Source organism: Rhodococcus sp. P4_E4 (assembly GCF_056401575.1).
On sequence record NZ_JBFUJB010000004.1, the window covers coordinates 171,797 to 227,793 of the forward strand.

Here is a 55,997-nt window from a genome sequence, read left to right on the forward strand (position 1 = left end):
CCAATGAACAGTGTAGACGGCTTTCGTCGGCCGCTGCACACCACCTACCGGGGTGGAGATGCAAACCCTGAGATCCACCGGTTCTTCGCAGGTCAGGTACCCGTTTAACGCTTCACGCCTGCAATTGGGTATGCTGCTCCACGGAGGATTCGCCTAGTGGCCTATGGCGCTCGCCTGGAACGCGGGTTGGGTTAACGCCCTCAGGGGTTCAAATCCCCTATCCTCCGCCAGGGAAGTCCCCGACCAGTCTTGGTCGGGGACTTTTTCTTTGCCACGAAGCATCGCCGAGCAGCGATACTGTCGACGAATGCGTCCCTCGACAACTGGCCGGGTCATCGCAGCAGGTACCGGCCTGATACTGAGTGCACTTGTCGACGCCCCCGTGAAAAAGTGGATGTCTCACCGCCGAACACCTGCCTACGCCGCCGGCCTCGTGGTCGCCGCGGCCGTTTATCCCGTGGCTCGGCAGGGACAAGCTCGGCAGGGACGCCTGGTCGACGTCTCCATTCCCGTTCGCGAATGGAGTGCAGTGTCCGCAACATTTGTGGTCTTCGTCGGCGCACTGGTTCTGCAGCCGAGTACCGCACGGCGACTGGTTGCAGCGAGCTGGGCCGTCCACCCGATTTTCGACCTACTTCACGAGCGTGGTCCGGAATCACGTCTGCCGGATTGGTACCCCGCAATTTGCGCGGGATACGACCTCGGAGTCGCTGGACTTCTTGCTGCCGAACCACGCAATTTCGTTTGACAGACTCACGAACTCGAAGCCAGACTTTCCGTCCAACCCAACAATCGGGAGTACGCGTGATTGCCGGCCAGACCAATCTGCTCGCGGATTGCAGCAGTTGCTTCGGCCTGTGCTGCGTCGCACTCCCCTTTTCCAAGTCCTCCGACTTCGCGACCAACAAGAATGCCGGCGACCCCTGCAAGAACCTGCAGCAGGATTTCCGCTGCGGCATTCACACCGGATTGCGAAAGAAGGGCTTCACCGGTTGCACCGTGTACGACTGTTTCGGTGCGGGACAGAAGGTTTCACAGCAGACCTACGACGGCATCAGCTGGCATGATGCCCCGGAGACCGCGTCAGACATGTTCGAAACGTTCCCTGTCGTACGCCAGTTGCACGAACTGCTCTGGTATCTCGCCGAAGCCCGCTCGCTGAAGCAAACCCACTCGATACGAAAGGAACTCGACGCTGCACTCGCAGAGACGGAAAGCCTGACCAACGGCACGCCTTCGCAGATTCAAGCCGTCGACGTCTCAGCACACCGAGCGACAGTCAACACACTGCTCTTACAGACGAGTAACCTTGTGCGCTCGCCGATCTCAGGCAAGAAGGGTCGCAAACTCGACCACCGCGGCGCAGACCTCATCGGCGCCAGATTTCGTGGTTCCGATCTACGTGGAGCCAACTTTCGCGGGAGTTACCTGATCGGTGCAGACCTCCGCGACTGCGAACTCGATCGAGCTGATCTGATCGGTGCAGACTTGCGCGGCACCGACATTCGCGGCGCAAAACTCCGCGGCAGTATCTTTCTCACTCAGTTCCAGATCAACGCGGCGGTTAGCGATTCGGCTACCACACTCCCCGATTCACTGACCCGCCCCAGCCACTGGGCCTGAGCCCGACTGTCAACTCCGTCGACGGAGAACGACCTTGTTAGCTTCCGGATCGACGGACACCCACGGCGGGTCACCGTCGGTTCCGTCCTCACGATGCATCAACGCGCTCTGCCGCTGTTCGAATTCATGATGCTTGGACCCCTGAAACAGGGCAGCAACCTCTTCGAAGCCCGCAGCCGAGACCGGACGAGTCGTGCGCCCCCTGGTCCACGGCAGTGCGCGGCCACCGGTAAGCCGGTTCCAGAGAGTCTCGGCGAACGCGAACAGAACCAGCAGCACGAGCAAGCCTGGCAGCGTCAACGCGAACAGAGTGCCCATGAAAGAAGTCTAGCGGCGAACGCCCCAGGTCCCCTCAACTTTTGATCAGCCACCTTGTTGTGGCCATGCGGTGGATGATCTGCCAGAATGCAAGCTGTTACGACTAGTAACACCTTCGGGGGGAGGATTTCACGTGAGCTTGATACTTGCAGCTACCGACCGTTCGGAGCTTGCCCAGACACTCGGGGCCGAATTAGTACATTTTGGTCATCAAACACAGCTCGTCCGCACCGGGCGCCGCCTACTCGACGACCTGGACACCGACAGTTTCGATATCGCCGTGATCGATCTCTTGTTGCCGGACATCGACGGCTACGAGATTGCACGACAGATCCGCTTGCGCAGTTCGATGCCGATCATGATGTTGGTGGATACCCACGAGGACATCGACGAAGCACCACATGGCGCTGTCTCGGACTTCGTACTGAACCCGATCGATTCTCACGCGCTCGATCTTCGGGTCACCGCGATCCTTCGTGAAACCGCGCATCCCGCCGCCGGAAAACACCAACGTCACGGTGACCTGCTCCTCGATCGACGTGCGATGACGGCGACGATGGGCGGAAAGCTGCTCGTCCTCAGCCGGACCGAATGGCGGGTACTCCTGGAACTGTCGACCGAGCCTGGGCGCGTGTACTCGCGTGATCATCTGATCCGAAACGTCTGGGGTTCCGACCACGAAAAGACACGTGTGGTCGACGCGACCATTCTCAGCTTGCGGTCCAAACTCGAATCCAATCCCGCGAAACCGAAGTACATCAAAACCATCCGGGGGTTCGGATATCGCTTCGGCCCGGTCGAATGAACTCGCCTTCGTGTCGGTGGCGCTCGATAGGCTCTTGTCATGGGTTGGTACACACCACAATCGGTCGCCCCGGATCTCTCCGACATCCTGGTGTGTGGCTGGACGGCGTGCGCAGAAGGTGAACACCTGCTCGTGCCCGATGCTTGCATGGACGTGCTGTGGATACGTGGCGTCGGCATACGCGTCTGTGGCCCCGAAACCGCTGCATGGTCATTCACTCTTCCGCCCGGAACACGCTCCGTGGGTGTTCGATTCCGCCCTGGATCGGCATCGCCGATGTTGCGAACCTCGGCGTCCGAGCTTCGAGATTCTCGCGCTGACCTCAGCGCTGTAACCGACGCACGCACGGAACGAATACTGTTGAACCGCTTGGAAAATTCCGAAGACCACGAACAAGTCTCGATCCTCGAAAGCGCTGTCCGGAGTTGGGCAAGTTCGAGTTTCCGTCACGATCCGGTGATCAACCACGTCCGCACCGCACTGTCCGAACATTCGTGGAATGTCAGCACTCTCGCCGACGCGGCGGCACTGACTTCGCGCCAACTCCAGCGTCGATGCAACGACGCCTTCGGATACGGCCCTGCAACGCTGCGCTCGATCCTGCGCCTCCAGCGTTTCATGGCGCTCGCTCGCAGTCGACCCGCACTGGGCCTCGCTGAATCCGCAGCCCACTGCGGATTCAGCGATCAGGCCCACTTGACGCGTGAATGCCGCCGAATCTCTTCGCTGACCCCGGCAGCTCTACTGCGAACCCAAGCCCCCGACTGGCACGGGTCGGATACCGTTGTCGCGCTGGCAGAGGGAGACGCGGTCGCATGATCGCTACCGCGCTCCCCCGCCGTCACTTCTGACTGAAAAGCGTCCTGGCAGACCACAGCCCGCCGAGGGAGAGCACTGCGACCGTCATGTAGTAGTAGCTCGGAGCGTCGAGCGAGCCTGTTGTACTGATCAACCAGGTCAAGACCAACGGCGCGATTCCGCCGAGCAAGGTCACGCCGAGGTTGTACGACAAAGACATCCCGGTAGCCCGGATCTCCGCCGGGAACAGCGAACTCATCAAGGCAGGCAACGGGCCGAAGGCAAACGCCATGATGACGCCCAGGGCCGAAACAACCAGGACGAGCGTCAGAGTCGAGGGGTGATCGACCATCAGTTTGAAGAGCGGCCAGGCCAGGACGATTGCCGCAACGGCGGCCCAGGTCATAACTCTCGCAGGTCCGACCCGGTCTGCAAGATGACCGATCAACGGCACGGTGATCAAGGTGACCAGTCCGGCGACGATTCCGCCGAGGTAGCCGGCAGAGGCGGATACTCCGAGGTTCTTCACGGCAAACGTCGGCATGTACAAGATGAGGTAGATCGAGATCGTCGCGACGCCGACTACTGCGGCGCCGGTCAGCACCCGGCCGAGATGCCTGGTCAGCGTCGTCTTCAGCGGGGCCTTTTCCGGGACGCTCGTCTTGAAATCGTCCGTTTCATCGAGCTTGGCGCGGATGTAGAGACCGACCGGCCCGACGATGATGCCGAAGAAGAACGGAACGCGCCAGCCCCATGAGTAAAGCGCTTCATGCGAGAGACGGGTATTGAGCACGTATCCGAATAACGATGCCAGGAAAACCGAAGCACCCTGGCTGGCAACCTGCCAGGAAGAGTAGAACGCCTTCTTGTGCGGTGCAGTTTCCACGAGGAAGGTTGTAGCAGTACCGAATTCACCGCCAGCGGAGAATCCTTGAATGAGTCGCGAAACCAGGATGACGACGCCGGCCCACGGCCCGATCATCGAGGTCGTCGGCGCCACCGCCATGATGAGCGTGCCGATCATCATCAGCATCATCGTCAACGTCAAGGCGTTCTTGCGCCCGCGACGGTCGGCATAGCTTCCGAGAACCATCCCGCCAAGCGGCCGGATGACGTACGAGATCGCGAACGTCGCGAACGTCAGTATCAAGCCGAGAGTGTTGTCGCCGCCGGGAAAGAAGTTATGGGCGATGACCACTGCAAATGATGCGTAGACGATGACGTCGAACCATTCGAGCGCAGCGCCGAGCGAACTGCTGATCACCGCCTTGCGAGCAGCGGCCAGGCGTTCCGGGGTGACTGCTCCGGAGGTTGGCGTAGTTGCCGTGGACATGGTTTTCCTTAAGGGGTGAGGGTGGGTCAGGCGCGGGCGTGAGCGATGACGTTCCGAACGAACTGCTCGCACTGTGCCAATTGGTCAAGTGTCACGTACTCGTCAGGTGCATGCGCCTGAGTGATGCTTCCCGGCCCACACACAACAGTGGGGACACCGATACTCGCGAACATCCCGGCCTCGGTGGCGTACGCGACCTTTTCGTCCGAGGGCCGACCACCCCATTGTTCGACCAGTGCGGCCGCCGAAGCATTCGCGTCCGTCTCCAGGGGAGGAACCGAGGCCGACACGTGCATCGTCACGGAGGCTGACGGGTTTTCTTCCTGCATCAGGTTTTCGATCCGATTCGCCTCGGCGGCAAAGCGTTCGAGCAAATCTGCGGCGCCAGCTGAGCTGATGCTCCTGAATTCGAAAGTGATGGAGCAATCCTCGGGGACAGTGTTCACTGCGATCCCGCCGGATACGAGATTGACCGAACACGTCGTCCAGGCCACGTCGAATGCGTCGTCGTACGGGCCGGACGCACGGAGCTCGTCGGCCGCGCTTCTGACGAATCGAATCAACTCCGCGCCGTATTCGATCGCGTTGACTCCTCGCGGAGTAAGCGACGAGTGCGCCGAAACACCATGCAGATCAACACGTATGACGTTCATCGACTTGTGTGCGCGAATGACCCGCATCTCCGACGGCTCTCCGACGACGCACACATCAGGGCGCAGGTTCCGGGAAACAACCTCCTCGACCAACCCGGCCGCACCGATGCAGCCGACTTCCTCGTCGTAGGAGAATGCAAAGTGAATCGGCTTCGCCAGCGGCCGAGCAACGATGTCGGGGATCGCCGCGACAACGATCCCGATGAACGACTTCATGTCGCACGTGCCGCGTCCGTACAGACTTCCGTCGCGAATTTCGGGAGTGAAAGGATGGCTGCTCCAGTCTTGATCGTCGACCGGCACTACATCTGTATGGCCGGAAAACATCACTCCACCGGCAGTGCTTCCGTCAGGAGGCGTGAATGTTGCCAACAGGTTCAGCTTGGACCCCTCGTCGTCGGAAACGAGTATCGGCTCGACCCCGTGGCGACGTAGTTCCGCCGCGATGAGATCGATCAACGGTCGATTGCTCACGGCACTCGTCGTATCGATTCCGATGAGGCGCTGCACCCAGTCGAGACTTCTCTCGGTTGGAACAGCGGACAACGTGGTGGACGACATCTGGGTTCTCCTTTCACAGCACGAACGCGGTGGGCACTTGCCACCGCGTTCTGCCCTTCGAGCATGAATGAAGTGATCCCAGACACAATGAAGATGCACGATACTTGCAACATGATCGAAGAAACGCAGGATTCCGCCGTGCTCGACGACGTCGACCTCGCCCTGATCAATTGCCTGCAACTCGACCCGCGAGCGTCGTGGCGCACGGTTGGTGACGCGCTCAAAGTTGATCCGGTTACCGTCGCGCGCCGCTGGCAACGGCTACAGGACTCCGGCACCGCCTGGGTCTCCGCGAGGGCAACCGGCCACGGCCGTCCGGAATCGTGTCTGGCTTTCGTGGAAGTCGACTGTACGACTTCGAACGCCTTGGCGATTGCGGAACGTCTTGCCCGCTGGCCGCAGGTTCTGAGCGTCGAACACACAAGCGGCCCAGGCGACTTGACTCTTCTCGTCGAGGTCAGAGACATGGCTTTCCTGTCGCGTTTCCTGCTTCGCTCACTCGCGTCGGTGCCCGGGATCGTCAGTTCGCGTGCACACCTCGTCACCGAGGTCTTTGCGATCGGAGACGACTGGAAATTGCAGGTACTCGATGCCACGCAGCGGGCGGTGATGACAGACCGGCCTGTGCGCTACAAATATGCTCCGACGGATCAGCGCCATCACGGGAAGACTTTCGACGCGGTCGACCGTCAATTGATATTGAAGCTGGGCGAGGACGGTCGATCCTCGATTGCCGAGCTCACGGTCGGTACCGGCCTCAGCGAAAGTACGGTCAGGCGGCGACTTGCCGAACTGACGTCGCGCAACCAAATCGTGTTCCGCTGCGACGTGTCTCTACCGCTGTCCGGCTGGCCCCTCGTGACCTGGGTGTGGGGATATGTCGATCCCACGGACCGGTCGACGATTCGTGCTCTGGTGGAGCGAGTGCCTGGAACACGAGTGTGCATGCGGATATCCGGTGGACGCGCCAACACACTGCTCGCGATCGCCGCACACTCCCTTCGCGAAACTCCCATTACCGAAGTACAACTCGCACAAGAGGCACCGGGCCTGGTGGTGCTGAACAGGTCAGTGGTGCTGCGATCGATGAAGAGGGTGGGCCGACTTCTCGATGACGAAGGCAAGAGCGCCGGGGTCGTACCGATGGACATCTGGGCGGAAGCCCCGGAGATCGAGTGAATGTCCGAAATAATCAATCATGACGCGCCGCGGTGGAGAAGGATTGCTGTCATGACTTCAACAGAGATCTCCCCCGCCCAGCGTTATCGGGATCTGGCCGCCGGATTCACGGCGCGGATCGACGCCGTACCCGCCGACCGCTGGGACAACGATTCCCCCTGCGAGGGCTGGACCGCCCGCGACGTGGTGAGACACGTGCTCGACAGCGAACGCGACATGGTCAAGGTAGTCGGCCTGGAATTGGCACCCGGTCCGTCGGTCGACGACGACCCGTCGGCAGCCTGGGCGGCCGTCCGATATTCGATGCAGGCCATTCTGGACGATCCGGCAAAGTCCACCCTCGAATACGACGGGCACTTCGGCCGGACCAACCTCGGGGCCACGGTCGAGGGGTTCTTGTGTTTCGATCTGGTCATCCACGGTTGGGATCTCGCAGCCGCGACCGGCACCGATACGACGATGCGTAACACGGACGTGGAGTGGGTGTCGGAGATCGCCGCGGGCCTCGGCGAGTCGATCCGCATGAGCGGTGTGTGCGGCCCGGAAATACAGGTTCCGGACAACGCTGACAAAGCGACGAAACTCCTTGCCTTCCTCGGCCGGAAGGCGTGAAAAAGTACCCCTGACGTGGGCATTACTTCCATACACATGTAATGTCGCGGTATGCCGGAACGCCGAAAATCCTCCACGAGTCCAGACCTGCTTGCGGCGGCATTGTTCGATGTCGCCGCGGAATCCGGACTGGAAAATGCCAGCGTTCGCGAGGTCGCAAAACGGGCGGGTGTCTCGATCGGCGCAGTGCAACATCATTTCTCGACCAAGGACGAGATGTTCGCATTCGCACTGCGAACACTCGTCGATCGATTGTTGACCAGACTGGCCGAATCGTCCGCCGACGCGGACCCGCATACCGCCCTGTTCCAGGCGCTCTCGCAACTCCTGCCCCTCGACGAGCAACGCACGCGTGAGGCGCATGTGCTCGCCGCGTTTGCCGTGCGCGCCGCAACCAGTGAGTCACTCTCCGAAATCCGCCGGACAACCCTGTTCACAATCCGCACCGGCATCTCGACAGTTCTGATCGGGATCGGAACTCCGGAAGCGGAAACCAGAGCGGCACTTCTACTTTCAACCGTCAATGGATTGACCCTCGACGCACTCGGAAGCCCCGCCATGTATCCGCCGCAGTACCTCGATCACGCTTTGGAAACCCAGATCCGCCTCACCCTGCACGACGCCGAGAACCCGCTCGCCTCCGTCGGGCTCGCCAGCTGACGTGGCAGGAGCAGGACGCTTCGCGCCGAGCCCGTCCGGCGATCTCCATCTGGGAAACCTCCGTACCGCCCTCTTGGCCTGGCTGTTCGCCCGCACCAGCGGGCGCGACTTCCTCATTCGCGTCGAGGATCTCGACCGTGTCCGACCCGGCTCGATGGAGCGACAACTCGACGATCTGCGCAGGCTCGGCCTCACATGGGACGGCCCAGTCGTCTTACAATCGCACCGTCTTCCCTTGTACCACAACGCTATCGAGCTACTACGCGAGCGCCACCTGACCTATCCCTGCTTCTGCACACGCAAGGAGATCCTGCAGGCACCGTCCGCTCCCCATGCTCCCGATGGCGCCTATCCCGGCACGTGCCGGAACCTGTCGGCGGCCGAACGCGCCGAGAAATCGGCAAGCGGCCGATCCCCCGCGCTGAGGCTACGGGCCGACATCGATTCGTTCACCGTGCACGACGAACTGTTCGGCGAGGTGACGGGGCAAGTCGACGACGTCGTCCTGCTCCGCGGAGACGGCGTACCCGCCTACAACCTCGCCGTTGTCGTCGACGACGGTGCGCAGAACATCGATCAGGTGGTCCGCGGCGACGACCTCCTGACCTCGGCACCGCGTCAGGCGCACCTTGCTCAACTGCTCGACATCGAACCGCCGTCGTACGCCCACGTTCCTCTCGCGTTGAACAGTGAAGGCAAACGACTCGCGAAGCGCGACGGCGCAGTGACTCTGGCCGATCAACTCGAGGCCGGACGCAGTGCCGAACAGGTCCTGACAATGATCGCGTCGAGCATCGGTCTGGCTGAACCCGGCGAAGTTGTCACACCACCCCAATTGGCGGATCGATTCGACTCTCGCACGATCCCCCGAACCCCGTGGATTTTCCCGGCGAAGTAAGTGAAGTTTCAATCGACACCTCGTCGGGACAAAAGCTCGATTGTCCGATATGACAAAGCCGTCCGCAATAGCTATTCGTTGGCAATTCTCGATGAGTGAAGTACGGTCAAGACTGGCGAAGGAAATTCAGGGCGAGTAGTCCCTGCAAAACTACGCCCGGGATCTGAACCTGGGATCCGACCGCAGTACCCACTTGCAGCATCCACGCTGACACGCACGTGCGGCACGGGCGACTCAGGACGAAAAGGAATACGCATGGTCCGCGAGCTTCGCGAGGCACTCGACGACCATCAATTCGAGGTGTTGTATCAACCCCAGGTCAATCTGAACTCGTCAGCAATTATCAGCTATGAAGCACTTCTGCGGTGGCGCCATCCGCTTCGAGGGTTGATCGAACCCCAAGATTTCATGCGCTCCGCCGAATCCTCTGGGCTCATCATCCCCATCGGGCTGCAGGCTCTGGACATGATCTGTGCCCAAACAGCGTCGTGGCCTGAGCACATGATGGTCGCGGTCAACTTTTCACCTCGCCAACTCGCTACCCCGCACGCCGCCCACGAGATCCTCGGAGCGCTGGACAGTTCAGAAACCCCACTGAGCAGAATCATCGTGGAAGTCACCGAACTCGGCGTCGTGGGTCGGCATGCCGCCGAGACCCTTCACGTCTTGCATAACGAGGGAATTCGAATCGCGCTGGATGATTTCGGGGCGGGCTTCGCGTCTTTCTCCGCGTTGTCGGAATTGCCGCTCGACATTCTCAAGATCGACCAATCCTTGACCTGGGCCGTCAGCGCAGCGGGTCGTACTGGAGACCGCGCCTTCATGGTCATGGAGTCAATCGCCGACATCGCTCGGAAACTCGGGCTTGATTCGATCGCCGAGGGCGTCGAAACCGCGGAACACGCAGCCAACGTCTTGCAGGCCGGCTGCGACATGGGCCAGGGCTATTACTTCGGGAAGCCGCTTCCTGCGTCGTCCATAGTCACTCCCGTGTGAGCGCCAGCCACTTCAGTACGACGCCACTTCAGTACGACGACGATGCGCTCGCGATGAGTGCGACCACGAGAATCACGGCAAAAATGGCCAAGAAAGTTGCTCCGACCGCAATTCCGGCTATCGCAAGCCCGCGTCCCTCTTGACCTGTCTGCTTGATCTGATTGAGCGCGACAATTCCCAAAATGATTCCGATGATTCCGCCGAGACTGTAGAAACAACCGCCTGCAAGCGATACCACCAACGACGCAATTGCGAGACCATTGGTGCCGACTGGCTGCATCGGCGGGATGTATCCACCAGCGAATTGGTTCGGTTGACCGTACGCATTCGGCGGTTGACCGTATTGGGGCTGTCCGTATTGAGCTTGTCCGTATTGTCCGGGTTGCTGATATTGATTCGGCTGATATTGATTCGGCGGTCCGAAATTCTGCGGCGGCAGGTATGGATTGGGTTCACCAATTCCACCCGGCTGAGGCGTATTACCGGTTGGGTTGTACGACGGCGGCGGATAACCCGGGTACTGCTCGTTGGGAGTGGTATATCCGGGAACTTCAGGTGAAGACTGCGTTTCGGACGGGGACACGCCGTACCCCTCGGGCGGCAGGCTCGGAAATTCTCCGTATCCAGGTTTTGCCTGGTAATCGCTCGAAGAATCGTCGTTGTTGCCCCCGGAACTCGTCATACAACGCAGCCTAAACCACAGGTGACCTCCGAATCCAAGTGAGCAGATGTCATCCACATCGCTCTTTGATCCCAGTAGGGTCATATCCACTGTCACACTCGAGCGCGATATTTACGACTGAGGGGAACACATGACAACCGGCGGGTACGACCCCAACCAGAATCCAGAAGGAGGGAAGCAATTCCCACCCCAGGATCCATATGGCCAGCAGGGAACACCTCCTCCCGGAAGTTACCCACCTCCCGCCGGCCCCCCGCAGGGCGGTAGCTACCCGCCTCCGCCACAGGGCGGGAACTTCCCGCCCCCTCAAGGTGGCAACTACCCGCCGCCCGGTGGATACCCGCCGCCTCCGCAGGGCGGCAACTTCCCGCCGCCTCCGCAGTTCAACGACCAAGGTGCGTACGGCGGAGGAAATCGACTGCCCTCGGGTGCTCAGCCGGGTGATCTGTGGATTCGACTCGGCGCCCGCATCATCGACGGAATCATCGTCGGCATCATCGCCGCGATTCTGGCTCTCTTGGTCAGTGACTCCGACAGCTTGATTCTGATCTCGGGACTGTTCTCGGGAATTCTGACCTTCGCTTACTTCATCGCAATGGAAGTAACGCAGGGTCGGACTTTGGGAAAGATGATTCTGGGCCTTTCAGTGCACGGTCCGGGCGGCGCACCTCGCCCCTCCGTCCAGCAGTCTGCGATTCGCAACGCCTTCACGTTGCTCTCGATCATTCCGATCATCGGCGGAATCCTCGCGCTGGTCGCCTACATCGTCATCGCGGTCACCATCAACAACAGCCCCACCAAGCAGGGCAAGCATGACGAGCTCGCTGGTGGGACTCAGGTAGTCAAGGGTTAGGTAGACATATATGACAACCGGTGGGCAAGACCCCAACCAGAACCCAGAAGACGGGAAGCAATTCCCACCCCAGGATCCGTACGGCCAGCAGGGAACACCCCCTCCGGGGAGTTATCCTCCACCGGCCGGTCCGCCGCAGGGTGGAAGTTATCCCCCGCCCGGCGGCTACCCGCCGCCCCCACAGGGCAACTTCCCTCCACCCCCGCAGGGTGGAAGCTATCCCCCTCCCGGCGGAAACTACCCGCCTCCCGGTGGGTACCCGCCTCCTCCCGGTGGTGGCAACTTCCCGCCTCCGCCCCCGAATGACTACGGCGCAGGCTTCGGCGCCCCCCAGCTTTCTGTGGGTGCGGCAATTTCCTACGGCTGGAACAAGTTCAAAGACAACGCACTGGTCTGGATCGGGATCTCGATCATCGCTTTTCTGATCGCCGGACTCATCCAGGGTGCTTTCAACGGCTTCGACTACACCAATACCGAATTCAGCGCGCTGTCGATCGTGGGTGGATTGGTCACCGCAATCGTCGGCTACATCATCCAAGCCGCATTCCTTCGTGGAGCGTTGAGCGAATTGGACGGAATCAAGCCGGCTTTCGGCACCTTCTTCCAATTCACGAACATCGGTGCAGTTGTTCTCGGCGGTTTCCTTGTCGCCGTCGCCACCTATGTCGGTTTGGTTCTGTGCATCATTCCCGGCATCATCGCGGCGTTCCTGCTCTACTACACGCTGACCTTCATCGTGGACAAGAATCAGGATGCGATTTCGGGCATCAAATCGAGCTACGCGTTGACCTCGTCGAACGTCGGAACGTTGATCCTGCTGGCGCTCGCTCTGATCGGTATCAACATCATCGGCGCACTGCTGTGCGGAATCGGTCTTCTCGTGACGGCGCCCGTCGCGCTGATCGCCAGTACCTACGCATACCGCGTGCTGACCGGCGGCCATGTAGCTGCCTGATCAGTTCGTTTGCATCATCGAAGGCCCTGCGGTTCCACGTGAAACCGCAGGGCCTTCGGTGTGTTCTGCGCAACTGGACGGTCGCCAACTCGCATCCGAGCGCCTTGTGGTGCTTGGATGACGGACGTGACAGCTCAGGATCAGCAAGACGAATCGACCCACGAAACCAAATTTGCGCACGTCAGCCGGGGTTATTACCCGACAATCGTCGCGCTCTTCACCGCAACGCTGCTGATCTCGAACGTGGCGGCGACAAAGGGGGTCGCCTTCTTTGCGGATTCCGACTTCTCGCTCGGTCCCTTGCAGATTCTGCCCATCATCACCGATGGTGGATTCTTCTTGTTCCCGCTTGCCTACGTCCTCGGTGACGTACTCAGCGAGGTGTACGGCTTCAAAGCGACCCGACGCGCGATCTACCTGGGCTTCGGCGCACTGATTCTTGCCGCCGCGTGCTTCTGGATCGCTGTGCAACTCCCGTCGGCAGAGTTCTACGAGAACCAGGCCGCCCTCGAAACCGTGGTCGGCGTCATTCCCCGGCTGCTGGTCGCAGGATTGGCCGCCTACCTCGTCGGCCAGCTGCTGAACTCCCTGGTCCTGGTCATGATGAAAAAGCGCATGCAGGAGAAGCACCTGTGGGCGCGGCTGATCGGCTCGACCGTCGTCGGCGAATTCGCCGACACCCTCATCTTCTGTTCCATCGCAGCCGGTGTCATCGGCATCAGTACGTGGGAAGACTTCATCAACTACGTGCTGGTCGGCTTCCTGTGGAAGACGCTTGTCGAGGTTCTGGTCATGCCGATCACCTACCGCGTCATCGCCTACGTGAAGAAGCGCGAACCGACCTACGTCTGAGGTGCAGGCGTCTTCGCCGCATAGAACTTTCCGAGCATGTCCGCTTTGAAGTCGTGGAAGTATCCGCCTTCGATGCTGGCTCGGATGTCGTCGACCAACTTCACGGTGAATCGCTCGTTGTGGATGGTGCACAGCGTCGACGCGAGCATTTCCTTCGCCTTGAACAGGTGATGGATGTACGCGCGGGTGTAATTGGCGCAGGTGTAGCAGTCGCACTCGTCGTCGATAGGCGTGAAGTCACGACGGAATCGGCTGGTATTGATGTTGAACCGGCCGGAGCGGACGTAGATCGCGGCATTGCGAGCAACACGCGACGGATTGACGCAGTCGAAAGTGTCCGCGCCGTTCTCGATTGCGACGAAGAAGTCGTCCGGTTCACTGATGCCGAGCATATGACGCGGCTTGGTCTCGGGTAGTTCCTCGTTACACCAACGCACAATTGTGCCGAGGTTCTGCTTCTCGAGGGCGCCGCCGATGCCGTACCCGTCGAAGCCGTATCCGTTCTCGCCTTCGATCGACTCGAGGCCACGGCAGGCTTGACGACGCAGATCTTCGTACTGCGCGCCTTGGATCACCCCGAAGAGAGCCTGATAGGGCTTCTCGGCGCGTTCAGCGGTGAGCTTCTCGTGCTCGTTGATGCAGCGGATCGCCCACGCCTGCGTGCGCTCGACCGATCGCTCCTGATAGCCGCGGGTGTTGAGCAACGTGGTGAGCTCGTCGAACGCGAACATGATGTCGGCACCCAGCTGATGCTGAATCTGCATCGACACCTCGGGGGTGAAGCGATGCTTGCTGCCGTCGAGGTGCGATTTGAACGTCACGCCCTCGTCGTCGACCGTCGCGAGACGCTCTTTGCCCTTTGCGATGACGTCGTCGGACTGCACGCCGACGGCCTCCATCGCGAGCACCTTCTTGAACCCGACGCCAAGGGACATCACCTGGAAGCCGCCGCTGTCGGTGAAGGTAGGCCCGTCCCAGTTCATGAACTTGCCCAGCCCGCCGGCCTCGTCGACGATGTCGGGTCCCGGCTGCAAGTACAGGTGGTACGCATTGGCGAGCAACGACTGCGCACCGAGTTCCTTCATGGACTCGGGCAGCACGGCCTTGACCGTGGCCTTGGTTCCGACGGCCACGAACGACGGCGTCGCGATATCACCGTGCGGTGTGTGGATGGTGCCGGTGCGTCCGAGCCGGTCCTCGAGCCTGGTCCCAATGGTGAAAATCGACTCGGGACGCTTGTCGACGGAGGGCGCGGGCGGTGTCGGTACTGCAGAAGTCACGGGCTCAATCCTGTCACAGGAGCAAATATCGCCGTGATCACAGCGAAGAAAGTTCCTACGCGATCAGCATCCGCATTGGTCTACTGACCGAACCCGAGCGGTACCGCCGCGTGAGGGTCCCCACCATACTTCCCACTACACATCCCCCGGCTCGACCGGTTTACCCCGCCAACCCGCTGACAGGAGCTCACTTGACGAGACAGACCGGCCAGACCTACAACTTCGTCACCGTCGACGTCACAGACTCGATTGCCACCGTGACTATCGACAAACCTCCAGCCAACGCATTCAACCCCAGCATGATCGCCGAGCTTCTGGAGATACTGCCGGTACTCGCGTCGGACCAGACCGTCCGCGTCATTGTCGTGACGGGCACTGGACGGTTCTTCGTCGCCGGTGCGGACATCACCGTGATGCGCGAGCTGACGGAAGAAACTCAGCGCGCGATGCGCCCGTGGGTCGACGTACAGCGGATCCTCGAGTCGGCTCCCAAACCTGTCGTCGCGAAGATCAACGGGCACGCACTCGGCGGCGGAGCAGAACTGACGTTGGCCTGCGACTTCCGCATCATGGCGCAGTCGGCGACCATCGGCTTCCCCGAGATCGGACTTGGGCTTTTTCCGGGTGCCGGTGGCAGCCAGCGACTTCCACGCCTCATCGGCGCTCACCGAGCCAAAGTGCTCATGATCGAAGGCAAGCGCCTCAGCGCCGAGCATGCACTCGATATCGGCCTGGTCGACACCGTCGTTGCGGACGCCGACCTCGATGCGCATTGCGCTGACCTCGCACGCGAACTCGCGACGAAACCCACTGCCACCATCGGAATGATCAAACGCATTGTCGACGAGGGCATGTCGTTGCCGCTCGATCAAGCGCTGGATCTCGAATTCGAGGCAGTGCTCGACCTGATCAAGACGGACGACGCTGCTGAGGGACTTCAGTCATTCCTCGACAAGCGGTCCCCCACCTTCACGGGACGCTGACAGCTCCCATTTACCGAGAGGCCATCATGCTCAACAAATTTCAGAAGAAATGGGTGGGCGCAGTCGCTTCTCTCGCCGCCCTGACGATCGCGGTCAGCGGATGCACCCGGCCCGCTACCGACAACTCCGCGGAAAGTGGTGGCCTGGTACGGATCGCGGTGGGTGTAGACCCGTCGTACGCCCCGATTTTCCTGGCCGACCACGAGGGCATGTTCGAGGCCGCCGGCCTCGACGTCCAGGTCATCCAGACGGAAGGCGGGGCGGCGGGCGCCCAGAACGTCGTAGCCGGAACTTCGGAACTCTCCGGCAATGCCGACTCGACGGCACTGTCCGTCATGGCCGCCAATCCGAGCCTGCGGGCGCTGGGCGTATTTCAGGAATCCGACCGATACTTCCAGGTTGTACTGAGGAATGGCGTCGAGCCGAAGTCGATCAAGACCATGGGCGTCTTCCCCGGCATCGGCCTCTACTTCACGAACCAGTACCTGGCCAGTCTCGGCATCGACCCCACGACGGTCACACTCGTGAGCACAAGCCCGCCCGAACAGCCTGCTTTGCTGGCGCGCGGTGACATCGACGGCTTCCTGTCCTTCGACCCCTGGGTGACGCAGAGTGTCAATACCGGCGGGCGCGTTGTTGCCACGACCGGCGACTTCGGCGCCAAGTACGCCCAATGGATCATCGCTTCGGACAACTGGTTGTCCGCGAACGAAGAAACCGCAGGCAAGGTGTTCAAGGTGATCTCGGAAGCGTCGGCAATCGTGAACTCGGATCCGGATCGGGCTGCAACCGCAATTGCCGCGTCTATCCAGATGGACCCGGCCGAGGCCGCAGACCGGGTGACCCAAATCGATTTCGGTGGACGCGGATTCACCGAGGACGACGTGGAGCGCGCAAACGAACTTGTTGCATTCTTCCGCGAGCAGGGCAAGATCTCCGCGGACATCGATCCGTCCGCTGTCCTCCTCTCGGGATGGTTCGAGCAGAACGCCGCCTGAGCGGAGAGTGAGAACGGGTCCGATGGGCAGACCGAAATCATGTCGCCCACCGGCCCGCAGAACTACGTTCGACACCAGTCGGTTCGGCGATATCTTTCGATTGAAACGGAGTAGTTGTGGTGCATCCCCCGGTACGGGTCGTAGAGATTTCCAGTCCGTTTGCGCGATTCGCCGGGCGCATCCTGGTCGGGCTGGGTTTCGAGGTCATTCTGGTAGAACCACCCACCGGTGACCCCAGTCGCACCGAGTCCCAGGGTGATTCGTACTTGCATTGGCATGCGGGCAAGAAGTCCGTTGTCCTCGATATCGACGACAGCAACGATCGCCTCGCTTTCGAAGCACTGCTGCGCAGTGCCGACGTCCTGCTCGACGGCAGCGCGACCGGCGCTCTACGCGACAACCGAGGATCTCTCGTTCACGTACGAGTGACACCCTTCGGCACAACCGGACCGCGAAGTGACTGGAAGGCAACAAATCTGACCGTCGCGGCACTCGGCGGGATGATGGCCCAGGTCGGCGATCCCGAGCACCCTCCACTGCTGCTCCCCGAACTCCAGGCTGAGCAGCTCGCCGGAATCAATGCCGCAATCGGCGTGCTTCTCGGACTGCGTTCGCGATCCAAGGGCCACAACCCGTTGCTGGAGATCAGCGCTCAGGAATGTGTTGCCGCCGCGCTGGAAGCGGGCACTCTTGCCTACATTCACGAGGACCGCGTACCACCGCGTCCGGGCCGGGTACATCCGCTCGTTCCGCACGGACTGTTCCAGGCCGCCGACGGTTATGTCGGTGGCGGCCTCGGCGGTAGCCCCCGCATGTGGGACGGCATGTTGGCCTGGCTGATCGACAACGATGCTCAGGACGATCTCGATCAACCGGAGTGGTCCGACGCGGTCTACCGAAAGACGCATCAGGAACACATTTTCGACGTTCTGTCCGCCTTCATCGCGAAGTGGCCGAAGGAAGAATTCGCGGTCAGCGCGCAGTCACGCAAGTTGCCGTGGGCAGCGGTCGACCGGCCCGAAGAACTGCTGCGTAACCCGCAACTCAACGACCGGGACTTCTTCACCGACGTGACCGGAGATCACGGTACCTACCGCGATCTCGGGTTCGGCTTCGCTTTCCCCGAAGGCCGGCGCATCGGAACGCTCGAGGCTGCCCGGTTGGGCCAGCATCAGGAACTCTTGAAGGCCACCTCGCCTGTGGCAGTGAACGAAACCCACGAGTTCAGCGGTGGCAGCACGCCCAGCCTCGAAGGTGTCCGCGTCCTGGATCTCACGTGGGTGTTGGCGGGCCCGTACGGCACCAGAATCCTTGCCGACCACGGTGCCGATGTCATCAAGGTCGAATCGATCGGACGCCCGGACCCGACTCGCTTTGCACCGTTCATGCATCTCTCGCGAGGACCGCACGACAATCCGAACACCAGCGGGTACTTCAACGACGTCAACCGCAACAAGCGCAGCATCACACTCGATACCCGATCCGCAGAGGGCCTTTCGGTACTGCGCGACCTGATCAGGAACTCCGACGTCGTGGTCGAGAATTTCAGCTCGTCGGTCATGGACAAGATGGGGCTCGGCTACGAACAACTCCGGGAGCTCAACCCGGACATCATCTACGTGTCGATGTCCGGGATGGGTCACACCGGTCCTCGCAAGGACTGGGTGTCGTATGCCGACATCGTTTCGGCCAATACCGGTTTGACCGCACTGACCGGCTGGAACGCCGATGACGTTGTCGGAGTCATCTACGGCCATGGCGACATCGTCGCCGGACTGCAAGCCGGCGTCGCGATGCTGGCAGCCCTCGACTACCGCGACCGGACCGGCCGGGGACAGCACGTAGACCTGTCACAACTCGAAGCCATGGCAGCGCACATGGGTACCAGCGTTCTCCGAGCCGCCCGGTCACAGTCCCCCGATCCGATCGGCAACAGCCATCACGAACTGACACCACACGGCGTGTACCCGTGCCTCGGCAGCGACCGGTGGTGCTCGATTGCCGTTCGCGATACCACGGAATGGAATGCATTGTGCCGCATCATCGAAGCAGAGAAATGGATCGGCAATCCTGACTTCGCGAGTGCAGAAAGCCGCCAAGCCGATCACCAACGTATCGACGACGCCATCGCCGACTGGACCAGGACTCTGTCACCCGAAACCGTCATGGAACGCTTGCAATCGGCGGGTATCGCGGCCGGCACCGTCCAGGACGGACGCGACCTGGTCGAGAGCGATCCACATCTTCGGGCACGCAGTTTCTATTCGGCACAGGAACATCCCCTCGCCGGAACATTCCTCCACGAAGGCATCCCCGTTCGCCGGAACTCCGAACCCGGCTCGATCCGACGCGCTGCGCCGGTGCTGGGCGCGGACACCGACGACGTCCTCGAGTCGGTGCTCGGATACAGCGACGAACTGATCGCCGGACTTCGCGACCAGTCGATCCTGTCCTGACCGCACTCATATTCAGTACATCCATTCACAGATCGCTCCTAGGAGACACAATGCGCGCGGCCCGACTCCATCAGTTCGGCACTTCACCGGTCATCGACGACATCGACATTCCCACACGTGAATCCGGTCAGACGCTCGTGCGCATCGACGCTGCCGCGCTCGGCCATCTCGACATCACCGTCGCGAGCGGAAACTTCGGAGTCAAGCCGAACCTGCCACATATCGGTGGAACAGACGGAGCGGCGACGGTAATCGAATCCGACACCTATGAGCCTGGCACCCGCCTTCTGGTCCGAGGCGGCGGAGTCGGCCTGTTCAAGAACGGTTGCTGGGCTGAGTATCTGGTAGCGGCAGACAAGGCGTTCACACCCTTTGATCCCGCACTGTCGCCGGCCGTCGCCGCAACCTTCTTCCTGCCCAGCACAACCGGCTATGTTGCCGTCAACGACATTGCAGCCGTCGCTCCCGGCGAACGAGTTGTTGTCGCCGGAGCATCCGGCGCTGTCGGATCGATGGCAGCACAGTTCGCTCTGCTTGCCGGAGCGTCCGAGGTAATCGGTGTTGTACCGCGCGAAGATCAGGCTGCCTTGCTTCCGGAGGGTGTGCGTCCCGTCGTCGGGCAAGGCGACGAACTTGCCGGGGTGCTGGGATCCGAGCCTTCCGTCGACGCCGTGATCGACACGCTTGGCGGCGACGGCTTGCCGCACCTTCTGGCGAGTGTTATCCCCGGTGGCCGGGTTGCCCTGATCGGATATACCTTGGGTAAGAGCCTCACCCTGGACTTGCCGAACTGGTTGCTCAGCGATGTCCGGATCCTGCCCGTCAACATGATTCGCAAGACTGCCCGGCAAGCCGAACTGGCACCTGAAATGATCCGGCTGCTCATCGAAGGCAAGATTTCCGTTGCAGTGCAGGAGTTTCCGCTGGATGACATCGCAACGGCACTGCAGTTGATGGGTGAGGGCAAGGTTGCCGGCCGGGCCGTCGTCGTACCCTGAGGGATACAATTACCCATGCCCCACGACGCACATGCCATTCCGCGCTCGCTTCCGGATTTGATCCGGAGGCGAGCTTTGGAGCGTCCGGAGCACCCGGCGCTCGTCGTCGACGGGATCACGGTCACCTACCGCGAATTGCGGGATCGTGCAGCGTCGATGGGGGCGGATCTCCGTAATCACGGTGTCGGCCGTGGGGAGCGCGTGGCGGCACTGTCCGGCAACAGGATCGAACTGGCAGACCTTGTTCTCGGATGCGCGTGGATCGGTGCGGTTGTCGTCCCACTCAATACGGCCCTCCGAGCCGACAGTGTTGCCAGCGCACTCGAACAGGCTGGTGTACAACGGATCCTGGTTTCACCCGAATACTCAGGCGCTGTAGCCGGATTCGACGGCACCGTGTGGGTCATGGGTGAACAGTGCGTCCCCACTGCCGGTTCGCATCCGGGCTGTGAGCCCGAGACCCTCGATCCGCTCGACCTGGCCGCGATACTCTTCACCTCCGGCACCACCGGTCTGCCCCGAGGCGTCCGATGCCCGCACGCGCAGTTCCTGCAGTGGGGCAAAGGCGTCGGCGCCTCACTCGGGCTCACCGGGGACGATGTGCTGTACAACTGCCTGCCGCTGTTTCACACCAATGCTCTCAATGCCTTTGTTCAGTCCCTTTGGGCCGGGTCTACTTTTTTCCTGGGACAACGCTTTTCGGTCCGCAATCATTGGCGCGAAGTTCGCGAGATCGGCGCAACTGTCGACTACCTGCTGGGTGCGATGGTGGCCATGTTGATGAACGCGGACCCATCGCCGCAAGACCGACAGCACAGCGTCCACGTGGCACTTGCCCCCGCAACGCCGGCTCATCTGATCGAACCGTTTGCCCAGAGATTCGGTGTAGAACTCGTGGACGGATTCGGAAGTACCGAAACCAATCTCGTGATCGGCACACTTCCGGGAGATCGGCGGGCCGGGTACATGGGGCGGGTGATGAGTGGCTACGACGCCGCAGTCGTCAACGACGGTACTGCTGCCGCAGACGGGGAGCCCGGCGAACTGGTGGTCCGCAGCACGATCCCCGGCGCCTGTTCACTGGGCTATCTGGGCGAGGAGATTCCGGCGACGGAGAGTTGGATACAGACCGGTGACAGGGTGATTCGGGAAGCAGACGGCTGGTTCCGATTTGTCGATCGCATCAAAGACGTGATTCGGCGCCGCGGTGAAAATATTTCCGGGGCCGAAGTGGAAACCGTTCTGGCGTTGCATCCGTCGGTCGGTCAGGTTGCCGTCTTCCCGGTACCGTCGGATCTGGCCGAGGACGACGTCATGGCAACTGTAATACTGCGCCCCGGAGTATCTTTCGACCCCATTTCGATTCTGGAGTTCTCCCAGCAACAGCTGCCGTACTTTGCACTTCCCCGGTACATCGACGTCGTGGACACGTTGCCACTCACCGAAACCGGCAAGGTACAGAAAGCAGTGCTACGTGAGAGGGGCGTCGGCCCACACACCTGGGACTGCGAGAAGAGCGTGTTCCGCGCCCGGCGATAGACCGCGCCTCGCTACTTGCCGCAACCGTTGAACGAACACATCACCGGACTGCAGATCGTGCGCAGAGCCAGCGGGTCGCTCGGCGAATGTGTGCACTTCATGGCATGAAGTTTTCGGGTGATTCCGGCGCCGGCAGTGCGCAGGGCCCCGGTGATGCGGCTGACGTTGAGGCGAGCCGTCGGCGCTGTCACAGACAACGCGCCGGCCAGAGTGCGCGGGCCGCTGAACACCGGCACTGCGACGCTCATGTACCCGAGCCGTGTCTCCTCGACCTCCACCGCGAGTTGTTCCTTACGCATCCGCTCGGTTTGCTGGCGCAGCACGCTGACGGACATCGTCGTTCGACTGGTCAAGGCGGTGAAACCCTGCTCGACTACCTCGTCGAAGACCGATTGCGGGGAGAAGGCAAGGATGATCTTGCCGGTGGCGGTGCAGTACAGCGGGAGCCGACCGGCCACCCGCGACTGCTGATTGAGCCCGCGGTGTCCGATGATCTTCTCGATGTAGAGGACGTCGATGCCGTCACGAACCGCAAAGTGAACCGTCTCCTGCGTCGCCAGCAGTAGGTCCTCCATGTACGGCAGCGCCGCGTCGCGCAGAATCCGCTGACGCGGCACCAATTGGCCCAGCTCGAACAATCGCAGGCCGAGCCGGTACTTGGTACCCGCGCGCTCGAGCAATCCCCACTCGACCAGCTCGCCGGCCAACCGGTGAACCGTCGCTTTCGCGACCCCACTGCGCCGGGTGAGCTCCGTCAGAGACAGGTCACTGTGGTCGGTGTCGAAAGCGTCCAAGATCATTCGAGCCTTGCCCAGGACCGAGGACAGTTCACCTGCAGGCTGCGATGCAGCGGTCGTTTCCGACGCGATGGGTAGTACGGATCCGAACCCGACGGATTGTTGTGGAGCGGCCATGAGTGTCCTCCTGAACGATCTGTGACAGCCTGCCGAGACCGAGTGCCACAACGACCGAGATCGGTCGGGGCCCTCGTTAGGTGCAGGTACTTCGAGACTGACACTATGGTGACGACACGATGAGACGCACGCCACACGGTCCGCTCAGTGAACCCGTCCCGCAGAGTTTACACGGGGCGCCTACCTGCGTAATTCTCCAGAAACATGCGGACGGCGGATGCAATCTGCGGAGCGTGCTCCTCGACGAGTGCGACGGTCCCCGATTCGACGATCTCCGTTTCCACCACTGCCGCACCCGTCAGGTGTGCACGCAACGGCGCAATGTTAGGCATCGAGAAGGGATCCTTCTGCGCGCCGATCAGCAAAACCGGCGCAGTCACCGAACCGACTCTCGCCTCCATGACGTAGCGGGCGCAGGCTTTGTGCCCCTCCGCCGGATCTACCCGGTAGGCAAGCGCGTCTCGGATGAACCTGTCGAGCAGTGCGGTGCCTGGTTCGGGGTAGTAGGGGCGACGCATCTCCCACAGCCTGGTGAGATGGCTACCGTCTGCGGCCCGGTCGACGCAGTCGATCCCACCGGGTCCCGAGTGCCCCTCGCGGTAGTTGCGGTCGGTCCACGGGCACGACGAGAGCACGGCAGCGTGCACCCTCTCGGGGCGTGATGCCGCCATCTCGAGCGCCACTGCCGCACCGGTGTGGTGACCGATGACCGTGACTCGATCGACGCCCAGGGTGTCGAGCAATTCCCACGCGCCTCGCGCATAGGTCTCGATGGTCTGCGGGCCGGGCACCGGAGCACTGTTGCCGTACCCCGGCATGTCCATCGCGACAACGCGGAAGTCGTCGGCAAGGAGTGGAATGAGCTCGCGGAACTCGTCCCACGACCGGGGCGCCTGATGAAGCAGGAGAATCGCCTCACCCGAACCTTGCTGCGCGTAATGCAATTGCCCGAAAGACGAATCCACGTATCCGAGTTGCAGGCCGCCAGCCATCAGAACGCCGCAACCATCGGGGTATCGACGCCGACGATGTCGATCTTTGCCGAACCACCCGGATTTCCGACGGGCTCGCTACGGGTAGGCAAGACCTCGAGGAAGAAGCGCTTGTTGTCTTCCTTGAAATCCGGGTCTGCTTTCCGGTCGACGGTGATCGCCTCCACCGGGCAGGCCAATTCGCAAGCGCCGCAATCGATGCATTCGTTCGGGTTGATGTAGAGCTTGCGATCACCCTCGTAGATGCAATCCACGGGGCATTCTTCCATGCACGATCGGTCCGTGTAGTCGATGCATGCTTCACCGATGACAAATGCCATTGCCTAGCTCTCCTGTTCGGTGGAGTGTCCAGGGAAGATTTCTGCTTCCGGATCCAGCACTGCCGCAGCGTTGTTCACCGCAGTCGCGGCCTCGCCGAAACCGACGGCGATCAAGCGGACCTTGCCGGGATAGTCCGTGATGTCCCCGGCGGCATACACACGCGGAACATTCGTCTCCATCCGTGTGTTCACCGCGATGTGGCGATTGTCGATCTCGATTCCCCACTCCATCATCGGACCGAGGTCGGCCGTGAATCCCAATGCAGCGATGACGGATTGAGCGGGCAGCGTGGACGTGCTCTTGTCTTGTTTGTGGGTGATGTCGACCTCGCCGATCCACCCGTTTCCACGTACCGCCGAGACATCGGCGTTGACGAGAACCTGGACACTGCTTTCCTGCACCTTGGCGACTGTGGATTTGTGCGCGCGGAAACGATCTCGCCGGTGAACCAGGGTGACGGACTTGGCAATCGGTTCCAGGTGAACGGCCCAGTCGAACGCGCTGTCGCCGCCACCGACGATGACAACGTCTTTCCCGGTGTGCGCCGACAAATCCGGGACGAAGTAACTCAGCCCCCGATCCATGAACTCCGAACCCTTCGCCAACGGACGCCGGGTGAAGGTTCCGATGCCGCCGGTGATGACAACCGCGCCGGCCACCACGACCTGGCCCGTGCTGGTGGTGATCCGCACCCGGCCGTCGTCGTCATGCGACAGCTCACGAGCCTGCATGCCCAGAAGGTACACCGGATCGAACGGGGCAGCCTGCGCCATCAAACCCTCGATCAGGTTGCGTCCCTTGACCGAAGGGAATCCTGCGATGTCGAGGATCGCCTTCTCCGGGTACATCGCACTAACCTGTCCCCCCGGTTCCGCAAGGGCATCGATCACGGCAACCGAGAGGCCGCGGAAGCCTGCGTAGTACGCGCCGTATAGCCCGGCGGGGCCGGCACCAATGATCAGAATATCGACGCCGATCTCGTTGTCGGTCGCCGTGGAAGACGTTGTGTTCACGCTCGATACGGTATTGCGCTGACGGACTCCCGCAAATGAAACCGGTCCGCTCAACAGACCTCGGTAACAGTTGCGGGACACCACGAAAAGGGCCCGCCGACCTCTCGGTCTACGGGCCCAATGCTCGCAAGAATTCAGTGCGCGAAGAATTCAGTGCGCGAATACCTCGGGTTCGTCTGCTGCGATCTTCTGGATGATGGTCGAGTACGCAAACCACCCCACCTTCTCGGTGCCGACTGCCTCGTAGGTCTGCGCCGCGATCTTCTCGTGCAGGACAACCGGATCACCGGCGGCTCGCGCCGTCAGCTCCGCCTGCATCGACCGCTCCATCGACACATACCACCACACTGCGCTCTCCACGGAAGTTCCGACGGTCAGATGACCGTGGTTGGTGAGGATCACGGCCTTGTTCGATCCGAGGGCATCCGCGATGCGAATCCCCTCCTCTTCGTCCAGCGCCACCCCGTGATACTCCTCGTAGATCGAGTGATCCTCGTGAAAGGCGCACGCGTCCTGAGTGATCGGCGCGAGGCGGGTGTGCAGCGAGGAGAACGCCTTACCGTTCAAACCGTGAGCGTGAACAGCTCCGATGACGTCGGGACGAGCCTCGTGAACCTTGCTGTGGATGACAAACGCTGCTCGGTTGAGCGGTCCGTCTCCGGAAATGACCGTGCCGTCCGACGCCACATGCAGCAATTCCTCCGGCTGAACCTGGGAGAAGTGCCGCCCGAACGGCGCAGTCCAGAAAGTCTCCGGATCCTCTGGGTCTCGGGCGGTGATATGTCCCGAGATTCCCTCGTCCAAACCGAATTTCGACAAAATCCGATACCCGCCGATGACAGCGGTCTTGCGACGACGCCGCTCACTCTCGATATCGGTGAACTCGGGCGGTCCCGGAATTCCGGCCTGCTCGGCAATGCTCAGCGGGTGATTCATGCTGCGCTCCTGACTATTTGACGCCGTAACGGGCGAGGTACCGCGAGGACAGAATGCGGAGAATCCGGTCGAAGATGAAGCCCATGATGCCCAGGACGATGATGCCGACGAACGTCCAGTCGATCCGGCCGTAGTTTCGAGCCTGCCAGATCATCGAACCGATACCCTGGTCGGCGGCGACGATCTCCGCCGACACGATGGTGAGGAAGCTGTTGCCCATCGCCAGGCGAGCGCCCGTGACGATGCCGGGGATCGACGACGGCAAGACCACCGTCTTCATGATCTGAAGTTTGTTGGCACCAAGATTTGCCGCTGCCTGCAGTTTGTTCTCGCTGATCGCTACAGTCGCGGCAATCGTGCTGACCGTGACGATGAATACCGAGGTGTAGAAGATCAGAACAACCTTCGACGTCTCACCGATGCCGAACCAGACGACGGCGAGAGTGACAAACGCAATAGGCGGAATGAACCGGAAGAACTCGATGTACGGATCGAGGAGCTGTCGCACGATGGAAATGCGGCCCATCAGAATTCCGACGGGAGCACCGATCACGACACCCAGGAACCAGCCGATGAGAATTCGCTGACCCGATGCGGTGATCGACGACCACAGAACGCCGCTCTCCCACAGTTCCTGTGCCGCCGACCATACTTCGGCCGGTGATGCAATGGTGGTCGGCCCGTACCACCACGCCAGGAACGACCAGATGCCCAAACCGATTGCCGCTGAGGCTGCATACATCAGCGTCGCTTTGACAATCTTGGATCGCCGCGCCGACGAACGCTTTTTTGTCTGCGCCACCTTCGCTGTTCTCACACCGGCTGAACCACCGGTCACTACAGCCGTCACAGCTCGTCCTCCTCAATGCCTTGGTTCCGCAGCGACGCAACCACTTCTGCCCGAATGTCGTCCCGCAGCTTCTCGTAGAGCTCGATCACCTCGGGATCGTTGCGGTCTCGCGGACGAGCCGCATTGACCTCGTAGACGCTCTTGATCCGGGCCCGCGGGCCGGCCGACATCACGATCACACGGTCAGCCAACGTCAGTGCCTCGTCGATATCGTGAGTCACGAATACCACGGTGCAGCGGGTGTGCCGCCAGATACGGTCGAGTTCGGTCTGCAGAACCTGACGAGTCTGAGCGTCCAACGCACCGAACGGCTCGTCCATGAGAACCAACGACGGCTGGTTGGCAAGAACTCGTGCGATCTGAACACGTTGCCGCATACCGCCGGACAGCTGCGAGGGGAACTTCGCACCCGCGTGGGGCAAGCCGACCATCGCGAGGTACTCGGCCGCGATACTCGCCTGCTCGCTGCGGTTCGCTCCACGCATCCTGGGGCCGTAGGCCACGTTCTGGCTCACGGTCATCCATTCGAACAACGCTTCGGAGCTCTGAAACACCATGCCGGCGTGGCGGTTACTGCCGGCGACGACATCTCCGTCGCACACGATCTCGCCGGCGCTGGGTTCCACGAAGCCGGCCATGGACGACAGCAGCGTCGACTTGCCGCAGCCACTCGGACCGAGCAGACAGACGAATTCACCTGGCTGCACGTGCATGTCGATTCCGGCGACGATCTCCGCCGCGCCGAAGCTGATTCCGAGGTCGACCACGTCGATGGCAACACCGGTGTTCTTCTTGCCGGGGCCGGCTGTCCCCGCGCTATTCGTCGAGCTGGTCGTTGAACCACTTGTTGCGATACTCACTGTGCACCATCCTTGTACCAATCCAGAAGCATTGCCGATTCGAGATCCGGCTGGTCGCTGAGAACACCGATCGACTTGTAGAAATCTACGATCGACTGAGCCGACTCGACATCCGCAGCTTCGAGATTCACCACGGCGAAGTCGATCTCGTCCACCGCGGCAATAGTCTGATCCTCGCTGACGTTCACAGCCGCCTTGGTCGCGGACGCTGCCACGCCCGGATCCGACTCGACCTTGCGCGTTGCCTCGTCGAGCACCTTCGCGACGGTTCGCGCTGTCTCTTCGTTGGACGACAACCACGGAGCCGTCGTGATCGCCCAATGATGATAGAACCAGCCGTAGTCTCCGGTTACTGCCACCACGTGGCCGGTTCCCTGATCCAGGGCGGTGGCCGGCCACGGCTCCCACAGGACAAACCCGTCGATGTCGCCGCGACTGAGCAGTGCGGGCATGTCCGTCGGGGTCGCCGAGATCATCTCGACCGAACCGGGGGCAATGGAGTTGGCAGCGAGGTACTTGTCCGTCGAAATCTGGCTGAGACCCGGGACGATGCCCATCTTCTTGATCGCAGCCGGTGAGTCGACACCGTTACGCAGCACGACCTTGATGTAGTCACCCGACGCCTCGTACGAGTACATCGCGCGCAACGACGGATTCTGACGCAACTGGGCGATCGTTGTCGTATCGGAGCTACCGGCGATCTGGACCTGCCCGGTCGAGAGTGCGTCGACGGCCTCGCCACCACGACCGAACTGGACGAGTTCGACGTCCAAACCGGCAGCGTCGAACATGCCTTCCTGATCCGCTACGAAGAACGGAGCGTAGGAAGCATCGATTCCGACTGCGATACGCAGTGGTCCACTTCCGGCGGAATCAGCTGTGCTTTGCGTCGCCGGGCGGCTGCATGCGCCGGTTGCAACGGTCAGCAGCAGCGCAGCCGAAACAAGAGCAGTCCTTCCAAACTTTGACAGCGAGGCCATCTACTCACACCTTTGTTTGTGATCTGTGCCGCAGTTGCGGGTCGTGGAGAGCAAACCTAGCTGTGTGTACCTACACCCGAGAACCAACCGGGTCCACCGTGCGGACCGGGGACAGGAACTTACCTCGGCGAAACACTGCACCTGGAGGAACGTGCGGACCGAAATACTTCGGTAACACGGCCCTCGATCACAATGTCCACCGAATCACAATGTCCACCGAATTGTCTGCGAGCGCAGCGCACTGGCGACATTCTGCGCCGTCATCGAATAGATCGACGCACGCGCTCCGGCGCTGCCGCCGGCGACGTGCGGGCTCAGGAGGGTCGAATCGAATCCACGGAGCGGGCTCGAAATCGGTAGTGGTTCAACGTCGAACACATCGAGGGCAGCGCCGCCGACATGCCTGGAACGCAAGGCACGCGCCAATGCCGCGTCGTCGACGACAGCGCCGCGCGCCACATTGACCACGATCGCTCCGGTGGGCAACTGCGCAACTCGATGGGAATTGATCAGTCCCCGAGTTGATTCCGTAAGCGGGACGGCCAGCACCAGGACATCCGCGAGAGGCAGTAACTCGTCGAGTGACACAAACGTCGCAGCCACAGTGTCACGCGGTCTCGAACGCGCGGTGACGTAGACGTCGCAACCGAAGGCGGCAAACAATTCTGCACACCGGCGGCCGATCGAACCGACACCTACGACGCCGACCCGGCGCTGCGCCAGATCGCGGCAATCGCGCGTCAGGATGGATTCCTGTGGCCATCGACCATCGGTAACCTCGTTGTGCGCCCAGAACATGTAGCGGCACAACACACCTGCCGCGAGCACTGCCCACTCCGCAACCGAATTCGCGTTTGCACCGGGAGTATTCGCCACCGGAACTCCGGCGGCGCGCCAGGCTTCGGCATCGATGAAATTGGTTCCGGCACCAGGCTGTTGGACGAGGAGCACATTCCGGCCGAGCTCTGCTTCCTCCTTGCCCAGTGGCAGATCACCACTCCAGTCCCCCACCACGACGTCGCATGTCGGCAACTCCGCACGGAGCGCCCCCGTGGTGCGCTCAGGTAATCGAACTACCTCCGCCTCACCCCTGACGGCGTCACGGATTGCGGTACCGAGTCCGTTGTCGGCGTCGGCCGTCAGCAGAAGTACTTTCTTCACGAGAACTCCTTCGCTGTAAGACGATGACTGTACCTTCGAAAACGCGGAAGCCGGCCTCCCAATCGAGAGACCGGCTCCATTACGCAGCAGTATATTTGGCAGGAACTTCTCAGATAGCTGCCTTCGCGCTGGCTGATGCCTTTGCCAAGAACTCGAGGCTCAGCGGGTTGTACTTCGCTGCCTGCTCGTGCTGCGGCCAGTGACCGCACTCCGAGTAGAGTTCGAGCTGAGCGCCCGGAATATCCTCGGCCATCTTCTTCGCTTCCGGAACATCACCGAACGGATTTTCCTGACCCCAGACCACAAGAGTCGGCGCCTTGATGAGTGCCATTCGATCCGGGCGCAGCAGGTTCCGCTGGCGAACCTCCATCTCCTGCAAGGAAAGGAGGTTGTGGATGTTGGCGACAAAATCAGGCTGATGGTAGATCCGGTGACGAGCCTGAACCAATTCCTCGGTTGCATCGGCGGGATCATGCATGAGCAACTGCATACGTGCGCGGGTCAATTCGATGTCGTCGCTCTGGACGGCCTTCGCGGTCGACGTCTTGATGCGCTCCATGACTACCGGGTTCGCGACTGTTCCGCCTGCTGCCAGCAACTGCAGCGACAGAACACGTTCGGGCTGCTCGCTGGCCAGGTAGGCAGCGACCCAACCACCGAGGCTTTCACCCACCAAGTGCACACGGTCCAGTCCGACCGCGTCGAGGTAGTTCACCAAATGCTCGACGTAGCGCGGAATCTCGTACGGGTAGTCAGGCTTGCCGGTGTAACCATGGCCGAGCATGTCGATCGCGTGAACCTGGTAAGACTCGGCGTGCGGTGCAATATTGCGTGCAAATGCCTCGAGGTGTCCGCTGGTGCCGTGCAGGAAGATCACGGCCTCGTCACCGGATCCTGCCTGCAGAGAGCGCGTGGGCACACCGCCGGCGTCGACGGTCGTCAACTCGAAATCGAGCCCGGCAAGTTCGTTCCAGATTGTCATCAGAGAAACTTCCTTTACTGAAGGTGCAGATTATGTTGTTGCGCTGTCTGTTCCAGCTGGATCGAGAATCGTGACACCCATACCGGTGAGCCACTCGGGAATCGCTTCGTAGGCAAGGCGTTCACCCGGAACGTAGTCGAGCATCGCGGCCATCATGAGCCAGGTCCGCAACTCCTGCGCACCGTTGCCCGCCTCGTCTTCGATCTGCTGCGTCGTGAACTCGGCAAGCTCACTTGCCTTGCCGCTGGCAAACAGATCAAGAATTCGGTCATCGAACTCCGGAGTGATCGCGGCATCGGCTGCGCGGATGATCTGGCGTCGCCGGACGTCGTAGTCGGACCAGTTCTCCCGGCCGTCCAGCCAGGCTTGAACCATGAAATCCTCGTCCTCACCGTGCGGATCACGCCAGTCCGGCCAGGGCAGACGATGAGACAATCCGCCGGACGCGATCACCACGACCCGGGTATCCGCCGGATACGACGCAACGGCATCCCGCAGGGCCTTCGCCACTTCCTCACATCGCTTGAACGTCGGGAGGGGCGGCGCGAATACGTTGACCACCAACGGAACTATCGGAACATCGATTCCGTCGAGAAGGTACTGAATCGCGTGAGACTGACCATGATCGATCTGCAATCGCGCCGAGTAGGCAAGATCGAACCGGCCACCTTCGATCAGCTCGTTTGCAAGGTGCCTGGCGAACTCCACGTCGACCCGTTGCGGCCCCTTGGGTGTTCCTGACTCGCCACTGGAAATGCACTCTCCGACGCCGAGAGTGAACGCCGGAATCAGATCCAGCCAGAAACCGCGAAAGTGGTTGGAGCCGAGAATCAAGACAACATCGGGTTTCGACGCCGCGATCTTCTCCCGGCTCAGATACAGCGCGTCCCGGAAGCGTTCGGCCTCCGCCTTGTGCGTCGTCTCTTCCCAATGGGTGTTCATCAAGGTGCTGTGGGAGGCACCGATACCCAGAACTATCTTCGCCATCAGTCGATTCCTACTTCCTCGAGCGAGCGGGTGACGGTGTCGAGGACCACTCGGATCAGATACTTCGTAAATCTCTCCGCCGCAGCGAGATCCACAGTGTTCATCCCCATCGCGAAGTCCACCTCGAAGGGTGCGTCGACCACCTTGGGCATACCCACCCGAATCGTCGGGATGCCGCGGCTGCGCAGGATGTTTGCGTCGGTGGCTCCACTGGCGTCGAAGAAGTCCTGATGCGGCTCTCCTTCGGCAGCCTCCCACGCGTCGACTGCGGCGCGGCGCAACCACATTCGAGGGTCGGAACCCTCACCGGGGATGGCAAGAACCTGTTCGACGTCGATCTGTAGATCCAGCGATTGTGCGATCTCCGCCACGACAGCTTTGAGTTCACGCTTGGCTGCGGTGGGCGTCGTCCGCGGGCTGAGCCGCAGATCAACGGTAAGGCGCACCTGCTCGGGGGTGAACGACGCTGTTCGCTCCCACCCGCCGCGGATGTTGGCGACGATCCCCTGGGGCGCAACCAAACCGTCCTGATGCGCCGCCGAGTACTTCGGGAACCATTCCTCCAACTTGGCGACCACCTCGCCGGCGGCGGTAATCGCGTTGCGGTACGGCAACCGGTGGCGCGAGCCGACGTAGGTGTGCAGACCGTGCACCGTGATCTCGAACCAGGCCAGGCCCACTTCTTCCCAGGAAACCGTCCAGCCGGGCTTGGCGATCAGCGCGCAGTCCGCCCACACTCCCTGTTCCAGGAGGAACGAGCAGCCGACGCCCTGGCCGGTGTTGTGTCGGGGGTTTCCGACACCGGGCCGGGCATTGGTCGGCATACCGCCGGCGCCGAATCCGAGTACCAGGTCACCGCGGAGCGGAATGCCAGCTGCGGCAATTGCTTCGGCCGCTGCGACGATGCAGACGGCGTGGCCTTTGGGGTTCGACGCACCTAATCCGATCACGTAGTTCTCGTCGAACTGGGCGTGCGGCGTCAGATCCGCTCGCAGCTCGTTTCCCACCCACGGCAGGTCTTCCGCCGGATCGCCCGTCGTGACGGTGTCGATCGGCGCATACAGCAACAGGTCCGGTCCGGACCCGTCACCGCGGAGCCTTCCCCACGAGTTCGCTTGCCGATCATCGAGATCCATTGTGTGGGCCTCGATGCCCGACGCTGCCAGGACCGCCGTGATGTGGCGGGCCAGCGGTGCTTCGTCACCCGTCGGACTGGGAATGTTCACCACCGAAGTGGCGAGATCTCGCAATCGCGCACGATCGACATGGGCGTAGGCTCGCTCGACCCATTCCCGGCGCTCGTCGCCTAGGCCTGCGAGAGCGTCGGCCCTCGCAGTGGTCATGGATTGACCTGATGTACCTGAGTATTGCTGCGCTCGCCGGCCAGCTGCCACAGCTTGGGAATTGCCACTGCAACAGCGGCACCGATAGCGACAGCCGTCAGAATCTTGAACATGTATCTCTCCTATTCGCTGGTGCCGGTGGGAATCTGAGCGTCGGCGACAGGGGCCGAGCGGGACGTTGGCGTCCGGCGCTCTCGGGTGGGCCTGACCGGCGCCTTGGGGGTGTGCTTGGCCGCGTCGGCGATCTTCTCGGCGTACTCTTCCTCTGCCAGATTTCGCCACGTCGTCAGCGACACGTCCGGTCGGTACAGCTTCTCCGGCGGCGCGTCGGTGACCTCGACCATCCACGCATCCTGACCCGAGAACTGACCGTGGAACAGCCAGCGGATCGCGCCGAGGTACTTGGCGTAGAAGCCCAATTTTGCTGCGCCGGAGACGAAGTTGACCATGAGGCCGACGTACTTGTGGTTGTCTTCGTCCACCGGGACGTAGAACTCGTAGTGAATGAACTTGGGGTACGCGATGCGCAGGACACCCGGCATGGACAGTGAAGCAAAACCGGGGAAGTTCTGAGCTGCGATCACAGGATTGACATCCAGGCCGGCGCCGACGTTTCCGATCTGCGAAATCTGGGTCTCGTCCGGCTTCTTCTTCCACCACCGCTTGTTCGTCCAGGTTCCCACGCCCGGGAATTCCGCCTCCCAGTACACCTCTTCCTGCACGCGGTAGATCCAGCGTCCCTCCGGAACGATGCTCGTGATGTTCCACGTGGGCATCGGCTTGAACAGACGCCACAATGCGGTGCGGTGCAGGTACTTCGCATGTCCCTCGTCGAAACCGTTCTCACATGCGAAGCGCCAGTTGCCTTCTCGGGGCTGAATCCGACCACCGACGATACCCTTGTTCTCCACCAGCTCACGCGGCAACTGGTCGTCGATGGACGGCGCCGGCTCGTTGGCGATCGGGATGTACACCCACACCAGACCGAGTCGCTCCTCGATCGCATAGGTCTGGACGTTCAGCTTGCCGCAGATCTTGGAATCCGGACCGTCGGTGATGACCGCGGCCAGCTTGCCGTCGGTGAGCCGGTACGTCCAGCCGTGGTACGGGCAGCTGACGGTTCCCGGGAACTGCTGATCGCCCTCGGACAACGGAACGCCGCGGTGCGGGCACCGATCGTGCAGGGCATATGCCTTGCCTGCGTCGCGGATGATCGCCAGCTTTTCACCACAGATGGTGAAGCTCTTGGGGTCTTTGGTGATGTGGTTCGACCACGTGACCGGGTACCAGTAACCGCGGTATCCGCTGCCGGCTGCGTTGTAACCCGGCCATGCCGTCCAATCCTGCCGACCGGCCGCTCGTGGCCGCTCGGGCAGCGCGAACGTGGCTTCCGACGCCTCGACACCAGTCATGTGAAGTCCTCTCGACACTGAACAGTTGAATGAAACAGATCTTGGGTGAGATTGCGGTCTACGCCAATGGATTCGGTTCGCTCAGCAGACCCGGACCACCACAGCGGTTCCGACGGCACACAGCACGCCATTGTCCGAATGCTCCCGCATTGCCAAAGTTAGTTGGTCACTGTCGATTTGGGACACTTCACCCGACACCTCGAGTGTGGTTCCGACGGGCGCGGGCGCACGATTCTGCCAGGAGACGGACACAACTCCTTCGTATCCACCGGCAAAGTGTGACGCGGCACGAAAGAACAGCGTGCCCTGCAACTGGGCCATGACCACCGGTGCGGACAACCCCTCCGTCTGCGCATAGGAGGCGTCGTAGTGAATACGGTGCGAATTGTGCGTCGACGCCCCGAATCGAAGGATCCGAACCGGATCGCAGACCAAGGTCACCGATTCGATCGGCGTGCCCACGACTACTGTTTCGGTCATCGGACGATGAACTTCTCGACGACCTCGGCAAATGCGCCGGACTGCGCACCCCGGTAAGTCTTGGTGACCGAGAGCAGCAGAAACTCGTCCGGAGCCCGGCCCTTGGTCGTCACGGTATCGAGTACTCGCCCTACGACGACAGCCTCACCCAGCGGGGCCGGTCGCAAGAAAGTCACACTCTGCCCGCCGGCCATCAAGCGCACGTCGATACCGTCTGTGCCCGGCACTTCGTCACGGAACATGCCGTCTGCTCGGTACTCTCGATCGGAGCCACCTTGCGGTCCTCGCAAAAGCGAAGGCAGATACATCGGATGGACGGCAAATGCCGGGTGCTCCGGGTCGAGAAACCGGGGGTCCGTCTCGGCGGTGGCAACCGCAAACGCAACCGACTCCGCCGGACGCACCGTTCCCAACTCTCGCGTTTCCCGCGTACCGATCATCGCCTCCGCGCGATCACGCGCGTGCTCGAGTTCTGTTCTCATGCCAGCACGCTAGGCATTCGGAAGTCTCACAGCCACGAACCGGGTTCGCCTGCCGGACCGCGATACTTCCCATACCGCTCACCTCGAGGTCAGGTATAGCCATGGCTGATCAACCGAAGAGCTTGTACGCCAAAGCAGATGGCGTCACATTCCATTACTACGACCTCGGCGAGGGCGACCCCACGATTTTCCTGCACGGAGGCGGCCCCGGCTGCACTGCGTGGTCCGACTTCGGGCCGGTGGCACCGCTCTTCGCCTCGGATCGACGAGCGATTCTCGTTGATCTGCTGCAATACGGTCGGTCCGACAAGTGCACCATCGCCGGCCCAATGTGGGACTTCCACGCCGCCAAGATGGTTGCCCTGCTCGACGAACTCGGAATCGAACGCGCAGACTTCGTCTGCAACTCGTGGGGCGGCACCATAGCGCTCAATCTTGCGGCAAAGTACCCGGAACGCGTTCGCTCCCTGGTGATCACGGGCAGCATGCCCGTCTTCTACGGTCCACTCGCGCCGCTCCCCGAGGATGGCCGGCGTGGCCGCAACGCCCGCGACCTCTACTACGGCGGCACCGGCCCCACCCTCGAAAAACTCCGCACCTTGATCACCAGTCTCGAATGGTTCGACGGATCGAAGTTGCCCGCCGAAACCCTCCAGATGCGATACGAGCAAAGTCTCGACCCCGAAGAAATGGCCCTGGCTGCCTCGGCGGACTCACCTCGTGGCGATTGGCAGGATCTCACAGCTGAACTCGGCCAGATCCAGGCGCCGACGCTCTTCGCCTGGGGCATGCACGACGCATTCCTCACCCCGGACTACCCGCTCATGCTGGCGCGGATGATTCCCCATGGCCATCTCTACATCATGGACAAGGCGTCGCATCATCTTCAGGAAGAACGACCATACGACTACTACAGTGTAGTTTCGGGTTTCCTTGACCAACAGCACAACTGAACGAACGGTGATCGCCCCGACGGGCGGTGCACGGATCCGATTGGTACTGCTTCTCGGAATTCTCACCGCCCTCGGGCCGTTCACCGTCGACATGTATCTTCCTGCGCTGCCACAGATCACGCAGGAATTCGGCACGTCGGACACGATGGTTCAGCTGACCCTGACGGGCACACTGCTGGGTCTGGCTTTCGGCCAGTTGCTCATCGGCCCACTGTCCGACATCTACGGACGTCGACGTCCCCTGCTCGTGGGCACAGTAATTCACGTCGGCGCGTCGTTGGCCTGCTTCTTTGCTCCGTCCATCGAAGTCCTCACTGCGCTGCGAACCCTTCAAGGTTTCGGCGCCGCCGCGACGGGCGTGATCGCGATGGCAATCGTTCGTGATCTATTCACCGGACACGATGCGGCAGTTGTACTTTCGCGGCTGATGTTGGTCATGGGCGTAGCGCCCATCCTGGCCCCCTCCATCGGCGGGGCACTGATGTCCGTAACACAGTGGCGCGGAGTCTTTCTCGCTCTCTTCATCCTGGGCATCGCGATGATCGCACTCGCGGCAGTATCGCTGCCGGAAACACTTCCACCCGAGAATCGGTCGGGCAAGGGCATCGGCGCCATCGCGCGAAACTACATTGCGCTCGGCAAGGATGCCCACTTCATGGTGTTGGTGCTCGTGTGCGGTCTCGGCCGCGGCGTTTTGTGGTCGTACATCGCCGCGTCGTCCTACGTGATGCAGGAACAGTTCGGACTGAGCGCCACCGCATACGGATTTGCCTTTGCCGGCGGCGCCGTCGTTTTGATCGGTTCGTCCCAGCTCAACGTCGTGCTTCTCGGCCGGTGGTCGCCGAATTCCATCACGATCTGGGCAATGTGGGGCAGTAGTGCCGTCGGCGCTGCATTTGTTGTTGTTGCCGCCACCGACTCGTGGGGATTCGTCGGGTTTGCCGTCCCCATCCTGCTGATGCTCTGCGCAACGGGTTTTGTCATGCCCAACGCACCGGCGGTTGCACTGTCCCGTCACGGAGAAGCCGCAGGCTCAGCAGCCGCGCTGATCGGATTTGCGCAGTTCGGCGCTGCCGCTGTGGTTGCGCCCATCGTCGGCCTTCTCGGCAACACCAGTCTTGCCGTGGCCATCTCCATGACCGGGGCTTCGGTTCTCGGCGTGATCGCGCTGCTCTGCGTGCGTCGATAAAACGGTTATGCCGAGCGTTCGAGAACCGATACCTTCCGGCTGATCCCTTCGGCCGCCGCGCGCAACGGTTCGGCAAAACGCTCGGTATCCATTCGATACCGCGGACTCGACACACCGATCGCGGCAACTGCTTCACCAAGTCCACCGAAGATCGGGGCAGCGATACTCGATGTTCCCAGGCGAACCTCTTCGGTCTCGACCGCCAACTGCTGCGAACGAACAGCGTCGAGTTGCCTACGTAACCCGTCTTCCGAGTTCACCGTCCGATCGGTGAACTCGACAAATCCGTTGCCTGTCACCGCTCGAAAAACGGAATCCGGTGAGTACGCGAGTATCGCTTTGCCGGTTGCCGTGGCATACATCGGCAGCCGGCCAGCCACCCGCGACGGCAGGTCCACCCCGTGATGACCGGAGATCTTGTCGATGTACAGAACATCGAGGCCGTCGCGAATCGCGAGGTGAACCGTCTCCCGGGTCGCCGCGTGAAGATCCTGCACATACGTCAAGGACACCTCGCGCAGAATACGTTGACGAGGAACCAACTGCCCCAGTTCGAAGAGCCGTAACCCCAACCTGTACTTGGTTCCGACCCGTTCCAGTAGACCAAGAGACACCAGTTCACCGGCTATTCGATGCACCGTCGCCTTCGCAACACCACTCCGATTCGCAAGTTCGGTCAGCGACAGCGCACCCGAATCCGCATCGAAGGAATCGAGTATCAGGCGCGCTTTCCCCAGCAACGAATGCATCGCCGAGCGCCTCCAGTACACAGAATGTGGTCCACCCAGCGGACCAAGTCTGCTCCAGTCTACTGAGGCATCAGATCTCCGCGCCCACGAATTGGCTGTTGTACAGACGGAAGTACGCGCCGCGGGATTCGAGCAGAGCCTCATGGCTCCCCTGCTCCACGATGCGGCCTTCCTCCATCACCACGATCAGGTTCGCATCACGAATTGTCGAAAGACGGTGCGCGATGACAAAGCTGGTGCGGTCGTTGCGCAGAACCGCGGTGGCGCTCTGGACCAGCAGTTCGGTGCGTGTGTCCACCGAACTGGTCGCCTCGTCGAGGATCAGGATGGACGGCTGCGAGATGAAGGCGCGGGCGATAGTGATGAGCTGCTTCTCGCCTGCACTGACGTTGCTGCCTTCCTCGTCGATGACCGTGTCGTAACCCTCAGGCAGAGAGTGCACGAACTTGTCGACGTAGCTCATCTCGGCCGCACGACGAATCTCCTCGTCGGTGGCACCAGGCTTGCCGTAGGCGATGTTCTCGCGGATGGTTCCACCTAACAGCCACGCGTCCTGCAGAACCATGCCGATCCGTGAGCGCAGATCGTCTCGCGTCATGTCGGCGATGTCGATGCCGTCCAAAGTGATTCGGCCCGAATTGAGTTCGTAGAACCGCAGGATGAGGTTGACGAGGGTGGTCTTGCCGGCGCCGGTGGGTCCGACGATCGCAACCATCTGGCCCGGCTCGGCAGTCAGGGACAGGTCCTCGATCAGCGGCTGTTCCGGCTTGTAACTGAAGGTGACGTTCTCGAACTTGACGCGACCCTTGTCGACCGTGGGCGACTTCGCACTCTTCGGGTCCTCCGACTGCTCCTCTTGGTCGAGCAGCGCGAAGACCCGCTCGGCCGAAGCGACGCCGGACTGCAGCAGATTTGTCATCGACGCGATCTGCGTGAGCGGCTGGGTGAACTGACGCGAGTACTGGATGAACGCCTGCACGTCGCCGAGCGTCATCGTTCCGGATGCGACGCGCATACCACCCACCACTGCGATGGCAACGTAATTGAGGTTGCCGAGGAACATCACGGCCGGCATGACCAGACCGGAGATGAACTGCGCCTTGAAGCTCGACTCGTACAGATCCTCGTTCTGCTTGCGAAAGCGCTCTTCGACCTCGTGCTGGCGGCCGAACACCTTGACCAACTCGTGACCGCTGAAGGCTTCCTCGACCTGTGCATTGATTCCGCCGGTGCTCTTCCACTGCGCGACGAAGTGCTTCTGCGAACGTTTCGCGATGAACGCCGTGACCATGATCGACAGCGGAACAGTTGCCACTGCAATCAGGGCGAGCAACGGTGAGATCCACAGCATCATCACCAGAATGCCCAGGACGGTCATCACCGACATGACCAACTGGCTGAGCGTCTGCTGCAAGCTCTGCGCGACATTGTCGATGTCATTGGTCACGCGCGAGAGTACGTCACCGCGGGCATGGGTATCGAAGTACCGCAAGGGAAGTCGATGAATCTTCTGTTCGACGTCCTCACGCAGCCGGCGAACGGTCCGTTGCACCACGATGTTGAGGAGATACGCCTGCAGCCAACTGAACAGCGACGCGCAGACGAACAGCAGCAGCACGATCATCAAGACCTTGCCGACGGCGTCGAAATCGATTCCGGTTCCGGGCACAACGGCCATGCCGGACACCATGTCGGCGAGTTGACCCTGCCCCGAAGCGCGCAATCCTTCGACAGCCTGTTCCTTTGTCGTCCCCGGCTGGAGTTGCTTACTGACGATGCCGTCGAAGATCAGATTGGTGGCGTTTCCCAGGATCTTCGGCGCGATCGAGGAAAGTACGACGCTTGCCGTCACCAAAGCGAAGATCAGGATGACGATCGGCTTGTCCGGGCTCAAGCGACCGAGGAGACGCTTGAGCGAAGGGCCGAAGTTCATGGCCTTCTTGGTGGGATCGCCGCCGCCGGGCGGGCCGATGGGAGGCGAGGAAGTCGGTCGATTACTCATGATGCGTCCTGTACGGCTAGCTGAGAGGCGACGATTTCGCCGTAGGTGGGACAACTGACCACGAGTTCGTCGTGCGTGCCGATCCCCACGATGGCGCCGTCGTCGAGCACGATGATCTGATCGGCCTCGACGATAGTGGAGATACGCTGCGCGACAACGACTATGCAGGCGTCTTGCGTGACCGGCCGGAGCGCCGCACGCAGCCTTGCGTCCGTAGTGAGGTCGAGTGCCGAGAAGGAATCGTCGAACAGATAGATCTGCGGCTTACGCACCAACGCTCTGGCGATGGCGAGTCTCTGACGCTGACCGCCCGATACCGTCGTACCGCCTTGTGCCACCGGTGTGTCCAGGCCTTCTGGCATGGCGCGGACGAAGTCGGCAGCTTGGGCGATCTCGAGGCACTCCCACAGCCATTCGTCGGTAGCTTCGGGGTTTCCGTAGCGGAGATTGGTGGCGACAGTGCCGGAGAACAGATACGGCTTCTGCGGGACCAGACCGATCACCGAGCAGAGCAGCTCAGTGTCGATGTCGCGGACGTCGACTCCTCCCACCGATACCGACCCGGAGGTGGAGTCGATCAAACGCGGAATCAGGTTGAGCAGAGTGGTCTTTCCCGACCCGGTGCCGCCGATGATCGCCGTCGTCTTGCCTGGTTCGGCGCGGAAGGTGATGTCGCGCAACACTGGCTCCTCGGCTCCGGGGAACTGGAACTGAGCTCCACGAAGCTCGACGACGCCCGGGTCCTTCAACTCCAGGACAGGATTCTCGGGCGGAATCACCGAGGAATCGGTGTCGAGTACCTCGGAGATACGTTCGGCGCACACCGACGCACGCGGCAGCATCACCGCCATGAAGGTGGCCATCATGACGGCCATCAGGATCTGCATGATGTAGCTGAGCATCGCGGTGAGCGAGCCGATCTGCATCGAGCCCTCGTTGATCTGATGGCCACCGAACCAGATGACCGCGACGCTGGTGACATTGCTGATCAGCATCACGAGCGGGAACATCAGTGCCATGAGGCGGCCGACGCCGAGTGCAGTCTCCGTCAGTTCGCGGTTGGCGTCGCCGAAACGCTCTACCTCGTACGGTTCCCGTACAAACGCTCGGACGACGCGGATGCCCGTGATCTGTTCGCGAAGAACACGGTTGACGGCGTCGAGGCGGCCCTGCATGACCCGGAATCCGGGGACCATCCGGGCAATCAGGAAACCCATCGAGACCACGAGGAGCGGGACGCTGATCCCGAGGATCCAGGAAAGATTCAGGTCCTGGCGCAGAGCCATGATGATGCCGCCGATACACATGATCGGCGCCATGACGAGGATGGTGCAACTCATCACGACCATCATCTGTACTTGCTGGACGTCGTTGGTGTTGCGGGTGATCAGCGAAGGCGCACCGAAGTGCCCGACTTCCCTGGCCGAGAACGTCCCGACCTGATGCAGCACCGACGCTCGGAGGTCGCGCCCGACGCCCATGGCGACTCGTGCTCCGAAGAAGACGGCACCCACCGAGCACAGGATCTGCGTCAGCGTGACCATCAGCATCATCCCGCCGGTGGAGAGGATGTAGCCGGTGTCGCCTTTGGTCACGCCGTTGTCGATGATGTCGGCGTTGAGACTCGGAAGGTAAAGGGCCGCCATAGTCGAAATAAACTGCAGGACGACAACGCCCGTGAGTTCACCCCGGTACGGCGTCAGATAAGTGCGCAGCAGCCTGATCAGCATAGTGAGCGAAGGTTACCAATCCTGGCCGACATGTGCCGCTGGATATTTCGATACACAAAAACAGCTGTGCGCCTTTATTAACCTCGTCACGCAGGGCCTTGCTGAGCTTCTCACCCTCGATGTCGACGTTCGGCAGAATCTTGTCCAGCCACTTCGGCAGCCACCACGCCTTGTCGCCGAGCAGTGCCATGACGGACGGGATGATCACCATGCGCACGATGAAGGCGTCGAAGAACACCGCCGCGGCGAGCGCGAATCCGATCGACTTGATGAACGAGTTCGGTTCTGCGATGAAGGCACCGAACACGGAGATCATGATGACCGCGGCCGCACTGACCACGCGGGCACCGTGGTTGAAGCCGATTGTCACGGCCTCCTTCGCGCTCGCACCGTGGACGTACTCCTCACGCATACGCGTCACGAGGAACACCTGGTAGTCCATCGCCAACCCGAACACCACGCCGATCAGGAAGATCGGCATGAAACTCACGAGCGGTTGCGGGTTCGAGATGATGCCCAACCAACCGTGCTGGAAGATCGCCACCGTCGCACCGAATGTCGCGAGCACGCTGAGCAGGAAGCCGAGCGTCGCGGTCAGCGGAACCAGGATCGAGCGGAACACCAAGAGCAACAAGATGAATGCAAGGCCGACCACTACGGCAAGGTAGGGCACCAATGCATCCTTCAGCGTGTCCGAGACGTCGCCTTCGAGTGCGGTCTGACCGGTGATGCCGTAGCTGACGCCGATCGAATCGTTGAGTCCCGCTTCTGCTCCGCGGAGGCTGCCCACCAGATCCATCGTGGCCGGATCGGTCGGTCCGCTCTTCGGAGTGATCAGTACCTGCGCGGTGTTGCCGGCCTCGTTGACTCCGACGACCTGTGCGTTCTGGACGTCACCGAAGCTCGAGATGGTCGAGACGACCTCCGCAAAGGCCTCCCCGGCGGGGACGCTGGCATCCTTGGCGTCGACAACCGCGATCAGCGGTCCGTTGCGGCCGTCACCGAAGCCCTCGTCGATCAGGTCGTACGCCTGACGCGCACTGGTCGCCGGGTCACCGGTGGCCTCCGACGGCAATGCCAGGCTCAATCCCGTTGCGGGCAGAGCCAATGCGCCCAGAAGAACTACTCCACCGATCAGCGGCACGAGCGGACGACGAACGACGGCGGTGATGAAGCGCAGAGCCAGCTTCGGCTTGCCTGAATCATTGTTTTCGGACTCCTCCGCACGCTTGCTGAGGAAGGGAATCTTGCCGGCAAAAGCCTTGCGTCCGAACATACCCAGGATCGCGGGCAGCAAGGTCAATGCGATCAGTACCGCGATCAGCACGGTGAAGGCCGCTGCCGCACCCATGTCCGAGAGGAACGGGATGCCGACGACACGCAAGGCAACGAGCGCGATGATGACTGTCAAACCGGCGAATACCACTGCGGAACCGGCAGTTCCGACGGCGCGACCTGCTGCTTCGGCACGGTTGTCGGTGAGGGTGAGCTCATGCCTGAACCTGGACATGATGAACAGCGAGTAGTCGATCGCCACGGCCAGACCGATCATGATCGCCAGCGTCGGAGTCATCGAACTGAGATCCATGAATCCGGTGGCAACCGTGATTCCAAGGCTGCCGATAGCGATACCGATGATCGCGGTCAGGAGCGGAAGCCCCGCGGCCACAAGCGAACCGAACGTGATGGCCAGAACGACAGCGGCAACGGCGATACCGATCAGCTCGGTGACACCACCGGGCATCTCCGCTTCCTGAGCAGCAGAACCACTGACCTGGACGTTGAGTCCCTCGGCCCGACCGACATCGGCTGCGGAGTTGATCGAATCACGCAACGCCTGATCGAGATCGGCGAAGTCACCGCTGAACGGAACCTCGACGTACCCGACCGTGCCGTCGGCACTGAGCGGCGACAACGCGCGCGCGTCGTCCACGGCCTGCGTCTCGGAAGTTCCAGCCGCAGCAGCCTTTTCCTTGAACATCGCAACCATGGAGTCGTTGCCGGTAACCGGATTGACCAACGCCTTCGCGGCCTGTTCCGGAGTGGCAGTCGCCGGGTCCACCTTGGCGGAGTCGGCGACCTTGTCGATGCCACGAATACTCGCGAGCATGTCGTCCATGGCCTTGACGTTCGCCGGATCGGCCAGCGTCGTGCCCGCCGGAGCTTGCACTACGTATCGCGCGCTCAGCGAATCCATCGGGTTGGGCGCGTCGGGAAAACGCTCCGCCATCAGGTCTTGCGCCTGCTGTGCCGGGGTTCCCGGAATGGAGAACGAATCCTTGGTGGGGCCGGACAGAGTGGCTGCCCCGACGCCCATCAGGACCAGGATTATCAGCCAAACGCTGAGGACCGCGCCTTTTCGCCGGTAGGCGAACTTGCCGATCCGATAAAGATAGGTGGCCACGACGGGCTCCTTGCTGTTTCGGTGCGTGTACGTGGACAGGTATTACGTGTGGGGCTCAGAGACGGGACATCTCAGGGACGCGACATCTCAGGGGCGGGCGGCGGCGCGGGCAATCCGGCACGAATCTGCCGAAAAGCGTCGTGAACCAACTCCTCCGGACTGGAAGCCTCCGACTTTCCGCCAGTCCAGACGTCGATCACCGATTTAGCGGCTCCGCCCACCGCTCCCAGGAGGAGCGTCGGGTACAGGTCCTTCTCGGCGTCGGTACCGGTGCGTTCCGCCAATGCCTGAACGACTGCACGGTTGATCCGCTGATGCATGTCTGCGGCATCCCGGTAGAGCGCGGGACTCGAATCCGACAGCAGCCAGATACTTGCCTTCTCACTCCCACTCGGACCTGAGTCGTTCACGATTTCGACCACAAGTTCTTCGAGGACGTCGAGAATTGGTTCGTCCGCGGGCCGCGACGCAAGCGCCTCGATCCACAGGTTCACCGATTCCTCGAAACTGGCGAGCACTGCCTCCTCCTTGCTGGAGAAGTAGTTGTGGAACGTCCTCGTCGACACTCCGGCCTCGGAGGCGATCGCGTCAGCGGTGACGCATTCGATCCCCAGCGCACGAGCGAGCCGTGCTGCCGCGCCACTGAGTGCGGCACGGGTTGCTGCCTTCTTGCGGTCGCGAAGGCCTTGTTCGATGATCACTCCAACACGGTACCCAACTTGCAGAGCTCTGCAACTTTGCAGAGGTCTGCAATATTGTGCGATCGAACACACAGCGCGGAAACTCGAGGCGTACCTCACACTCACGCACGGCAAATGCCTGAACAGCGCGACAGAGAGAGTTGTGAGCAGCTCCACGGCGTGACGCCCACTGCCAAGTTGACGCGTGAATCAACATGGCCTGACATACTTTGCGGTGAATTAACCGCAATGTGCTCGGCGAAGGAATCTGATGGACCCGCTCCTGCATACCTGGCCGGTTTCGTCCACGGTAATGCTGTGGGGATCGAAGTCCGGACGAGGCTCCGTACTACGTCTCGTCCGTCTGACCATCGGATTCTGCTCACTCAATTTCTCGATCGTGGCGTTCCTGTTTCTCCTCAGCGGAGAGGGCCCGGACGGACCGTTTGCGCGCAGTTGGCTCGTCGGCATTGCGACCGTCAACCTGATCCCCACGATTCTCTGGTTTGTCGGCCGAATCAGAGGTTCACGCATGCTCAAGCTCTACGGTCTGTGGGCGGATCTCGGAACGGCCTCGATTCTCATCACCTTCAACAGCCATAACGCCGCCCTTTTCGGCGCGGCACTCTTTGTGGCCACCGGCGCCTACTTCACCTATTTTCTCGACCGCCACTGGCTGGCATTCCACCTCGCCTTTGCCACGACGTTTGTCATCGCCCTGACCGTGCTCGGCCTGACGAACGGCGACTACTCGGCAACCAGCGTGATTGCACGCACCGACGTCGTACTGTGTGCCGTGATCTTCATTCCGGCCACCATTCAATTCACCTGGCGGCAATTACTCTCGCGCGCAACGGGATCCAAGGTGGATGCACTCACCGGACTCCTGAACCGGCGAGGGCTGTGGGACATGTCGGAGCGTATCTGGTCGGTCGCGTCGGCAAATCGTGCCGACATTGCTGTTGCCGTCGTCGACATCGACAAGTTCAAGGCTGTGAACGACACCTTCGGTCACGAAGTCGGTGACGCCGTCATCATCCGGACAGGAACGCGCCTGCAGGAGCATGTGAACGGTTTCGGCTACGCCGCGCGCACCGGCGGCGAGGAGTTCACCGTTGTGATGATCGGCACCCCGTACGGACTTCGCAAAAGAATCGCGACACTGCCCAAAGCCGTCGTGAACGCTTCCGACGACCCCTTGGCCACGGTCAGCGTCGGAGCAGCGACGCTACCTTTCATCCCGCATCAGGAAGAGTTCGACTACAACGAGTTCTCCCGAGCAATCGTTGCGGCCGATCATCTGATGTACGACGCAAAATCCGCGGGAGGCAACACTGCGAACACTGCTCCTATGACTGTTCCACGTCGACGGGCACCCTGAAACCGGGCTGTATCAGCGCCGATTCCACGCCTCGGGATCTGCCGTCAGTTCGTGAATGAACTCGGGCAACTCTCCACCTGCAACATCGGTGAGTGTGACATTTTCGAGCACAGCACGGAGGTTGACGCGCACTGCAATCCACACCTCCTTGAGGGGCGTCGCCGGCCCCCCGTAGTCGACGTCTTCCGGTCGCTGACCCCGAATCGAAGCAAGCGGTCCTTCGACGGCTCGTATGACGTCTGCAATCGTGATCTCGTCCGCGGACCGAGCGAGCCAGTATCCCCCGTCCGGGCCTCGACGGCTGTTGACCAAGCCGCCGCGCCGCAGGTCCGAGAGCACCGCTTCCAGGAACTTGTGGGGTATGACCTGGGATTTGGCGAGAAACTCGGCCTTGGCCGGGTCAGGACCTACTGCCGCGAGCTCGACCAGAGTCCGCACGGCGTAGTCCACCTTCGCGGTGATATGCACCGGCAATTCCTACCATCGTTCTATGAATAGTCGCAACAAACCTGCGAGTTCTTCGCCGCAAAGGGTTCCGTGACGTTACATTTTGATGCATGATGTAACGATCGAAGCTAGAGAACAGGACAAATCGCGTGTGGGAAACCCTTCTCGAATCATGGAAGTCACTTCTCGAACCGCTCCATGATCCAGTCACGCTCGCAATCCCCGCGTTTGTCATCTTCCTGGCAATCGAATGGTTCGCGGCCCGCGCTCTCGAGGATCATCCCGACGACGCCGACGGACGCGCACGACCCGCGGAAGGCGGCTACCGAAGCGTCGACGCCAGAACCAGCGTTCTGCTCGGACTCGTGTCGATCGCAACGAGCACCTTCTGGAAAGTGCTGGCGCTGATCGGCTATTCCGCAATCTGGGTGTACCTCGCTCCGTGGCACCTCTCGCCGACGGCCTGGTACACCTGGGTGATCCTGCTGCTCGGAATCGACGTCCTCTATTACGCGTATCACCGCATCGCGCACCGAGTTCGAGTCATCTGGGCCACACACCAGGCTCACCATTCGAGTGAGTACTTCAACTTCAGCACCGCACTGCGGCAGAAGTGGAACAACAGCGGTGAGATCATCATGTGGTTGCCGTTGCCGTTCCTCGGGATTCCGCCGTGGATGGTGTTCGTCGGCTTCTCCGTCAGCCTCGTCTACCAGTTCTTCGTCCACACCGAACGTGTCGGAAAACTCTGGCGGCCCATCGAATTCATCTTCAACACGCCGTCGCACCATCGCGTCCACCACGGGTCCGACGCCGAGTACCTCGACCGCAACTACGCCGGAATCCTCATCATCTGGGACCGGATGTTCGGAACATTCGCAGCCGAAACCCACCGGCCCACCTACGGACTCACGACGCCGGTCGGAACGTACAACATCTGGAAGCTCCAAACACGCGAATACGCTGCCATCGCTCGCGACTGGAAAGCGTCGAAGTCGTGGCGCCAGCGCGCAGGCTACGTGTTCGGCCCACCCGGCTGGGCACCCAAAGCCGAGGTTACTTCAACAGAATCCACAGCCCCGTCGCACTGAGCAGGAGCAGGGCGACCGCGAGAGCTGCACCCATACCCAAAGCTGGCGTTGCCTTTTCGGCTGAGAACTGGGCCAACCGCCTGGGCCGCGACCGACGTTCGTAGACCGTCACCGCCACGACAAGCACGGCAGCGAGGGACGGGCCGATCAGTGCTAGCGAACCGAACGGCGGCAACCATCTCAAACAGGCGGCAGACAAGCCGAGGATCGACAGACTCGTCCGTACGAACGAGAGCGATGTGCGCTCGGACTGCAAGCCCTTGTCCGGAGGCTTGACACCTTCCGACGGTTCCAGCGCGGTCAATCAGTTCACGACCTCGACCACCAGGACGGTCGCGCAGATCACCAGCAAGATGCCGACCACCGGCGCCATCAGCGGTACCGGCAACGAGCGCTCAGCACGCAGTGCTCGCTCGGCGCTGATCCAGTGAACAAAAGAAGTGATGGCGATCAGAGCGCCGCCGACGAGTAACAACGCTGCCAAGCCGGCACGAACCGTCGGGTTGAGAATGTCGCCGCCGAACGCTTCGAGTCCGACGCCCGACGCGACAAAGGCCGTCGCCGTGCGGATCCAGGCCAGATACGTCCGCTCATTGGCGAGAGTGAACCGTGGATCGGGGTCTTCACCCGTTCGGAACGGTCTCCACCGGGGCATCACCTGTTCATTCCGTCCGGGCAGAAATCACACACTGCCTTCGGAACGGACAACAAGAAAGGAAGGTCATGTCCTTAATCTTCCCTGCCCGCCCCGAAGCAGTGCGAATCGGGTAGACGTAATTCAGCTCGCGGCGAGTGAGACGAGGAAGTCCACCGATCCACTGGCGTCGACGGTGACAAAACCGAGGGACGGGGGTTCAACTCCGAAATCGGTCCAGGTGACCGGAATCGAGCCCGATGCGATCAGCGAATCACCCGAATGCAGCACGGTCATGTCGACCGACACCGGCTTGGACTGACCTTTGAGAGTCAAGGTGCCAGACACCGTGACCGTCGCCGTTGTTCCGTCCGTCGGCACAGCAGCCAAGTCCACCGGCGAGTCGATCGTGAACGTCGCCGTCGGATACGTGCTGGTATCCATCACATTGCCCGTGAACTGGCCGTCGCGCCGATCCGAGTCGGTCTTGATGCTTGCCACCTGCACCGTCACTTCGCCTGAAGTGAGCTTTTCACCCTCGACAACCGCGTTTCCGCTCACCTCGCCCGTGGTTCCGACGACGGTCACACTCGATCCGTTCAGAATCTCGTGCACGGTGTATCCCGCTGCCGTCTGGTTGTCCCCCTGCCCGGCGACGACGGTCCACTGCCCGTCGATCGATCCGGACGCCGCTTCTGCGCCCTGAGTGGATACCACGGCCGCCGGCGCATCGTCTTCAGCGATGAATTTCCCGTACGCCCACGGCCCCACAAGCAGGGCGAGTACGACCACAACTACTGCTCCGCCGATCCACCAGATCTTTTTCATGGGTTCGACGATAGTTGCAGCTTCAACGATTGTCAGGACTTACGACCTGGGAGAACCCTGTGAAAGCGCTCCACGAACACCGAAAGCGGGCACACCCGCAGCCATTAGTAATCATTTGGTAAAGTGGTTTTGCATTCCGGCCCCCAGCCTGGAGTGCCTGGGCCGTGCGCATCGAATCATGCATCGATCCCGATGCGCACGGTCTGCCCGAAACACGAATCACACCGATCGGGGGGGCTCGCAATGGCGGACCTGACGCTCCTGACCGACGACGAGTTACGCGAGCGTCGGATCGCCCTCAGTCGATCCCTCACTACCGCAGCAGATTTGATCCCTACCCCGCCACCCTCGTTCTTCGAGAAGCTGAAGCAGGACATCGATGCCGCCGCTGCAGAGTGGATCGCTCGCCGCTCCTGAACTTCGTCAACCTGTGAATGTCCACCGGAGGACGGCCCCTCCCCCATAAGACTTAGTGCGGCTTCCGATCTCCTCCGAAGTCCAGCGCTGTCCTCGTCCGAATGGCGGACTGGCCGGTCGTCCGATGGTCCAGTCGGAGCGTGTCCGTCCTGACGGTCGTCAGCGCTCGCACGCCAGGTTTACCATACAAAAAAGCTCCCCACCTGCGTGAACAGGTGGGGAGCTTTGGCGGTGGCGGAGGGATTTGAACCCTCGGACGGGGGTTACCCGTCACACGCTTTCGAGGCGTGCTCCTTAGGCCGCTCGGACACGCCACCGTTGGTGACTTTACCGGATGGAGTGCCCGTGGCCGAAATCGCCAGGTGGAGCGGTATTACGTGAGCTTGTCCTTGATGCTGGATGCGGCGTCCTTGACCTTCTCGCCGGCATCCTTGACGGCCGATTTCACCTGGTCGCCTTTACCTTCGTTTTCGAGGTCCCGGTCACCGGTAGCGCTGCCAGCAGCTTCCTTGGCCTTGCCCCCGAGGTCTTCGGCCTTGTTCTGAGCCTTGTCTGCGATTCCCATGAGTACTCCTCTGTGAACGCGAACGAATCGCCTTCCGACGATCCGCCGATGCCCTGACGGCATCTGCCTCCACCATGCCCTCGATTGCTGGATCCGGCTACCCGAGTGTGCGATCACTCTCGATGGGGAATACCGATTTCAGGCCCGCTGCTCGCGGAAGAAATCTTCCAAAAGCCCAGCGCATTCGTCCTCGAGGACCCCGCCGCGCACCTGCGGCCGATAGGTCAATCTTTTATCTCGAACTACGTCCCATAATGATCCGACGGCTCCGGTTTTCGGCTCCCACGCCCCGAAAACAACCCGAGAAACCCGGGCGAGGACCAGAGCGCCAGCACACATCGTGCATGGCTCGAGGGTGACGGCCAGCGTCGCACCTTCCAGGCGCCAGCCGTCACCGTAGATTCTTGCGGCAGCGCGCAACGCCAGGATTTCGGCGTGCGCGGTCGGATCGGACGACGCTTCCCGGGCATTGGCGGCCCGAGCAACTTCGACGCCGTCTGCGTCGAACACCACTGCCCCGACCGGGACGTCTGCGTCGGAGGCGGAACGTGCGGCCACGATGGCCGCACGGATCATGCGCTGATCGTCAGCGAGAGTCATCTAACGCGGGAGCTTGTCGAGCGCTGCGCCGAACTCGGACGCGAACCCGAGTCGCTGCGCGATCATCCCCAACTGCTCGTCCGGATAAAGGTCGGTCTCGGCCGCGATGACAGCGAGCACGGGTTCCGGCAGGCCCAGATCGGCCAGGACGGACAGGTCGCCCTCTTCCCAGGGTTCGACATCGTCGAGGTCGTCCGGGTCGATGTCGGGGATCTCGATGTGCAAGGCGTCGAGGACGTCAGCTGCGATGTCGTAGTCGATGGCGGCGGTCGCGTCGGAAATCAGCAATTGCGTGCCCGACGGCGCCGGACGCAACACGATGAAGAACTCGTCGTCGACGTCGAGAAGACCGAAGACGGCACCCGAACTTCGCAGCTCACGCAGCTGCGTTTCGGCGGCCGAGAGCGAGGTCAACGCGTCGGGCGTCAGTGCCTTGACCGTCCAACGCCCCTCTTCACGGACCACCGCGACACCGAAGCCTTCAAGCTCCTCCGACTGGTTCGAAGAGGCGCTCTTGTTACCCGCGCGCTGTGCACCCATGGCGCAACGGTAGCCCGCCTGGTGCCAGTGAGTGAAGTCCGAGCATCGATGTGCCAACCTGAACTCGTGTCTGCGATCGATTCCGCCCCACCAGTCTGCGTTCTCGGCCTCGGATTGATCGGCGGTTCGCTACTTCGCGCCGCCGTCCGATCCGGCCGTCAGGCGTGGGGTTACAACCGTTCCAGCGAGTCCGCCGACGCGGCCCGAGCCGACGGTTTCGACGCCGACACCGATCTGGTTTCAGTGCTGCAGAGAGCGAACGAGAGCGGTGCGATCATTGTGATCGCCGTGCCGATGCCTGCCGTCGACGCCACCTTGGAGGCAATCGCCGCGCATGCGCCGAACAATCCGATCACCGACGTCGTCAGCGTCAAGGGCGAAGTGAAGGCCGCGGTCGAACGAGCGGGCTTGAGCGCCAAGTTCGTGGGCGGTCATCCGATGGCGGGGACGTCAGCTTCGGGTTGGGCGGTCGGGGATGCCGATCTGTTCGTCGACGCGGTGTGGGTCGTTGCCACCGACGAAGGCGTCGATGCAGACGTGTGGTCGCAGGTCGCCGACCTTGCACTCGACTGCGGCTCGGTGGTCGTGCCGGCCGAATCTCTCGAGCACGATCGAGCAGTCGCGCGTATCTCTCACCTGCCCCACCTACTGGCGGAAACACTCGCGATCACCGGAGCTGCCGGCGGCGAACTGGCCCTTGGGCTGGCCGCCGGGTCATTTCGCGACGGCACCCGCGTAGCCGGGAGCGCTCCTGGCCTGGTGCGGGCGATGTGCGAGGGCAACCGTGACGCCCTGCTGGTCGCGCTGGACGAAGCGCTCGACCTTTTGCAGGGTGCACGCACCGATCTGCTCGACAACGGCTCCACGGCACGATTGGTGGACGCAGGGTTCGCTGCGCGCGGCGCTTACGAGTCGCACGAGCGTTGGGACATCGAAGACCTTCGGGTCGGAGAACCCGACTGGATCGAGCGGATGCGGGACGCCGGTCGACGCGGTGGTGTCATCCGGCGATCCGAAACCTAGAAGTACGAAACCTAGATTCGAGTTGCCAGACCCGGGTAGTCGAGGACGAAGCCTTCGGTATCGACGGCCAGCGTCGAGCTGGACACCGGGGACAGCACACTGATTCCGTCGGTGCCACTGCTGTAGGTGATGGTCGCACCCTCGACGCGCAGGTCGAGAAGGTTGACGTAGACGACCGGGACCTCGGCGTCTTCGATGTCGTTCTGCAAGCCGACGCGGCGGATGGGCAGCGTGTTGAAGAACGGGCTGAGGATCACGTCGACATCGAGTGCGCCATCGAACGCCGAGCGCTGGTGACTGGCGCCGTTCTCGACCATCCAGGTGCCTTCTTCGTCCCGGCTGATCGACATCTGACGCTCACCGGCGGCCAGGGCGGTCCGCACCGACAGCCTGCGGGTGATGCCGGCCTCGTCGGTGACCAGGTCGTATGACGCACTGAATGCCGGGTGCTCACTGCAGGCTCCACCGATGATCCGGCCGGAAGCCTTGATGCGATTTCCGTTCAGCTGCACACGAACAGACTCCATACGAGGAGCGTTGTGGGCCTGCCAGGTCAATACCGCGGGCCAGGACGCGTCACCGGAAGGTTGGATGCTCACCCGACCACGGTAATGGACGAACGGGCGCGGAGCACCGCTGGTTCGGGTTATTGCTTCGATCAGGGACCTTTTAGGGACTTCGATCGGCCCCGAAGATCTCGATGTAAGGCGTTTCACAACGGTTCTTCCGTAAGGAGCACCCCGCAGACCGAATAGTTGGCAAACGGTGTCGGAGTTCTCGAGTACCGTGCTTCTAGGTCGGTTCGTGAGGAAGGGTGCTGTGACGTCGTCGCGGAGCATGGTGGGTTTGTTTGCCGGTATCGGCGGGCTCGAGTTGGGGCTCTCGGAACATGGGTGGAACACCGAACTGCTGTGTGAAATCGATCCGGGCGCCCAGGCAGTTCTCCGTTCGCGATTCGCCGACGTGCCGTTGCACGGCGACGTCACCAAACTGCGCGCGCTGCCCAGCGACATCGAATTGGTGGCCGCCGGTTTCCCCTGCCAGGACCTCTCTCAAGCCGGCAAAACAGCAGGCATCACCGGCGCACGCTCAGGCCTGGTGGACGAGGTGTTCCGTCTGGTCAAGCGCAAGAAAGGCCCGCGCTGGCTGTTGATCGAGAACGTTCCGTTCATGCTGCAACTCGGCAAGGGCGCTGCCATGCGGCACATCACCGACGCTCTCGAAGACCTCGGATACACCTGGGCATACCGGGTGGTGGACGCCCGTGCCTTCGGACTCCCCCAGCGCCGCCAGCGCGTCATCATGCTTGCCTCGCGCACGGACGATCCTCGCGAAATCCTGTTCGGCCAGGACGCTGGCGAGCGCCTGGGAGGTGATCCCGCGGACTACCCCTGCGGCTTCTACTGGACCGAAGGCACCCGCGGACTCGGGTGGGCCGTCAATGCGGTGCCGACGCTCAAGGGCGGCTCGTCCGTCGGCATCCCCAGCCAGCCGGCGGTCCGGTTGCCGTCCGGTGAGATCGTCACTCCCGGCCTCGTCGACGCCGAACGCCTGCAGGGTTTCGATCCCGACTGGACGCTGCCGTCCGTCGAGGTTCCTGGGCTTCGCCACAGCCACCGATGGAAGCTCGTCGGCAATGCCGTGAGCGTGCGGATGGCATCGTGGGTCGGTGGCCGGCTGAACGATCCCATCGAATACGACGCCGCCGGCGAGACGCCACTCGAACCGGGCGACGCGTGGCCGAGTGCGGCGTGGGGCCGTAACCGCCAAGCCTTCCGCGTCCATACCTCGACCTGGCCGGTCCAGTACGACTACGAGGATCTGAGTGGCTTCCTCGAGGACACGCGGTTGCTGTCGGCGCGGGCCACAGCCGGCTTCCTCAAGCGCGCACGCATGGGCAATCTTCGGTTCATCCCCGGTTTCATCGAGGACGTCGAAAGCCATCTCGAGCGGATGGGCGGATACCCCGAGGCCGCGGCATGACGGAATCACTGTTCCCCGAACCTGAAACGCTATTCCCCGAACCGCTGTTTTCCGAGCCGGAACACGAACCACTGTGGAGCGCACTGCAACTCGCGGGCGACAAGCCTCCGGCCGACGCCGATCGCGGCGAGAAGAAGAACTACGCCCAGCGACTCTCCAATCAACTGGCACAGACGGTGGCCGACGCTCTGCGTCCGCTGTATCCCAACATCACCCCGACAGCGTCCGGCGAAGGCCAGGAGGCAACCGTTGATGTCGCCAAGGGCCGAAAGCGCTTGGACGTCAAGGCACTCGACCCCACTCTCGGCCTGATCCTCTGCGTCTCCATCAAGACGTACAACTTCCAGGACTACAGTCCCCGCAGCGGAAAACTTGGACGGTGGACCAAGAACATCGTCCGCAACGACCACGAATTGCGTGGCGAGGCAATGGTTCTGCATCAGCGTCAGCCGTACAGCGTGTTGGTCGCCGTCATGTTCGAGCCGTACGCCACGTGCGACGACGGCGACCCGACCAAGACCAGCGACACCGGCAAATCCTCTTTTGCACACCACGTCACGACGCTCTCGAAGCGCTCGGGCCGGGGCAAGCGCGCGGTGGTCGGCGTTCCAGGAAAGGCCTGGGTGGATCTCGGCGCCGAGGACACCCGCTACGACCTCTTCGAGAAGGTCTACATCGGACTCTACGAACCCGATGGCGCGGTTCGGTTCTTCGACGTCGACGAGCCGCCGCCGCGCAACGGCCGGCCCACCGAAGCTCAGACGCTCTCGTTCACCGACTTCGTGACCGTCGTGCACGGTGAAGTGGAGCGTCGCAACAGGTTTGCGCCCACCTGGTCCGATCCCGAAGACAGCGACGATTCCGACGGCTGAGGGAACCACGGTGCCTGCGACGGATCCTGCCACCAGCGCTCGGATGAGCGCTCAGCGTCGGCGCGACACCAAACCTGAAATTGCACTTCGACGCGAGCTTCATCGGCGCGGACTCCGGTACTTCGTGGACCGGGCGCCTGTCAAAGGTGTTCGCCGACGCGCTG

At 61.8% G+C, this 55,997-nt stretch carries 58 protein-coding genes, 2 tRNA genes, 1 other RNA gene and 1 pseudogene (2 of these 62 running past the window's edge); 27 read left to right on the plus strand and 35 right to left on the minus strand.

The window, feature by feature from the left end; genetic code table 11:
• An RNA gene (gene ffs / locus AC1DVN_RS06875) (signal recognition particle sRNA small type) lies at window positions 1-6 on the minus strand; it reaches 94 nt to the left of the window's first position.
• A gap of 136 nt (window positions 7-142) precedes the next feature.
• Between ffs and AC1DVN_RS06880 the strand changes: the two genes are divergently transcribed.
• From AC1DVN_RS06880 to AC1DVN_RS06890, 3 genes are all read left to right on the plus strand, one after another.
• Window positions 143-230, plus strand: a tRNA-Ser gene (locus AC1DVN_RS06880).
• Between the two features lie 77 nt (window positions 231-307).
• Window positions 308-748, plus strand: coding sequence for a hypothetical protein (locus tag AC1DVN_RS06885; protein WP_019746523.1), 441 nt, complete (start codon window positions 308-310; stop codon window positions 746-748).
• A 56-nt stretch (window positions 749-804) separates the two neighbouring features.
• Complete coding sequence (locus AC1DVN_RS06890; RefSeq protein WP_021332889.1) at window positions 805-1,623, plus strand: pentapeptide repeat-containing protein; 819 nt, start codon at window positions 805-807, stop codon at window positions 1,621-1,623.
• Window positions 1,624-1,632: 9 nt separating this feature from the next.
• On the opposite strand, the gene AC1DVN_RS06895 is transcribed toward AC1DVN_RS06890, so the two are convergent.
• The gene (locus AC1DVN_RS06895) at window positions 1,633-1,941 is read right to left on the minus strand and encodes a DUF6191 domain-containing protein (RefSeq protein ID WP_007731580.1); all 309 of its coding nucleotides are present in this window, start codon (window positions 1,939-1,941) and stop codon (window positions 1,633-1,635) included.
• A 133-nt stretch (window positions 1,942-2,074) separates the two neighbouring features.
• On the opposite strand from AC1DVN_RS06895, the gene AC1DVN_RS06900 reads away from it, so the two are divergent.
• Together AC1DVN_RS06900 and AC1DVN_RS06905 are read left to right on the plus strand one after the other, a co-directional pair.
• Window positions 2,075-2,746, plus strand: a complete 672-nt coding sequence (locus AC1DVN_RS06900; protein ID WP_019746521.1) for a response regulator transcription factor — start codon at window positions 2,075-2,077, stop codon at window positions 2,744-2,746.
• Window positions 2,747-2,785: 39 nt separating this feature from the next.
• Window positions 2,786-3,565, plus strand: coding sequence for a helix-turn-helix domain-containing protein (locus tag AC1DVN_RS06905; protein ID WP_046377798.1), 780 nt, complete (start codon window positions 2,786-2,788; stop codon window positions 3,563-3,565).
• 22 nt (window positions 3,566-3,587) lie between these two features.
• On the opposite strand, the gene AC1DVN_RS06910 is transcribed toward AC1DVN_RS06905, so the two are convergent.
• Both AC1DVN_RS06910 and argE read right to left on the minus strand, forming a co-directional pair.
• The gene (locus tag AC1DVN_RS06910) at window positions 3,588-4,877 is read right to left on the minus strand and encodes an MFS transporter (protein ID WP_477993638.1); all 1,290 of its coding nucleotides are present in this window, start codon (window positions 4,875-4,877) and stop codon (window positions 3,588-3,590) included.
• Between the two features lie 26 nt (window positions 4,878-4,903).
• Window positions 4,904-6,091 (minus strand): acetylornithine deacetylase, encoded by a 1,188-nt coding sequence (gene argE / locus AC1DVN_RS06915; protein WP_020905882.1) that lies wholly within the window; start codon window positions 6,089-6,091, stop codon window positions 4,904-4,906.
• Window positions 6,092-6,202: 111 nt separating this feature from the next.
• On the opposite strand from argE, the gene AC1DVN_RS06920 reads away from it, so the two are divergent.
• From AC1DVN_RS06920 to AC1DVN_RS06940, 5 genes are all read left to right on the plus strand, one after another.
• Window positions 6,203-7,270, plus strand: coding sequence for an Lrp/AsnC family transcriptional regulator (locus tag AC1DVN_RS06920; protein ID WP_225989443.1), 1,068 nt, complete (start codon window positions 6,203-6,205; stop codon window positions 7,268-7,270).
• A gap of 51 nt (window positions 7,271-7,321) precedes the next feature.
• The gene (locus AC1DVN_RS06925; protein ID WP_195791628.1) at window positions 7,322-7,882 is read left to right on the plus strand and encodes a TIGR03086 family metal-binding protein; all 561 of its coding nucleotides are present in this window, start codon (window positions 7,322-7,324) and stop codon (window positions 7,880-7,882) included.
• Between the two features lie 51 nt (window positions 7,883-7,933).
• The gene (locus tag AC1DVN_RS06930) at window positions 7,934-8,542 is read left to right on the plus strand and encodes a TetR/AcrR family transcriptional regulator (protein WP_222671630.1); all 609 of its coding nucleotides are present in this window, start codon (window positions 7,934-7,936) and stop codon (window positions 8,540-8,542) included.
• A gap of 1 nt (window position 8,543) precedes the next feature.
• A complete protein-coding gene (gluQRS, locus tag AC1DVN_RS06935) occupies window positions 8,544-9,440 on the plus strand; it encodes a tRNA glutamyl-Q(34) synthetase GluQRS (RefSeq protein WP_020905878.1) in 897 nt (298 codons plus the stop codon).
• Window positions 9,441-9,695: 255 nt separating this feature from the next.
• Window positions 9,696-10,436: an EAL domain-containing protein gene (locus tag AC1DVN_RS06940; RefSeq protein ID WP_070796504.1), complete on the plus strand. Its 741-nt coding sequence runs from the start codon at window positions 9,696-9,698 to the stop codon at window positions 10,434-10,436.
• Between the two features lie 28 nt (window positions 10,437-10,464).
• Here AC1DVN_RS06940 and AC1DVN_RS06945 read toward each other — a convergent pair whose 3' ends face one another.
• Window positions 10,465-11,118 carry a DUF4190 domain-containing protein gene (locus tag AC1DVN_RS06945; protein WP_020968190.1) on the minus strand — a complete coding sequence of 218 codons (654 nt, stop codon included), beginning with the start codon at window positions 11,116-11,118 and terminating at the stop codon, window positions 10,465-10,467.
• A gap of 130 nt (window positions 11,119-11,248) precedes the next feature.
• Here AC1DVN_RS06945 and AC1DVN_RS06950 point away from each other — a divergent pair, with 130 nt between their 5' ends.
• From AC1DVN_RS06950 to AC1DVN_RS06960, 3 genes are all read left to right on the plus strand, one after another.
• Complete coding sequence (locus AC1DVN_RS06950) at window positions 11,249-11,971, plus strand: RDD family protein (RefSeq protein WP_020968189.1); 723 nt, start codon at window positions 11,249-11,251, stop codon at window positions 11,969-11,971.
• 10 nt (window positions 11,972-11,981) lie between these two features.
• Window positions 11,982-12,926, plus strand: coding sequence for a hypothetical protein (locus tag AC1DVN_RS06955; RefSeq protein WP_229757068.1), 945 nt, complete (start codon window positions 11,982-11,984; stop codon window positions 12,924-12,926).
• A 117-nt stretch (window positions 12,927-13,043) separates the two neighbouring features.
• On the plus strand, window positions 13,044-13,778 hold the full coding sequence (locus tag AC1DVN_RS06960; protein WP_019746509.1) for a queuosine precursor transporter: 735 nt from the start codon (window positions 13,044-13,046) through the stop codon (window positions 13,776-13,778).
• Here AC1DVN_RS06960 and tgt read toward each other — a convergent pair.
• Complete coding sequence (gene tgt, locus AC1DVN_RS06965) at window positions 13,769-15,058, minus strand: tRNA guanosine(34) transglycosylase Tgt (RefSeq protein WP_019746508.1); 1,290 nt, start codon at window positions 15,056-15,058, stop codon at window positions 13,769-13,771. The two genes, AC1DVN_RS06960 and tgt, sit on opposite strands and share 10 nt — an antisense overlap.
• Window positions 15,059-15,249: 191 nt before the next feature.
• Here tgt and AC1DVN_RS06970 point away from each other — a divergent pair, with 191 nt between their 5' ends.
• The 5 genes from AC1DVN_RS06970 to AC1DVN_RS06990 all read left to right on the plus strand — a co-directional run bounded on the left by AC1DVN_RS06970 (window position 15,250) and on the right by AC1DVN_RS06990 (window position 22,032).
• Window positions 15,250-16,041 carry an enoyl-CoA hydratase/isomerase family protein gene (locus tag AC1DVN_RS06970; RefSeq protein ID WP_020723626.1) on the plus strand — a complete coding sequence of 264 codons (792 nt, stop codon included), beginning with the start codon at window positions 15,250-15,252 and terminating at the stop codon, window positions 16,039-16,041.
• A gap of 26 nt (window positions 16,042-16,067) precedes the next feature.
• Window positions 16,068-17,039, plus strand: coding sequence for an ABC transporter substrate-binding protein (locus AC1DVN_RS06975; RefSeq protein WP_007731596.1), 972 nt, complete (start codon window positions 16,068-16,070; stop codon window positions 17,037-17,039).
• Window positions 17,040-17,158: 119 nt separating this feature from the next.
• Window positions 17,159-19,495: a CaiB/BaiF CoA-transferase family protein gene (locus AC1DVN_RS06980; protein ID WP_477993639.1), complete on the plus strand. Its 2,337-nt coding sequence runs from the start codon at window positions 17,159-17,161 to the stop codon at window positions 19,493-19,495.
• A gap of 50 nt (window positions 19,496-19,545) precedes the next feature.
• Window positions 19,546-20,493 carry a quinone oxidoreductase family protein gene (locus AC1DVN_RS06985; protein WP_477993640.1) on the plus strand — a complete coding sequence of 316 codons (948 nt, stop codon included), beginning with the start codon at window positions 19,546-19,548 and terminating at the stop codon, window positions 20,491-20,493.
• 15 nt (window positions 20,494-20,508) lie between these two features.
• Complete coding sequence (locus AC1DVN_RS06990) at window positions 20,509-22,032, plus strand: AMP-binding protein (protein WP_021342542.1); 1,524 nt, start codon at window positions 20,509-20,511, stop codon at window positions 22,030-22,032.
• Between the two features lie 11 nt (window positions 22,033-22,043).
• Here the strand turns inward: AC1DVN_RS06990 and AC1DVN_RS06995 are convergent, their stop codons facing one another.
• The 15 genes from AC1DVN_RS06995 to AC1DVN_RS07065 all read right to left on the minus strand — a co-directional run bounded on the left by AC1DVN_RS06995 (window position 22,044) and on the right by AC1DVN_RS07065 (window position 35,745).
• Window positions 22,044-22,946 (minus strand): IclR family transcriptional regulator, encoded by a 903-nt coding sequence (locus AC1DVN_RS06995; RefSeq protein WP_007731601.1) that lies wholly within the window; start codon window positions 22,944-22,946, stop codon window positions 22,044-22,046.
• A gap of 167 nt (window positions 22,947-23,113) precedes the next feature.
• A complete protein-coding gene (locus AC1DVN_RS07000; protein WP_084325008.1) occupies window positions 23,114-23,938 on the minus strand; it encodes an alpha/beta fold hydrolase in 825 nt (274 codons plus the stop codon).
• Window positions 23,938-24,258: a DUF362 domain-containing protein gene (locus AC1DVN_RS07005; RefSeq protein ID WP_007731605.1), complete on the minus strand. Its 321-nt coding sequence runs from the start codon at window positions 24,256-24,258 to the stop codon at window positions 23,938-23,940. The genes AC1DVN_RS07000 and AC1DVN_RS07005 overlap by 1 nt, the downstream gene beginning before the upstream one ends.
• 3 nt (window positions 24,259-24,261) lie before the next feature.
• On the minus strand, window positions 24,262-25,272 hold the full coding sequence (locus AC1DVN_RS07010) for an NAD(P)/FAD-dependent oxidoreductase (protein WP_477993641.1): 1,011 nt from the start codon (window positions 25,270-25,272) through the stop codon (window positions 24,262-24,264).
• Window positions 25,273-25,422: 150 nt separating this feature from the next.
• Entirely contained in the window at window positions 25,423-26,208 is a 786-nt protein-coding gene (locus AC1DVN_RS07015) for a class II aldolase/adducin family protein (protein ID WP_477993642.1), read from the minus strand.
• Between the two features lie 13 nt (window positions 26,209-26,221).
• Window positions 26,222-27,058, minus strand: a complete 837-nt coding sequence (locus AC1DVN_RS07020; RefSeq protein WP_021342537.1) for an ABC transporter permease — start codon at window positions 27,056-27,058, stop codon at window positions 26,222-26,224.
• On the minus strand, window positions 27,055-27,918 hold the full coding sequence (locus AC1DVN_RS07025) for an ABC transporter ATP-binding protein (protein WP_007731623.1): 864 nt from the start codon (window positions 27,916-27,918) through the stop codon (window positions 27,055-27,057). The genes AC1DVN_RS07020 and AC1DVN_RS07025 overlap by 4 nt, the downstream gene beginning before the upstream one ends.
• Window positions 27,915-28,898 (minus strand): ABC transporter substrate-binding protein, encoded by a 984-nt coding sequence (locus AC1DVN_RS07030; RefSeq protein WP_046377789.1) that lies wholly within the window; start codon window positions 28,896-28,898, stop codon window positions 27,915-27,917. The genes AC1DVN_RS07025 and AC1DVN_RS07030 overlap by 4 nt, the downstream gene beginning before the upstream one ends.
• Before the next feature lie 204 nt (window positions 28,899-29,102).
• Window positions 29,103-30,059 carry an NAD(P)-dependent oxidoreductase gene (locus AC1DVN_RS07035; RefSeq protein WP_477993643.1) on the minus strand — a complete coding sequence of 319 codons (957 nt, stop codon included), beginning with the start codon at window positions 30,057-30,059 and terminating at the stop codon, window positions 29,103-29,105.
• 109 nt (window positions 30,060-30,168) lie between these two features.
• Window positions 30,169-31,041, minus strand: a complete 873-nt coding sequence (locus AC1DVN_RS07040; protein ID WP_021342536.1) for an alpha/beta fold hydrolase — start codon at window positions 31,039-31,041, stop codon at window positions 30,169-30,171.
• Between the two features lie 30 nt (window positions 31,042-31,071).
• Window positions 31,072-32,028 carry a DODA-type extradiol aromatic ring-opening family dioxygenase gene (locus AC1DVN_RS07045; protein ID WP_007731630.1) on the minus strand — a complete coding sequence of 319 codons (957 nt, stop codon included), beginning with the start codon at window positions 32,026-32,028 and terminating at the stop codon, window positions 31,072-31,074.
• A complete protein-coding gene (locus tag AC1DVN_RS07050) occupies window positions 32,028-33,371 on the minus strand; it encodes a M20 family metallopeptidase (RefSeq protein WP_477993644.1) in 1,344 nt (447 codons plus the stop codon). The genes AC1DVN_RS07045 and AC1DVN_RS07050 overlap by 1 nt, the downstream gene beginning before the upstream one ends.
• A gap of 122 nt (window positions 33,372-33,493) precedes the next feature.
• The gene (locus AC1DVN_RS07055; protein ID WP_046377787.1) at window positions 33,494-34,783 is read right to left on the minus strand and encodes an aromatic ring-hydroxylating oxygenase subunit alpha; all 1,290 of its coding nucleotides are present in this window, start codon (window positions 34,781-34,783) and stop codon (window positions 33,494-33,496) included.
• Window positions 34,784-34,864: 81 nt separating this feature from the next.
• Window positions 34,865-35,263 carry a hotdog family protein gene (locus AC1DVN_RS07060; RefSeq protein WP_046377786.1) on the minus strand — a complete coding sequence of 133 codons (399 nt, stop codon included), beginning with the start codon at window positions 35,261-35,263 and terminating at the stop codon, window positions 34,865-34,867.
• The gene (locus AC1DVN_RS07065; protein WP_007731639.1) at window positions 35,260-35,745 is read right to left on the minus strand and encodes an FAS1-like dehydratase domain-containing protein; all 486 of its coding nucleotides are present in this window, start codon (window positions 35,743-35,745) and stop codon (window positions 35,260-35,262) included. The genes AC1DVN_RS07060 and AC1DVN_RS07065 overlap by 4 nt, the downstream gene beginning before the upstream one ends.
• 101 nt (window positions 35,746-35,846) lie before the next feature.
• Here AC1DVN_RS07065 and AC1DVN_RS07070 point away from each other — a divergent pair, with 101 nt between their 5' ends.
• Window positions 35,847-36,698 (plus strand): alpha/beta fold hydrolase, encoded by an 852-nt coding sequence (locus tag AC1DVN_RS07070; RefSeq protein ID WP_046377785.1) that lies wholly within the window; start codon window positions 35,847-35,849, stop codon window positions 36,696-36,698.
• Window positions 36,699-36,705: 7 nt separating this feature from the next.
• A complete protein-coding gene (locus AC1DVN_RS07075; RefSeq protein ID WP_058038203.1) occupies window positions 36,706-37,887 on the plus strand; it encodes a multidrug effflux MFS transporter in 1,182 nt (393 codons plus the stop codon).
• A gap of 5 nt (window positions 37,888-37,892) precedes the next feature.
• Here the strand turns inward: AC1DVN_RS07075 and AC1DVN_RS07080 are convergent, their stop codons facing one another.
• The 5 genes and pseudogenes from AC1DVN_RS07080 to AC1DVN_RS07100 form a co-directional block, all read right to left on the minus strand.
• Window positions 37,893-38,636 carry an IclR family transcriptional regulator gene (locus AC1DVN_RS07080; RefSeq protein WP_007731643.1) on the minus strand — a complete coding sequence of 248 codons (744 nt, stop codon included), beginning with the start codon at window positions 38,634-38,636 and terminating at the stop codon, window positions 37,893-37,895.
• Window positions 38,637-38,706: 70 nt separating this feature from the next.
• Window positions 38,707-40,638 (minus strand): ABC transporter ATP-binding protein, encoded by a 1,932-nt coding sequence (locus tag AC1DVN_RS07085; protein ID WP_477993645.1) that lies wholly within the window; start codon window positions 40,636-40,638, stop codon window positions 38,707-38,709.
• Complete coding sequence (locus AC1DVN_RS07090) at window positions 40,635-42,368, minus strand: ABC transporter ATP-binding protein (protein WP_021332868.1); 1,734 nt, start codon at window positions 42,366-42,368, stop codon at window positions 40,635-40,637. Before AC1DVN_RS07090 ends, AC1DVN_RS07085 begins: the two co-directional genes overlap by 4 nt.
• 91 nt (window positions 42,369-42,459) lie before the next feature.
• Window positions 42,460-44,772, minus strand: a pseudogene (locus tag AC1DVN_RS07095) (MMPL family transporter); the annotation flags it as partial.
• A gap of 71 nt (window positions 44,773-44,843) precedes the next feature.
• A complete protein-coding gene (locus AC1DVN_RS07100; protein WP_007731646.1) occupies window positions 44,844-45,473 on the minus strand; it encodes a TetR/AcrR family transcriptional regulator in 630 nt (209 codons plus the stop codon).
• 250 nt (window positions 45,474-45,723) lie between these two features.
• Between AC1DVN_RS07100 and AC1DVN_RS07105 the strand changes: the two genes are divergently transcribed.
• Window positions 45,724-46,833: a GGDEF domain-containing protein gene (locus tag AC1DVN_RS07105; protein WP_477993646.1), complete on the plus strand. Its 1,110-nt coding sequence runs from the start codon at window positions 45,724-45,726 to the stop codon at window positions 46,831-46,833.
• A 12-nt stretch (window positions 46,834-46,845) separates the two neighbouring features.
• Here the strand turns inward: AC1DVN_RS07105 and AC1DVN_RS07110 are convergent, their stop codons facing one another.
• Complete coding sequence (locus AC1DVN_RS07110; RefSeq protein WP_003943908.1) at window positions 46,846-47,301, minus strand: RrF2 family transcriptional regulator; 456 nt, start codon at window positions 47,299-47,301, stop codon at window positions 46,846-46,848.
• Between the two features lie 128 nt (window positions 47,302-47,429).
• Between AC1DVN_RS07110 and AC1DVN_RS07115 the strand changes: the two genes are divergently transcribed.
• Window positions 47,430-48,371, plus strand: a complete 942-nt coding sequence (locus AC1DVN_RS07115; protein WP_080910545.1) for a sterol desaturase family protein — start codon at window positions 47,430-47,432, stop codon at window positions 48,369-48,371.
• On the opposite strand, the gene AC1DVN_RS07120 is transcribed toward AC1DVN_RS07115, so the two are convergent.
• The 3 genes from AC1DVN_RS07120 to AC1DVN_RS07130 all read right to left on the minus strand — a co-directional run bounded on the left by AC1DVN_RS07120 (window position 48,337) and on the right by AC1DVN_RS07130 (window position 49,833).
• Complete coding sequence (locus AC1DVN_RS07120; RefSeq protein ID WP_029254269.1) at window positions 48,337-48,675, minus strand: DUF202 domain-containing protein; 339 nt, start codon at window positions 48,673-48,675, stop codon at window positions 48,337-48,339. The two genes, AC1DVN_RS07115 and AC1DVN_RS07120, sit on opposite strands and share 35 nt — an antisense overlap.
• Complete coding sequence (locus tag AC1DVN_RS07125; protein ID WP_256064761.1) at window positions 48,676-49,026, minus strand: YidH family protein; 351 nt, start codon at window positions 49,024-49,026, stop codon at window positions 48,676-48,678.
• Window positions 49,027-49,149: 123 nt separating this feature from the next.
• Window positions 49,150-49,833, minus strand: coding sequence for a YceI family protein (locus tag AC1DVN_RS07130; RefSeq protein ID WP_019746487.1), 684 nt, complete (start codon window positions 49,831-49,833; stop codon window positions 49,150-49,152).
• A 243-nt stretch (window positions 49,834-50,076) separates the two neighbouring features.
• On the opposite strand from AC1DVN_RS07130, the gene AC1DVN_RS07135 reads away from it, so the two are divergent.
• Window positions 50,077-50,250: a hypothetical protein gene (locus tag AC1DVN_RS07135; RefSeq protein WP_003943953.1), complete on the plus strand. Its 174-nt coding sequence runs from the start codon at window positions 50,077-50,079 to the stop codon at window positions 50,248-50,250.
• Between the two features lie 226 nt (window positions 50,251-50,476).
• On the opposite strand, the gene AC1DVN_RS07140 is transcribed toward AC1DVN_RS07135, so the two are convergent.
• From AC1DVN_RS07140 to AC1DVN_RS07155, 4 genes are all read right to left on the minus strand, one after another.
• Window positions 50,477-50,567, minus strand: a tRNA-Ser gene (locus AC1DVN_RS07140).
• A 56-nt stretch (window positions 50,568-50,623) separates the two neighbouring features.
• Entirely contained in the window at window positions 50,624-50,815 is a 192-nt protein-coding gene (locus tag AC1DVN_RS07145; RefSeq protein WP_003943869.1) for a CsbD family protein, read from the minus strand.
• Window positions 50,816-50,953: 138 nt separating this feature from the next.
• Window positions 50,954-51,415 carry a nucleoside deaminase gene (locus AC1DVN_RS07150; RefSeq protein WP_019746485.1) on the minus strand — a complete coding sequence of 154 codons (462 nt, stop codon included), beginning with the start codon at window positions 51,413-51,415 and terminating at the stop codon, window positions 50,954-50,956.
• Window positions 51,416-51,955, minus strand: a complete 540-nt coding sequence (locus tag AC1DVN_RS07155) for a tRNA adenosine deaminase-associated protein (protein ID WP_003943823.1) — start codon at window positions 51,953-51,955, stop codon at window positions 51,416-51,418.
• Between the two features lie 48 nt (window positions 51,956-52,003).
• Here AC1DVN_RS07155 and AC1DVN_RS07160 point away from each other — a divergent pair, with 48 nt between their 5' ends.
• On the plus strand, window positions 52,004-52,978 hold the full coding sequence (locus tag AC1DVN_RS07160) for a prephenate dehydrogenase (protein WP_477993652.1): 975 nt from the start codon (window positions 52,004-52,006) through the stop codon (window positions 52,976-52,978).
• A gap of 11 nt (window positions 52,979-52,989) precedes the next feature.
• Here AC1DVN_RS07160 and AC1DVN_RS07165 read toward each other — a convergent pair whose 3' ends face one another.
• Window positions 52,990-53,577 carry a putative glycolipid-binding domain-containing protein gene (locus AC1DVN_RS07165; RefSeq protein ID WP_019746484.1) on the minus strand — a complete coding sequence of 196 codons (588 nt, stop codon included), beginning with the start codon at window positions 53,575-53,577 and terminating at the stop codon, window positions 52,990-52,992.
• 238 nt (window positions 53,578-53,815) lie between these two features.
• Between AC1DVN_RS07165 and AC1DVN_RS07170 the strand changes: the two genes are divergently transcribed.
• The 3 genes in view from AC1DVN_RS07170 to AC1DVN_RS07180 are tightly spaced (at most 10 nt apart) and all read left to right on the plus strand, a layout consistent with a single transcriptional unit that may run on beyond the window.
• Window positions 53,816-54,961, plus strand: a complete 1,146-nt coding sequence (locus tag AC1DVN_RS07170) for a DNA cytosine methyltransferase (RefSeq protein WP_174531793.1) — start codon at window positions 53,816-53,818, stop codon at window positions 54,959-54,961.
• Window positions 54,958-55,833: a hypothetical protein gene (locus AC1DVN_RS07175; protein WP_019746482.1), complete on the plus strand. Its 876-nt coding sequence runs from the start codon at window positions 54,958-54,960 to the stop codon at window positions 55,831-55,833. Before AC1DVN_RS07170 ends, AC1DVN_RS07175 begins: the two co-directional genes overlap by 4 nt.
• 10 nt (window positions 55,834-55,843) lie before the next feature.
• On the plus strand, window positions 55,844-55,997 hold the 5' end (the start) of the coding sequence (locus AC1DVN_RS07180; protein WP_019746481.1) for a very short patch repair endonuclease. 251 nt of this gene lie beyond the right edge of the window; 154 of the gene's 405 nt are visible here — the first part of the coding sequence; it begins with the start codon at window positions 55,844-55,846; its stop codon lies beyond the right edge, outside the window.

Excerpts from the sequence above, each read along its gene's own strand:
- AC1DVN_RS06885 (WP_019746523.1), top strand. The coding sequence starts at position 308 with ATGCGTCCCTCGACAACTGGCCGGGTCATCGCAGCAGGTACCGGCCTG.
- AC1DVN_RS06895 (WP_007731580.1), bottom strand. The coding sequence starts at position 1,941 with ATGGGCACTCTGTTCGCGTTGACGCTGCCAGGCTTGCTCGTGCTGCTG.
- AC1DVN_RS06905 (WP_046377798.1), top strand. The coding sequence starts at position 2,786 with ATGGGTTGGTACACACCACAATCGGTCGCCCCGGATCTCTCCGACATC.
- AC1DVN_RS06910 (WP_477993638.1), bottom strand. The coding sequence starts at position 4,877 with ATGTCCACGGCAACTACGCCAACCTCCGGAGCAGTCACCCCGGAACGC.
- argE (WP_020905882.1), bottom strand. The coding sequence starts at position 6,091 with ATGTCGTCCACCACGTTGTCCGCTGTTCCAACCGAGAGAAGTCTCGAC.
- AC1DVN_RS06920 (WP_225989443.1), top strand. The coding sequence starts at position 6,203 with ATGATCGAAGAAACGCAGGATTCCGCCGTGCTCGACGACGTCGACCTC.
- AC1DVN_RS06925 (WP_195791628.1), top strand. The coding sequence starts at position 7,322 with ATGACTTCAACAGAGATCTCCCCCGCCCAGCGTTATCGGGATCTGGCC.
- AC1DVN_RS06930 (WP_222671630.1), top strand. The coding sequence starts at position 7,934 with ATGCCGGAACGCCGAAAATCCTCCACGAGTCCAGACCTGCTTGCGGCG.
- AC1DVN_RS06940 (WP_070796504.1), top strand. The coding sequence starts at position 9,696 with ATGGTCCGCGAGCTTCGCGAGGCACTCGACGACCATCAATTCGAGGTG.
- AC1DVN_RS06945 (WP_020968190.1), bottom strand. The coding sequence starts at position 11,118 with ATGACGAGTTCCGGGGGCAACAACGACGATTCTTCGAGCGATTACCAG.
- AC1DVN_RS06950 (WP_020968189.1), top strand. The coding sequence starts at position 11,249 with ATGACAACCGGCGGGTACGACCCCAACCAGAATCCAGAAGGAGGGAAG.
- AC1DVN_RS06955 (WP_229757068.1), top strand. The coding sequence starts at position 11,982 with ATGACAACCGGTGGGCAAGACCCCAACCAGAACCCAGAAGACGGGAAG.
- AC1DVN_RS06960 (WP_019746509.1), top strand. The coding sequence starts at position 13,044 with ATGACGGACGTGACAGCTCAGGATCAGCAAGACGAATCGACCCACGAA.
- AC1DVN_RS06975 (WP_007731596.1), top strand. The coding sequence starts at position 16,068 with ATGCTCAACAAATTTCAGAAGAAATGGGTGGGCGCAGTCGCTTCTCTC.
- AC1DVN_RS06985 (WP_477993640.1), top strand. The coding sequence starts at position 19,546 with ATGCGCGCGGCCCGACTCCATCAGTTCGGCACTTCACCGGTCATCGAC.
- AC1DVN_RS06990 (WP_021342542.1), top strand. The coding sequence starts at position 20,509 with ATGCCCCACGACGCACATGCCATTCCGCGCTCGCTTCCGGATTTGATC.
- AC1DVN_RS06995 (WP_007731601.1), bottom strand. The coding sequence starts at position 22,946 with ATGGCCGCTCCACAACAATCCGTCGGGTTCGGATCCGTACTACCCATC.
- AC1DVN_RS07000 (WP_084325008.1), bottom strand. The coding sequence starts at position 23,938 with ATGGCTGGCGGCCTGCAACTCGGATACGTGGATTCGTCTTTCGGGCAA.
- AC1DVN_RS07005 (WP_007731605.1), bottom strand. The coding sequence starts at position 24,258 with ATGGCATTTGTCATCGGTGAAGCATGCATCGACTACACGGACCGATCG.
- AC1DVN_RS07015 (WP_477993642.1), bottom strand. The coding sequence starts at position 26,208 with ATGAATCACCCGCTGAGCATTGCCGAGCAGGCCGGAATTCCGGGACCG.
- AC1DVN_RS07030 (WP_046377789.1), bottom strand. The coding sequence starts at position 28,898 with ATGGCCTCGCTGTCAAAGTTTGGAAGGACTGCTCTTGTTTCGGCTGCG.
- AC1DVN_RS07040 (WP_021342536.1), bottom strand. The coding sequence starts at position 31,041 with ATGACAATCTGGAACGAACTTGCCGGGCTCGATTTCGAGTTGACGACC.
- AC1DVN_RS07045 (WP_007731630.1), bottom strand. The coding sequence starts at position 32,028 with ATGGCGAAGATAGTTCTGGGTATCGGTGCCTCCCACAGCACCTTGATG.
- AC1DVN_RS07050 (WP_477993644.1), bottom strand. The coding sequence starts at position 33,371 with ATGACCACTGCGAGGGCCGACGCTCTCGCAGGCCTAGGCGACGAGCGC.
- AC1DVN_RS07055 (WP_046377787.1), bottom strand. The coding sequence starts at position 34,783 with ATGACTGGTGTCGAGGCGTCGGAAGCCACGTTCGCGCTGCCCGAGCGG.
- AC1DVN_RS07060 (WP_046377786.1), bottom strand. The coding sequence starts at position 35,263 with ATGACCGAAACAGTAGTCGTGGGCACGCCGATCGAATCGGTGACCTTG.
- AC1DVN_RS07065 (WP_007731639.1), bottom strand. The coding sequence starts at position 35,745 with ATGAGAACAGAACTCGAGCACGCGCGTGATCGCGCGGAGGCGATGATC.
- AC1DVN_RS07070 (WP_046377785.1), top strand. The coding sequence starts at position 35,847 with ATGGCTGATCAACCGAAGAGCTTGTACGCCAAAGCAGATGGCGTCACA.
- AC1DVN_RS07080 (WP_007731643.1), bottom strand. The coding sequence starts at position 38,636 with ATGCATTCGTTGCTGGGGAAAGCGCGCCTGATACTCGATTCCTTCGAT.
- AC1DVN_RS07085 (WP_477993645.1), bottom strand. The coding sequence starts at position 40,638 with ATGAGTAATCGACCGACTTCCTCGCCTCCCATCGGCCCGCCCGGCGGC.
- AC1DVN_RS07090 (WP_021332868.1), bottom strand. The coding sequence starts at position 42,368 with ATGCTGATCAGGCTGCTGCGCACTTATCTGACGCCGTACCGGGGTGAA.
- AC1DVN_RS07105 (WP_477993646.1), top strand. The coding sequence starts at position 45,724 with ATGGACCCGCTCCTGCATACCTGGCCGGTTTCGTCCACGGTAATGCTG.
- AC1DVN_RS07125 (WP_256064761.1), bottom strand. The coding sequence starts at position 49,026 with ATGCCCCGGTGGAGACCGTTCCGAACGGGTGAAGACCCCGATCCACGG.
- AC1DVN_RS07130 (WP_019746487.1), bottom strand. The coding sequence starts at position 49,833 with ATGAAAAAGATCTGGTGGATCGGCGGAGCAGTAGTTGTGGTCGTACTC.
- AC1DVN_RS07135 (WP_003943953.1), top strand. The coding sequence starts at position 50,077 with ATGGCGGACCTGACGCTCCTGACCGACGACGAGTTACGCGAGCGTCGG.
- AC1DVN_RS07145 (WP_003943869.1), bottom strand. The coding sequence starts at position 50,815 with ATGGGAATCGCAGACAAGGCTCAGAACAAGGCCGAAGACCTCGGGGGC.
- AC1DVN_RS07150 (WP_019746485.1), bottom strand. The coding sequence starts at position 51,415 with ATGACTCTCGCTGACGATCAGCGCATGATCCGTGCGGCCATCGTGGCC.
- AC1DVN_RS07155 (WP_003943823.1), bottom strand. The coding sequence starts at position 51,955 with ATGGGTGCACAGCGCGCGGGTAACAAGAGCGCCTCTTCGAACCAGTCG.
- AC1DVN_RS07160 (WP_477993652.1), top strand. The coding sequence starts at position 52,004 with ATGTGCCAACCTGAACTCGTGTCTGCGATCGATTCCGCCCCACCAGTC.
- AC1DVN_RS07170 (WP_174531793.1), top strand. The coding sequence starts at position 53,816 with ATGGTGGGTTTGTTTGCCGGTATCGGCGGGCTCGAGTTGGGGCTCTCG.
- AC1DVN_RS07175 (WP_019746482.1), top strand. The coding sequence starts at position 54,958 with ATGACGGAATCACTGTTCCCCGAACCTGAAACGCTATTCCCCGAACCG.